This is a genomic window from Streptococcus parasanguinis, assembly GCF_901875555.1.
Lineage (GTDB): Bacteria > Bacillota > Bacilli > Lactobacillales > Streptococcaceae > Streptococcus > Streptococcus parasanguinis_H.
Genome location: NZ_CABFMD010000022.1, coordinates 171917 through 229587 on the forward strand (window position 1 = coordinate 171917; position 57671 = coordinate 229587).

A 57671-nucleotide genomic window follows, 5' to 3' on the forward strand; every position below is an offset into this window, starting at 1 on the left:
CCACATGCTCATTGTAATGTTGCTGATACTGTGACCTGATACTATTTTCTCCCAAAATTTCAAACACTTTAAGAGCTTGTTGCATTTTTTCTAAACCACCTCTATTATTTATTTTAAATTCATAATAGCCCGTAGCATATAGAAATACAGTTTGTTCATAGTAGTTGAACTCATTATTTAATAATTTTTTTATCTCATAAATTAGATAAGAACAATTTTGAAATTTTCCTTTGTCAATACTTACAATTAGGCAGTTAATTGCCAGTTGAGTAACAAGTTTTTTATTAGTCTTGTTCAATGTTGAGTAAATAAAATTTTTAATCATTTCCTTTGTTAATAAAAAAGCAGAATTATATTGAATGGTTCGGATACAATTTGCTAATAGTATAATTTCATAGTATCCCCAAGTTTCAACTTTGAACAAATAGTCAGTCAAAGATTCTAATTCTGCCTCGGATGGTGAAATCTTATTATCCAATGTATAGATTATTGATTTTACCATAATTCGTTCCAATGAATTGAGTTGATAAATTGTAGAATTAGTGAGTAAGGCTTTAATGTTGTCAACATTTTGTAGGGAATATTCTTTACGGATATATTGCATTAAGTTGCCAAATGATATCGTTTGGGTGTATTCAGTATCATGAAGAATAAGAAATTCATCCAATGAGATATGTAATTTATCTAAAATATTGATAAGTCGAATACAAGATATCTCAGATTCCCCACGCTCGAATCTGGAAATCTGTGATTTAGAGAGATGTTTATCTGCGATAGCACAGATACTTACTTGTTTGCTCTTTCGTATTTTTCTAAGTGTTTGACCAAGTTTAGATTTCATTTTTCCCGCTTTCACAACAAAAGTCTAAATAGTTTTTATTTATTATACAATACTTAAAAGAGAAAAGGAAAATGGATATGAAAATTTGTATAAATTTATTCCAATTTCAAATCGATAGTTTAACAATATCTAATGTAGAATTAGTATTTAATAATATAAAATCAAATTTTGAAGGGAGATTGTAGGGGTATGAGTAAAAAAAATATAATATTACTTATTTCTAGGGGACAAACTAATAATTTTGGAAATAGAGTATATGACTACGCAAATAAAATATTCATTGCTGCATTACCAAAATCGTCAGTATTTTTTATGTCAATTTATCAATCAACAGAGGTAATAGCGCAAATATTTTTTAATTTAATAGGAGGTTTTGTTGCAGATTTTGGAAATAGGAAAAAAATACTTATTTTAACGGATATCATCGCTGCTATTTCAACATTTGTTGCTTTTTTATTTCTAGATATGCCTAATAGTACAATAGTGTTAATAATAGTCAATATCATATTAGCTATTCTAAATTCTTTTAATAATCCTGCTTACAAAGCAATAGTTAGAGATTTATTGGATAAAAACTCGATATACATATATAATTCATACAGTAGGAGTATAGCAGAGATTTTTAATATAATAGTTCCATTTTTTGGAATTTGGATTATTTCTCTATTTGGTTTCAAAGTTTCAATGTTACTAAATTCATTAAGTTTTGTCATCTCTGCGATTATAGAATCGAAATTTGCTATTAAAAGACAAGGTTTTAAAGATCAGAAAACTGCTAAAAAAGCAGATATAATGAAAAGTATTATTGAGGGATTTTGTTATATCCTTCAAAGAAAAGAGTTCTTTATTATTTTGATATTGGTATCTGTATTAAATTTTTTCGTCGCGGGCATAGAACTTTATTTGCCATTTATAAATAAATTTTTAAATGTTTCCTATATGTATGGATATATATTAGAGGTTCAAACTATTGGGAAAATACTTGGAGCGTACATCAATAAGTTTTTTAAGAATGATTTCACAATGTCTGAATGTTGTAACTTTTTACTTATGTCTTCAATTGCATTGGTTCCAATTGCTTTTATTAATAATATTTATTTAATAATATTGCTTTTTGGAATTAGCTCTTTGTTCATTATGATATTCGATGTTCAAATATTTTCAAAAATTCAATCAGAGATCTCAGAAGAATTTTTAGGTAGAGTTTTTAGTACTGTTTCATTACTATCCTTGGTCTTATCTCCAGTTGGAACTTTCGTTTTTTCTATTTTGAAATTTCATTCAGCTGTGATTTTTTCTATTATTGCATTATTCCAAGTTTTGTTCTGTATTTTTATAAAAATATTGCTTTCTTTTGTTAATTCTAAACTGTCATCAGAAAATGAACCTAATGGTTTGAAATGAAAATTAAATATAGTCTCACAAATAGTTCAGAAATATTTAATTTATCAAAAAAATAATCACGATAGCAAAACAAGAATTAATTAAAGTCGAATATAAGAAGACCCCATTACGATTTGATGTAATAGCTTCCCTTTTCAACAATTTTCAAAAAAACGTTGACAAGCACGGAAATAAGTGGTAAAGTTAGAACAACAAAGAGAAAGGAGAAAACCATCATGAACAAAGTAGATGTTTTGATGACACAATTGAATACACAACTTCTCCAATCTCAGTTGAGTTCTATGTAAAAAATGAATGAAACCCAAGATGGAGGAGTCTGTCTTGGGTTTTTTGTATGCATTTTTGCCTGCTTTAACTGAATTGGTAATAGGCATCAGAAGGCCCAAGTGTGGACTGAGCACCTACTCAGCTCCTTGCTTGGGTTTTTTCTGTGCCATTTTGAAAAGGAGAATATATGATCAGAGCTATTTGGGAGTATATCAGGGAGCGCAAGTGGCGATATGTGAAGATCGCTATGGTCCTGATTCTTTATGATTATACCTTATTGATCCCGACGCAAGTTATTCAGCGTCTAGTGGATCATTTGAGTCAGCAGACGTTGACGCAATCCAACTTTGTATGGGATATGGTCCTCTTGGTAGGATCAGCCATCCTCAATTACCTGACGGCTTTTTATTGGCAGTTGCGCCTTTTTCAGTCGTCAGTCCATTTCAAGGCGACCCTTCAGGGACAAGCATTTCGTAAACTAGTAGCTATGCGGCGTCCCTTTTTTGAGAAATTCCGTTCAGGAGATCTCTTGACGCGGTTCACGACGGATGTCGATGGCATGGCCGACATGGCTGGTTATGGGATGATGGTGCTCCTGTTTGGTGGTGGCTTGTTTGCCTTTATTATTCCGACCATGTTTTTCATTTCTTGGCAATTAACCTTGATTTCCTTTATTCCCATGTTCTTCCTCATCGTCTCGACCTATTTTTTGAGTAGAAAGCAGGAGGATTATGTTGAGCAAAACCGGGAAGCAGTCGCTCAGTTGAATGATGAAGTCTTGGAGTCCATCGAAGGGATTCGGGTCATGAGGGCCTATAGTAAGCGGGACCAGCAGGTCAAACAGTTTCAGAAGAAAACAGCCAGTCTATCCAAAACAGGGGATAAAATTGCTTCTATCCAATATTCTTTTGGCCCCTTAGCCCTGTTTTTTATTGGTTTTTCGACGGTCCTACTCTTGGTATTTGGAGGTCAGTCATTAGCAAGCGGGCAATTGAGCCTTGGCAAGTTATTGGCTTTGCAGCTGTATTTGGTCTTTTTAATTGAGCCTATGTGGATGATGGCGGACCTGATCTTGGTCTATCAGACAGGGCAAATGTCTTATAAAAAATTAAAAGAAGTGATTGATGAAACGGATGATCTCGAGACAGATGGTCCTAACGATTTAGAGCAGATTGATTCGGTGCAGTTTAAGGATTATTCTTTCAGGTATCCTGGTGCTGAGCGAAAGAGTCTATCAGGCATTGATTGGACCATTCAGAAAGGACAGACAGTTGGAATTGTTGGTCGTACCGGAGCAGGAAAGACAACCTTGGTTCGACAATTCTTGCGGCAGTACCCAGTTGGTGAGGGAGAATTCTTGGTCAACCAGCAACCGATCGTGGACTACAACCGACACTCCATTGAAGCTAAAATCGGCTATGTTTCCCAAGAACATATTTTATTCTCAAAATCCATTCGTGACAATATTGCTCTGGGTAAAAATGGAGCCAGTGAAGAGGATTTGGTGGAAGCTGTAGCCCAAGCTGCTTTTGCGGATGATCTTGAGCGGATGTCTCAGGGAATGGACACCATGATTGGTGAGAAAGGGGTCTCTGTATCAGGTGGTCAAAAACAACGGATCTCGTTGGCACGTGCTTTTTTAAGGGATGCGGATCTCTTGCTGTTAGATGATTCCCTTTCGGCAGTAGATGCGAAGACCGAACAGGCCATTATTGACACCATTCAAACAGAGCGTAAAAACAAGACGACCCTCATTGTTTCCCATCGCTTGTCTGCGGTTCATCAGGCGGATTGGATCATAGTCTTGGATCAAGGACAGATTGTAGAAGAAGGTAGAGCTAGTGATTTACTGGCTCAAGAGGGCTGGTATTATGAACAATACCAACGGCAACAAAAACAGGAAGGAGAATAAGATGAAAGTATTGAAACGATTATTATCTTGGATTACTCTTTATCCGACGGTCTTTCTTTCCGGCTTTATTTGTCTTTTACTAGCGACCATCTTTTCTGAGCTGTCTCCTTTTCTTCTCCAAAAGATGATCGATGGGCCTTTGACTGCACTGACCCACGGTGGAGGACAAGAGGACTTGCTTCAGATGGGAGCATTTTATCTCTTAGTCTTGAGCCTAGGACAGCTGATTAGCTACCTAGGAAATCGGATCTTGCTACACGGAAGTAATCAAGTAACCGCTAGTCTGAGAGACCAAGCCTTTCAAGTCATGCAAGGTCTGCCTATTTCTTATTTTGATGATAAACCGGCTGGGAAGATCGCAACAAGAATTGTCAATGATACGGAGACCTTGCGGACCCAGTTTTATAACTCTTGTATGATACTAGTCATCTATTTGGTGCGATTTCTCTTTATCCTAGGGATTCTCTTTTACCTGAGTCCTATGATGGGGCTACTCTTGTGTCTGGTTTTTCCAATTTTCTATGGAATCCAGTATCTCTACAAGGTCATGACGGACCAGCCTATGAAGGATTTTTTTGATGCGAGAAGCGAGGTCAATACCCAAGTCAATGAACTCTTGCATGGTGCCAGTATGATTCAGCTCTATCATCAAGAGCCTGGTGTGGTAGAGGAATTTGAAGCCACTACCCAGAAGATGCTAGGAGCTAATGATCGGATCCTCTTAGCTGATTCAATCGCTTCTTGGACCTTGACAGAATTGCTCAAGTTTTTAGTGATTGCAAGTATATTGACCATCGCTGGGATTTCTTTCCTACAGGGGAATATCGGTGTGACAGCTGGTTTCTTATTTATCAATATTAACTATGTTATCAATCTGTTTGATCTCATGGCCAATCTTAGTCGTCAATTTCCCAATATTCGGCGATCACTAGAGACGGGGAGTCGCGTCCTTGCCTTCTTGGATCAACCCTTAGAGGCCGACGGTGTATCGGAACTGAAGATAGAAAAGGCTCAAGTCGTGTTTGATGATGTTCAATTTGCTTATGAAGAAGGCAAGCCAGTTTTACAAGATATTGCCTTTCAGGCTAGTCCAGGTCAAACCATTGCCCTTGTGGGCCATACTGGATCGGGTAAATCTTCGATTATGAACCTGCTCTATCGTTTCTACGATCCTCAAGAAGGAGCAATTTTGATCGATGGTCAAGATATTCGCCAAGTCTCTCGTGAGAGCCTACGAAGCCACATGGGAATTGTCTTGCAAGATCCTTATCTATTTACAGGAACCATTGCCAGTAATGTGGCCATGAGCCAGGATCACATTGATCGGGATGCGGTCAAAGAGGCGCTGAAAAAAGTCGGAGCATGGCCCTTTGTAGAGCGCCTTGAAAAGAGTATCGACCATCCAGTCGTAGAAAAGGGATCCGCTTTTTCAAGTGGCGAGCGACAGTTGATTTCCTTTGCGCGGACGCTCTATATGAATCCGAACATCCTGATTTTAGATGAGGCGACCTCTCACATCGATACAGAGACGGAAGAAGTCATTCAGAAGGCCATGGCAGTCCTGCAAAAAGGACGGACTACCTTTATCATTGCCCACCGCTTATCGACCATTCAAGATGCAGATCAGATCTTAGTCTTATCTGAAGGACGCATTGTAGAGCGTGGTCGACATGAGGATTTGATCGCGCAAGGCGGGATCTATGCCCAGATGAATGCCATCCAGCAAACGGTAGTGTAAGATGATCATGCAAAGAAAAAGTTTGAAAACCAGCCTGTATCTAGTATATAGGCTGGTTTTTGTGATATAATAAAGTGATAATAGTGAGGTGATCCAGATGTATATTGAAATGGTCGATGAGACGGGTCAAGTCTCTGATGAAATCTTAAAACAAACACGAGAAATTTTGGAATTTGCGGCCCAAAAGATTGGGAAAGAAGACAAGGAGATGGCGGTAACGTTTGTGACCAACGAACGCAGTCATGAACTCAATCTTGAATACCGAGATACGGATCGTCCGACAGATGTCATCAGTTTAGAATACAAGCCTGAGATGGAGATCGCGATTGATGAGGAAGATTTGGCTGAAAATCCAGAATTGGCAGAGATGATGGCAGAATTTGATACCTATATCGGTGAGCTCTTTATTTCAATTGACAAGGCGCGGGAGCAAGCGGAAGAATATGGCCATAGCTTTGAGCGCGAAATGGGATTTTTGGCAGTACATGGCTTTCTTCATATCAATGGCTATGATCATTATACGCCGGAGGAAGAAAAGGAAATGTTTGGCTTACAGGAAGAGATTTTGACAGCCTATGGACTCACACGACAATAAACGAAAATGGAAAAACCGGGACTTCACTTCTAGTTTGGAGTTCGCAATTACAGGGATTTTTACTGCCATTAAAGAGGAGCGCAATATGCGCAAGCATGCTCTTTCTTCATTAGGAGCCCTTCTTGCGGGTTTGCTTTTTCGGATTTCTGCAACAGAATGGCTCTTTTTATTGCTCAGCATCACCTTGGTCATTGCTTTTGAGATTGTGAATTCGGCCATTGAAAATGTGGTGGATCTGGCCAGTGACTATCATTTTTCGATGCTAGCAAAGAATGCCAAAGACATGGCGGCTGGGGCTGTTCTGGTCGTATCAGGTTTTGCCTTGGTGACAGGATTAATCATTTTTGTGCCCAAATTCTGGGCTTTGGTATTTGGATAAGAGGGAACATGCCCTCGTGAAAGGAAATTATGACGTTTAAATCAGGCTTTGTAGCCATTTTAGGACGTCCCAATGTTGGGAAGTCAACTTTTTTGAACCACGTCATGGGGCAAAAGATTGCCATCATGAGTGATAAGGCGCAGACAACGCGCAACAAGATTATGGGGATCTACACAACCGATAAAGAGCAAATTGTCTTTATTGATACTCCGGGGATTCACAAACCCAAGACAGCTCTCGGGGACTTCATGGTGGAATCAGCTTACAGCACTCTTCGAGAAGTCGATACGGTCCTCTTTATGGTGCCAGCGGATGAAGCACGTGGCAAAGGCGATGACATGATTATGGGGCGCTTAAAAGAGGCTAAAGTACCTGTGATTCTTGTGGTCAATAAGATCGACAAAGTCCATCCAGACCAACTCTTAGCACAAATTGATGATTTTAGAAATCAAATGGATTTCAAGGAAATTGTGCCGATTTCAGCCCTACAAGGCAATAATGTCTCGCGATTGGTGGATATCTTAAGTGAAAATTTGGAAGAAGGTTTCCAATATTTCCCAGAAAACCAAATCACCGATCACCCAGAGCGTTTCTTGGTTTCTGAGATGATTCGTGAAAAGGTGCTTCAATTGACCCGTGAAGAAATTCCGCATTCAGTTGCGGTCGTGATTGATTCCATGAAGCGAGACGAAGAAACGGACAAGGTTCATATCCGTGCGACCATTATGGTTGAGCGGGATAGCCAAAAAGGAATTGTCATTGGGAAGCAAGGTTCCATGCTTAAGAAAATCGGAACCCTTGCGCGGAAGGATATCGAGCTGATGCTAGGGGACAAGGTCTTTCTTGAAACCTGGGTCAAGGTCAAGAAAAATTGGCGGGATAAGAAATTAGACCTTGCTGATTTCGGATACAACGAAAAAGAATATTAATAAGAGGTGGGCAGGGGCCTGCTTCTTGTTTTTGAAAGGAGCCCTATGCCAGAATTACCAGAAGTTGAGACCGTTCGACGAGGTCTTGAGAAATTAATTCTTGGAAAAACTATCCAGTCAGTGGAAGTAAAGTATCCAAAGATGATCCATACAGATCTAGATGCCTTCCTTCATGATCTACCGGGGCAAGCGGTTCGCGCCATGGGACGACGGGGCAAATACCTTTTGTTTTATCTGACGGATCTGGTCCTCATCTCGCATTTGCGGATGGAAGGCAAGTATTTCTTTTATCCAGATGAGGTTCCTCTTCGCAAGCACGCCCATGTCTTCTTTCACTTTACAGATGGCAGCACCCTGGTCTATGAAGATGTCCGCAAGTTTGGAACCATGGAAGTCATCATACCTGAGCTTCTAGACAGCTATTTTTTGAATAAAAAACTTGGTCCAGAACCCACGGAAGAGGATTTTAAAGGGCCAGCCTTCCAAGCTGCTCTTAAACAGTCCAAGAAACCTATTAAATCAGCTCTTTTGGACCAAAAATTGGTAGCTGGGTTGGGCAATATCTATGTAGATGAAGTACTCTATCGAGCCCAGGTTCATCCGGCACGGTTAGGTCAAAGTTTGACGGCTAGAGAAGTCAAAGCCATCCGCAAAGAAACAATTGCCGTATTGGCTCAGGCCGTTGAAAAGGGTGGCTCCACCATTCGCTCCTACAGCAATGCTTTTGGAGAGGATGGCACCATGCAGGAAGAGCATCAAGTCTATGGAAAGACAGGTCAGCCTTGTTTGCGCTGCGGGACACCGATTGAGAAAATCCAGCTGGGGGGACGCGGGACCCATTTTTGCCCCCACTGCCAAAAGGAGAACTAGATGGCGAGAATCATCGGATTAACAGGAGGGATTGCTTCAGGAAAGTCCACTGTCACCTCCTATCTAAGAGATAAAGGTTATATGGTCATCGATGCTGATCGAGTGGTTCATGACTTACAAGCACCAGGAGGAGCCCTTTACCGTGTCTTAGTAGACCATTTTGGGAAGGAGATTCTCACAGAAAATGGAGAACTGGATCGCGTCGCTCTCGGTCAACGAATTTTTTCAGATCCTAGTGAACGAGACTGGTCCAATCGCGTCCAAGGCCAGCTGATTCGTGAGGCTCTGGTAGATGCAAGAGACAGGCAAGCAGCTCAAACAGCTCTCTTTTTTATGGACATTCCGCTCTTAATCGAGCAGCATTATGAAGAGTGGTTTGAGGCTGTATGGTTGGTAGCTGTCTCAAAAGAAACCCAGCTCAAGCGCCTGATGGAACGCAACCACTTGTCAGAAATACAGGCTCAAGAGCGAATTGCAGCTCAAATGCCGTTAGACGAAAAAAGAGCCCATGCAGATCTGGTTCTAGACAACAATGGAGATCTCGCTGTTCTCTATACTCAGTTAGATGTGGCTCTACAACAATTAGAAAGAAGATGATCTTATCACAAGAGAAGTCAATTGGCGTAAAAATTTATGGATCGCTTGGATCGGTTGTTTTTTCATCGGAGCTAGCCTTTCCTTAGTTGTACCGTTTATGGCCCTTTTTGTGGAAGAATTGGGCGTTACGGGCAAGGCTGTTCCTTTTTATGCAGGGATTGCTGTTGCGAGTTCTTCTGTCACCTCTGCGATCATGTCTCCTATCTGGGGAAGCCTGGCTGACCGATTTGGTCGCAAACCCATGATGCTTAGAGCTTCTATTGCCATGACTCTGACCATGGGCGGGATCGCCTTTGTGCCGTCGGTCCTTTGGCTTTTGGTTTTGCGCTTACTCAATGGTGTCTTTTCAGGATTTGTTCCTAATAGTACAGCCTTGATCGCGAGTCAAGTCCCCAAGGACCAATCAGGCTATGCCCTAGGGACCTTATCGACCGGTGTCGTGGCGGGTACCCTGATGGGACCCTTGATCGGGGGCTTCATTGCGGAGAATTTAGGAATGCGCAATGTCTTTCTTTTAGTAGGATTCTTCTTATTTCTGGTTTCCCTTTTGACCTTCTGGGGGATCGAGGAAGACTACGAGCCTCTTCCAAAAGAAGAACAAAAATCCAGCTGGGAATTGGTAAAATCTATTCAGCAAAAAGATATTCTCTTGGGCCTCTTTTTAACCAGTATGACCATTCAAATGATCGCCCAATCTATCTCACCAGTCCTGCCACTCTATGTGAGGGCTTTAGGGCAAAAAAATAATCTCATCTTCGTGTCGGGGATGATCGTTTCAGCTATGGGAGTCTCTAGCATGCTCTTTGCAGGTTGGATGGGGAAATTAGGAGATCGCATAGGAAATCACAGGCTTTTATTGATTGCTCTTTTTTATAGTGGTTGTCTTTATATGCTGTGCGCCCAAGCACAAAATCCACTACAATTGGGGATTTTACGCTTTCTCTTTGGGATTGGAACCGGAGCCTTATTACCAGGAGTTTCTGCTTTGTTAAATCGCTTAACTCCTCCAGAAGGCATCTCACGGATCTTTAGCTACAACCAACTCTTTTACTATCTAGGGGGCGTATTAGGGCCCATGATGGGATCTGGAATTTTCATGCATTTTGGTTACCATTGGGTCTTCTATGGAACGGCGCTCCTGGCCTTTACAGACTTATTGTTCCTCTTGTTCTTATTTAGAAAGTATTTGAAAGTGAGAGACGTACGTGCGAATTAAAGTTCAATTGACCTGCACAAGCTGTGGCAGTCAGAATTATTTAACTAGTAAAAATACCAAAACCCATCCCGAAAAGATTGAGGTTCTGAAATACTGTCCTAAGGAAAGAAAAGTAACCTTACATATTGAATCGAAATGAATTTCATGGTATAATAGTGAGGATTTTAAGGAGTTTTGAATATGAGCGGAGCATTAACAACTATTTTACTAGTATTATCAGTATTGATTATTATCGCAATTTTTATGCAACCAACAAAAAACCAATCGAGCAACGTCTTTGACGCAAGCTCAAATGACTTGTTTGAACGTTCAAAAGCGCGCGGGTTTGAAGCCGTGATGCAGCGTTTGACAGGAGTCATGATTTTCTTCTGGCTGTTGATCGCGATGATCTTAATGGTACTTTCTAGTAGATAAGATAGGCTCAGACAATGTCTTTGCCTATTTTTATTTTGCAAAACAAAGACACAAGTAGATAGGAAAAAGGAGGCTGGATAACCAGCAAAAACATTCATGAAAACAAGTATTAAAGAATATTTACAAGAGCATGACAAAGCCCAGATCAATGATCTGGCAGCAGCTCTAGGAAAAGAAGGATCTAAGGATTTTCGTGACTTGGTCAAAACCATCTCTCTGATGGAACGCCGTCATGAGTTGAAATTCGAGGATGATGGCTCTCTTCGTTTGGCTCAAAAGAAGGCCCCAGCTATTACGCTCAAGGGGATCTTTCATGCCCATAAAAATGGCTTTGGCTTTGTTAGTTTAGAAGGCGAAGAAGAGGACCTCTTTGTTGGTCGAAATGATGTCAACCACGCCATCGATGGGGATACTGTTGAGATCGTCATTACCAAGGTGGCAGACAGAAACAAAGGAACGGCAGCAGAAGCTAAGATTATTGATGTCTTGGATCATAGCGTCAAAACGGTTGTTGGACAAATTGTTCTGGATGAGGAAAAGCCCAAATATGCCGGCTACATTCGTTCGAAAAATCAAAAAATCAACCAGCCGATCTATGTGAAGAAGCCAGCTATCCAATTGGAAGGTACCGAAATCCTCAAGGTCGAAATTGATCAATACCCGAGCCGCAAGCACAATTATTTTGTGGCAACTGTGCGGGATGTGGTCGGTCATGTGACAGATCCAGGAATCGATGTGTTAGAAGTCTTGGAATCCATGGATATCGTCTCAGAATTTCCAGAAGAAGTGCTGAAAGAGGCTGAGCAGGTTCCAGATGCACCGTCTGCAAAGGATTTAGAGGGGCGGTTGGATCTGCGAGAGGAGATTACCTTTACGATTGACGGAGCGGATGCCAAAGACTTGGACGATGCGGTCCATATCAAGCCACTCAAGAACGGCAATTTTGAGCTGGGGGTTCACATCGCAGATGTCTCTTATTATGTTACAGAAGGCTCAGCTCTCGACAAGGAAGCTCTAAATCGGGCAACCTCTGTCTATGTGACTGATCGGGTAGTACCCATGCTTCCAGAACGCTTGTCTAATGGGATCTGTTCTTTAAATCCGAATGTGGACCGCCTGACCCAGTCTGCCATTATGGAGATTGATCCTCATGGCAAGGTCGTCAAGCATACCATTACCCAAACAGTGATCAATACGACCTTCCGAATGACCTATAGCGACGTCAATGATATCTTAGCAGGCGACGAAGACAAGGCTCAAGAGTTTAAGAAAATTGTCCCAAGTATTCATCAAATGGCCACCCTGCATGGTATTCTAGAAAGCATGCGAATTCGCCGAGGAGCCCTCAATTTTGATACCAATGAAGCTAAAATCCTAGTCAATAAAGAAGGAAAACCGGTCGACATTGTCCTCCGTCAAAGAGGGATTGCCGAGCGGATGATTGAGTCCTTTATGCTGATTGCCAATGAGACCGTGGCGGAGCACTTTACACGAATGAAACTGCCCTTCATCTACCGGATCCACGAAGATCCAAAGGCAGAAAAAGTACAGAAGTTTATCGATTATGCTTCTAGCTTTGGGATCCAAATCTACGGAACGGCTAGTGAGATGAGCCAAGAAGCCCTGCAAGAAATCATGCGCAAGATCGAAGGAGAACCCTATGCAGATGTCCTTTCGATGATGTTGTTGCGCTCGATGCAACAGGCCCGTTACTCAGAACATAACCATGGTCACTATGGGCTCGCTGCGGAATATTATACTCACTTTACCAGTCCCATTCGCCGGTATCCGGACCTGATGGTTCATCGAATGGTGCGCGAATACGGTAAATCCCAAGAAGTGGCAGAACACTTTGAACAAGTTCTTCCAGACATTGCCAGCCAATCCTCTAGTCGAGAGCGCCGGGCTATTGATGCAGAGCGTGAAGTCGAAGCTATGAAAAAGGCCGAATACATGGAAGACTATGTTGGGGAAGAGTACGATGCTGTGGTTTCCAGTGTAGTGAAATTTGGCCTCTTTGTGGAGCTACCCAATACGGTCGAAGGTTTGATCCATATTACCAATCTTCCTGAATTCTACCATTTTAACGAACGGGATCTAACCCTTCGCGGGGAGAAATCGGGAGTGACTTTCCGTGTCGGTCAGCAAATCCGGATCAAGGTGGAAAGAGCTGACAAGATGACAGGAGAGATTGATTTCTCCTATATCCCAAGTGAGTTGGATGTCGTCGAAAAAGGCCTCAAGGCCAAAGGACGTGACCGAGATGGCAATCGCAGAGATCGCAGACGCAAAGACAAAAAAGTTTCTAAGGGTTCGACCGTTAAAAGAGATGCAAAAGGAAAAGAATCCTCCAAAAAGAAAAAAGGGAAGAAACCATTTTACAAGGAAGTAGCAAAGAAAGGAGCCAAACATGGCAAAGGGCGAAGGAAAGGTCGTCGCGCAAAATAAAAAGGCGAGACATGACTATACAATTGTAGAAACCATTGAAACAGGAATGGTGCTGACGGGGACAGAGATTAAAAGTGTCCGTGCTGCACGGATTAACTTGAAAGACGGTTTTGCACAAGTTAAAAATGGAGAAGTTTGGCTTAGCAATGTCCACATTGCCCCTTATGAGGAAGGCAATATCTGGAACCAAGATCCAGACCGTCGTCGCAAGCTTCTTCTTCATAAAAAGCAAATCCAAAAGCTGGACCAAGAAACCAAAGGAACTGGAATGACCCTGGTGCCTTTAAAGGTCTATCTCAAGGATGGCTATGCCAAATTGCTTTTGGGACTCGCTAAAGGGAAACATGATTATGACAAGCGTGAATCCATCAAACGTCGGGAACAAAACCGGGATGTCGCACGGGTCATGAAACAATACAATACACGTTAAACTAAAAAGGCAATTCTGAAACTTGTTTCAGAATTGCCTTTTTCTCGGAGAGGGGCCTTTTTGCTAACTTGTAAAAAGGGACTTTTTCTTGTATGATAAGAGTACTGAAAGAATAAGGAGAAGCCACATGACACAAAAATTAATCGCCTACAAGCGCATGCCTATCTGGACCAAGGATACCATGCCAGAAGCTCTTCAAAGAAAGCACAATACCAAGGTAGGAACCTGGGGAAAGATTACTGTCTTAAAAGGTCAGTTAAGATTTATTGAATTGACAGAAGACGGGGAAGAAATCGCGAGCCACATCTTTGAAGCAGGTGCAGAGAATCCCATGGCAGAGCCCCAGGCCTGGCATCGGGTCGAAGCGTCGACTGATGATGTGGAGTGGTACTTGGAATTTTACTGTGAACCAAAAGACTATTTTTCCAAAAAGTACAATACCAACCCTGTCCATTCAGAGGTGCTAGAAGCAGTGGGAATTGTCCCAGCTGGAAAGGCGCTGGATCTTGGATGTGGTCAAGGCCGTAATGCCCTCTTTTTAGCCCAACATGGTTTTGATGTGACAGCCGTCGATCAAAATGAGCTGGCCTTAGAGATACTCCAAAGTATTGTTGCCGAAGAAGATTTAGAGATGCCAGTCGGGCTTTATGATATCAATGCTGCATCGCTCACCCAAAACTATGATTTCATCGTGTCAACTGTGGTCCTCATGTTTTTAGAGGCAGAGCGGATCCCAGCGATCATTCGCAATATGCAAGAGCATACCAACCCAGGTGGCTATAATCTCATTGTCTGTGCCATGGATACAGAAGATTATCCTTGTCAGATGCCCTTCTCGTTTACCTTTAAAGAAGGAGAATTGGCGGAGTATTACAAGGATTGGGAATTGGTCAAGTACAATGAAAATCCTGGCCACCTCCATCGTCGAGATGAGAATGGAAATCGAATTCAACTTCGATTTGCAACCATGTTAGCAAAGAAAAAATAAAGAAAAAGCAGGATGTTAGGATCCTGCCTTCAGATTGAAGACAAAGTCATATAAAAAACTTTCCTTAGGTGAGTACGGACGTCAGCGAACTTCTTCGAAGTTCCAAGACTTAGTTTTGAGCCTAGGGTCTCAAAACTCCCGAGTGCCTGAAACGTTATTGTTTCAGGCACTTTTCTCACAGCGGAAAGTTTCGGTATTTTCTTGAATCAATTTAAAAATTGGAACTCATTTTTATTTTTTTTGCAAAATCGCTTAACTTATTTTACTTTAAAGTAGTTTGTCTACATTCTAAAAGCAGGATGTTAGGATCCTGCCTTTTTGCTTTCTTACAAACAAGTTGAACAAGGTGATCAGATCTTTTTTCATTTGCAAAAAGAAAAACCTTCTCCAGAAGGGTAGGAAAAGGTTGGGGGATTTAGTTCCAGCTGGCAAAGTCGCAGACACTGAGAATGATCGTTCCAATTTCAATGGGGTCCTCTTTTGCACCCGATTCTAACCAGGTAACAATTACAGATTCGATCGTAGCGATGAAAATTTCTAGACCATACTTGTATGGAACTTGAAAGTCTGAAATGATGTGTTCTTTAGCGTGGGGAGTATCGTCCAGTGCATGAAGGGTAAAACTTCTTACCAATTTACTAAAGTCCGAGCAACAGGATTGTGACAATGCATATATAAAATCATAATTCTCTTTAATAGCGGTCAACACATTGAGAAAGTTTACCTTGACAGGACTTCCTTCAACGAAGAGGCTATCCAATTCTTGCATCATGTCCATTTTCATTTGCTCAAACATGTCGTATTTATCAACATAATGCAGATAGAAGGTCCCGCGGTTAATTCCAGCGGTTTCGGTTAATTGTCGAATAGTGATACTGTCAAAAGGTTGTTGTAAGAGCAGTTTCGAGAGTGCATTCCGTAAGTCTGACTTGGTTGTTGTTTGTCTTTGGCGTACCATATGTTCCTTTCTATAGTTGTATAAATCTGTTTCTATTTGTTTGATTTTAAAATAATTTATATGTTAAATAATTTTACTCAACTAATAAATAGAATTATACTCCAAAAAAAAGAAATGGACAAGAAATCCTATTTTTGTACAATTAATAAAAAATGTACAAAAATTTTACAAATTTATGAATGACGGGCACTGACAAGATTTTGTGAAAAGCTCACAACAACTAGTGATTAAAAATAATTCCCTCCTCAAAAAATGGTCAGGAAATTTTTAGGAACACAATAGAAAGCAAGAAAAAAGGAGTGGGACAGCAGCGCTTTGCTGACTGTTCCACTCCGCCTTATTTATTTGATAAAGGTGGTGTAGATCAAATTTAAATTTAAGACCGTTAAGACGATGGCGACCAGATAGCCTAATAAGGTATTCCATTTGGCGTTGACATGTTCTCCCATGATTTCTTTATTAGAGGTAAAGTATACCAGGGGAAAGATGGAGAACGGTAGGGCAAGCGATAGGAAGACTTGGGAATAGACCAAGAGGTCATCCAAGACATGCTCTTGATCTCCAAATAAAATAGCTACAATAATCACAGGAAGAAGAGCGAAAATCCGGGTCATAAGCCGTACCATCCACTGCGGTAGACGGAATTTCAAGAAGCCTTCCATAACGATTTGACCGGTCAACGTTCCCGTAATGGTCGAGTTTTGACCACTAGCCAACAAGGCTATGGCAAAGAGGGTCGACAAGAATGGACTGGCAATTGCCCCAGCGATTTGGTTGTCCTTGAGAGCATTGTACATGCTGGAGAAGGCACCGATCTTATCACCATGTCCAAAGAAGAGAGCTGCCCCAAGGATAAGGAGTAGAGAGTTGACGACAAAGGCCAAGCCCAACTCAATATTGGAGTCCCAGGTCATAAAGCGTACGGCACGCTTGATATCAGCTTGGTCCTTGTAGTCCACTCGACGGGTTTGAGAGATGGATGAGTGAAGGTAGAGATTGTGGGGCATGACAGTGGCTCCGATAATCCCAAGAGCCAAGGTCAAGGCTTCATTTCCTTTTGGAAGCCCGATCCCTAGTACTTCTTTTTGAGGTAGATAGCCGGCAAAGATCCCACCGATATCTGGTTTCGATAGAAAGACCAGATAGGCAAAGATGACTAGAATCGTTAAGATCAGAGTCGAAACGATGGCTTCAATTTTCCGAAAACCAAGGTGCATCAATCCCAATAAGAGGAAGACGTCAAAAATGGTGATCAGAATGGAAAAGAGCAAAGGCCATCCAAAAAGGAGGTGGAGAGCGATCCCAGAGCCGATGACTTCGGCTAAGTCTGTAGCCATGAGGGCTAATTCAATAACGACCCATAAGGTATAGCGAAGCCATTTAGGGAGGTGATGAGCGGTTGTTTGAGCTAGATCCTTACGATGAACAATCCCTAATTTTCCGGCCATTTGTTGCAATTGCATGGCAATCAAAGAAGAGAGGAGAACGATCGATAAGAGAAGGTAGCGATATTGGGCACCGCCGACCACACTGGTAATCCAGTTACCAGGGTCCATATAGCCAACGGCCACCAGACTACCTGGTCCTGAAAAGAGAAGAAGGGTTTTCCAAAAAGGGATTCCTTTTGGCACCTTGATGGACTGATTGATTTCTTGAAGGGATTTCCTTTCAATATGTTGTAAACTCATAATGAGCCTTCTTTCTAAGAAATAATCCAATTTCACTTTAATTATAGCATAAAATTTATAATAGTCTATTAGAATTAGAGGTTTTCTTGCCCTTTTTAGTGAAAAATCCTTTGAAACTCAAAGAAATAGAAAGAAAAGAACTTCCTATAAATCGTTGCTTCAGGCTGAAAGATTTTTGAGGCTCTGTTATAATGGAAGAAAGGAGTAGATCATGACGAAAATTGCTTTACTTTCGGATATCCATGGGAATATGACTGCTTTGGAGGCAGTCCTTGCGGATAGCCAAAGAGCCAAGGTGGACGAATACTGGCTTTTAGGAGATACCTTAATGCCTGGTACAGGTAGACGTGCACTCTTGGACTTGTTGGAGGAACTACCGATTACGGTTAAAGTCCTCGGTAACTGGGAAGATAGTATGTGGCGGGCCATGAAGGGAATGCTAGACCCTAAGAGATCGAGCCATCGCTACCTCATGCGCCAGTGCCAATATATTCTCGAAGAAATCACCCCCCAAGAAATCGAAGCCATGCAGGAGATGCCTATGCAGGTCCACCGAGAAATGAGTGGCTTGAAAATCGGGATTACCCACCACTTGCCGGATAAGAATTGGGGGCGTGAACTGATCCATATTGGAGAGCAGAAAGATTTCGACCGTTTGGTGACCAATCCTGCCTGTGATATCGCAGTCTATGGTCACATTCACCAGCAGTTTTTCCGCTATGGTTCAGGTGGAGAACTCATCCTCAATCCTGGCTCGATTGGCCAACCTTTCTTCTTAGAAAAGAACTTGCGCAAGGATCTTCGGGCCATGTACGCTATTCTTGAATTGGATGAAGTAGGTCTTAAGGATGTTGATTTTAGACGGGTGGATTATGACGTCGCTAGGGAACTCCAACTCGCCAAAGACCTGCATCTGCCATACTACCAAGTTTATTATGAGAGTTTGGTCAATGGCATTCACCATACGCACAACCATGAGCTTCTTCATGAGATTGAACACAGAGAAGGTCATGATCTCGAAATCGATGCTTGGTTACAGACCTTCTTTTCATAGTGTAACTATTGACATTACATCTAAAAAGAGTATAATGAAGAGAAAGAAAATGCTTTGCTGACTAGATTGAGAGGAATGAAGGATGCAAATTTCGAGTCGGTTTACAATCGGGACTCATGTCTTGATCATGATTGCTCTACAAGGAGAAAAAACAAAAGTAACCAGTGATTTTTTGGCAGAGAGTGTTGGTGTGAATCCTGTTATTATTCGAAAGACCTTGTCTCAGTTAAAGAAAGCGGGATTGATCCATGTAGCGCGTGGGACAGGAGGAGCTGAACTCGCTAAAGCAGCCGATGAGATCAGTCTGCTGGATATCTATCAAGCGGTCGAATGCTTAGGTTCGACAGGCCAATTATTTGGTTTCCATGAAAAACCCAATCCAAATTGCCCAATAGGTCACAATATCCACCATGTCTTAGATGGGAAACTCGAAGACATTCAGACTGCTATGGAAAAAGAGATGGCTCAAACCACATTAAAAGACGTCGTGGAAGATACGCAGAAAAGAATGAATCTCGGATCCGTTTCATAAGAAAAATGAGAGTGGGACAGAAATCGGTCATTCGTTAGAATTCGATTTCGTCGTCCTACCTCCGCACAGTTGAGTAGGGCTGTAAAAGCTGATGAAATCAGCCTAGTAGAGCCCACTCAATCACTGCGTCTTGCTTGACAATCCAAAGAAAATTGAGAGGCCAGGACTTTTGTCCCAGCCTCATTTTTTATATTTATTGACAAAACATTCTGTTTGCTACGACTTGGATCTACAAAAGGTTTAGTCAAAGTAAAGCAAGTCTTTGCTGGTTTCTGTAAAGAGTCCAAAGCCGTCTTTTGTGACATAGCCACAGTCTTCGATACGGACTCCGACTTTACCTGGGATATAGATCCCTGGTTCGACAGAGAAACACATACCTTCTTCAAGTACCATGTCATTTCCTTCCATAATAGAAGGGAATTCATGCACATCCATACCGATCCCGTGTCCGAGGCGGTGGTTGAAGTATTCACCATAGCCAGCTTTTTCTATGACGCTCCGTGCAGCCCGGTCTACGTCATGTGCGGTTACACCTGGTTTGATCATGTCAATGGCTGCTTGTTGAGCTTCTAACGTCAAGTGGTAGATTTCTTTTTTGAAATCATCTGGTTTTCCAACTGCAACGGTACGAGTCATATCTGATGCATAACCATTCACCATACAGCCAAGGTCAAAGAGCAAGAGGGCATCGTTTTCGACTTTGTTGCTTCCAGGAATTCCGTGTGGGTTAGCTGCATTATTCCCCGTCAAGACCATAGTTTCAAAACTCATTTCATAACCTAGGCGTTTGATACCAAAGTCGATTTCTGCTACGATATCCGTTTCTGTTTTATCCAGTGTGATGGCGTCAAATCCCATATTGACAGCCTTATCTGCATATTGGCCAGCCACCAACATTTTTTGGATTTCATCGGCAGACTTAATCAAGCGCATCCGGTTAATTCGTGGTGTCAAGTTGGTAAATGTTGCTTTTTCAAAGACTGTACGCAAGCCATTGTATTTTGTAAGGATCAAGTTATCATATTCAAGTGCAACGGTTTTGGCATCTGGTTTTGCGATAGCCCCTTTAATCTTTTCCCAAGGGTTTTCAGAATCCACATAGCCAACCACTTGGAAATCGACAACTGCAGTCGCCCGTTCCACTTCAAGTGCAGGAACGAAGAGAAGGGGTTCGTGGTCTGTAAAGACGAACAAGAAGAGTTGGCGTTCGTGGGGATCACTGTAAAATCCAGTCAGGTAATTGATCGTGACAGGATCAGATACAACAGCGACATCTGTTTTTTCAGTTTCAAGAAAATCGACGATTTGATCTAATTTAGACATAATGCTACCTTCTTTCTATGGATCTATTTTGTCAAATTTTCCCCAAAAAAGCAAGAGTTTACAAATTTTTACCAAAATACTTGAAAGTGTTTACAATACATGATAAAATAGGAATAATTAGAGAGTGAAAACGAAATTTTCAAAAATGAAAGGAAATCTTATGAATACAGACGATACAGTAACGATTTATGATGTCGCCCGTGAAGCAGGGGTTTCAATGGCAACCGTTAGTCGTGTAGTGAATGGAAATAAAAACGTTAAAGAAAATACACGTAAAAAAGTTTTGGAAGTGATCGAACGTTTAGACTATCGTCCAAATGCTGTTGCGCGTGGTCTTGCTAGCAAGAAAACCACAACAGTCGGTGTTGTGATTCCAAACATTACCAACAGTTATTTCTCCACCTTGGCTAAAGGGATCGATGACATTGCCGAAATGTACAAGTACAACATCGTTCTTGCAAATAGCGATGAAGACGATGACAAAGAAGTTTCAGTGGTAAATAACCTCTTTTCAAAACAAGTGGATGGGATTGTTTTCATGGGCTATCACTTGACAGAAAAGATTCGCTCAGAATTTTCACGTTCTCGGACACCTGTTGTCCTTGCTGGGACAGTCGATGTTGAACACCAATTACCAAGTGTCAATATCGACTACAAGCAAGCGACTGTTGATGCTGTTACACAGTTGACAAAACACAATAAGAAAATTGCTTTTGTAAGTGGCCCATTGGTGGATGATATCAATGGAAAAATCCGTTTGGCGGGCTATAAAGAAGCTTTGAAAGCGAAAAAATTGAGCTATAGTGAAGGGCTTGTGTTTGAATCTAAATACCGTTACGATGAAGGCTACAACTTGGCAGAACGCATCATTGCATCAAAAGCAACAGCTGCCTTTGTGACAGGTGATGAATTAGCTGCAGGTCTTTTGAACGGTTTGTCTGATAAAGGTATCAAAGTACCAGAAGATTTTGAAATCATTACCAGCGATGACTCACAAGTAACTCGTTACACGCGTCCAAATCTATCAACGATTGGCCAACCTTTATATGACCTTGGGGCGATCAGTATGCGTATGTTGACCAAGATCATGCACAAAGAAGAGTTGGAAGAACGCGAAGTGCTGTTGTCTCATACGATCAACCAACGTGGAACGACGAAAAAATAAGGATTAGTAGACTAGAGTCTCGACTTGGGAAGACGTGTCTACTAGTCTGATAGGTTAGAACATCACTGTTCTAGCCTCTTTTTTTATACTGCAAACAGGTAGAGACTTGCTGGGCACTCTTTATTTCGGTATAATAGAAAGTATGAAAGTTTTACTGTATTTAGAAGGAAAATCCGTACTACAAAAATCAGGAATTGGTCGAGCCTTGCAGCACCAAATGCATGCACTTGATTTGGCTGGAATTCCCTATACGACAGATATTTTGGGAGATTATGATGTGGTGCATATCAATACCTATGGACCTCGGAGTTTTCTCTTGCTCCATGCAGCAAAACGTCGTGGAAAAAAAGTCATCATGCATGGCCATTCAACCCGTGAGGATTTTGAGAATTCCTTTATTGGATCTAACCTTTTTGCGCCCTTGTTTGGAAAGTATTTGGCTCATATGTACCAAAAGGCAGACTATGTCATCACGCCTTCTGAGTATTCCAAACACTTGATCCAGTCCTATGGAGTGACGACTCCGATCATTGCCGTCTCCAATGGAATTGATTTGGAAAAATACAAAAAAGATCCCAAGAAAGAAGAAGTCTTTCGTAAGCATTTCAAGATACAAGAAGGTCAAAAGGTTGTCATTTGTGCGGGGCTTTATTTTAAACGCAAAGGAATCGAAGATTTCGTCGAAGTCGCTCGTCGTATGCCGGATGTGCGCTTTATTTGGCTAGGTTCTATCAACAAATGGATCATTCCGCGTAAGATCCGCCGTTTGGTGGAAAAGGATCATCCAAGTAATGTGGAATTTCCTGGTTATTTCAAGGGAGCAGTCTTCCAAGGGGCTATGACGGGAGCGGACGCCTTTTTCTTCCCATCCTATGAGGAAACAGAAGGAATTGTTGTTTTAGAAGCCTTGGCTAGCCATCAACATACGGTCTTGCGGGACATTCCCGTTTACAATGGCTGGATCGACGAGAGCTCATCTGAATTGTGCCACAATGTGGATGAATTTGTGGATTCCTTGAACAAGGTCTTGAATGGACAAGTGGACAAGCGGGAGGCTGGCTATAAGGTTGCTGAAAGTCGTTCGATCGACTTAGTGGCCCATCAATTGGTCGAAGCCTATCAAACAGTTTTGGAGATGTAAGATGCGTGTAGGGTTATTTACAGATACCTATTTCCCGCAAGTGTCGGGAGTGGCGACCAGTATTCGGACGCTCAAAACAGAATTGGAAAAATTGGGTCACACGGTCTTCATTTTTACAACGACCGATAAAGATGTGAACCGCTATGAAGATTGGCAGATCATTCGGATTCCAAGTGTGCCCTTCTTTGCCTTTAAGGACCGTCGAGTTGCCTATCGTGGCTTCTCAAAGGCACTTGCCATTGCCAAGCAATACCAGTTGGATATTATCCATACCCAGACAGAGTTTTCACTGGGCCTCTTGGGAGTGTGGATTGGACGCGAGTTGCGGATTCCAGTCATCCACACCTACCATACCCAGTATGAGGACTATGTTCGTTACATTGCTCGAGGCATGGTCATTCGCCCAAGTATGGTCAAATACATTGTGAGAAGTTATATGAATGATCTGGACGGCGTCATCTGCCCGAGTGAGATCGTCTATGACTTGCTTCAAAAGTACAAGGTTAAGGCAGAAAAAAGAATTATTCCGACAGGGATTGATCTGGCTAAATTTGACCGACCAGAGATCACCTCGACAGAGACAGCTGCTCTGCGTGAAAAATATGAAGTAGCAGAAGATGAAACACTCTTGTTGAGCCTGTCGCGGGTCTCTTATGAGAAGAACATTCAGGCCGTTATTGCGGCTCTTCCTGATGTCCTCAAGGTCAATTCTAAGGTCAAGTTGATCGTTGCTGGGGATGGTCCTTATCTGGATGATTTGAAAAAGCAGGCCGCCAAGCTCGAAATTTCAGATGCGGTGATCTTTACGGGGATGATTCCGCCAAATGAGACGGCTCTCTACTACAAGGCGGCGGACTTCTTTATTTCGGCATCTACTAGTGAGACCCAAGGCTTGACCTATTTGGAAAGTATCGCTAGTGGCACGCCTGTTATTGCGCATGGCAATCCTTATCTGGACCATGTGATTGATGATCCCATGTTTGGAAAACTTTTCTATGAAGAAAGTGATCTAGCAGCCGCTATTGTAGAAGCGATTGAAGCTAAATCTGCAATCGATGAGGCCAAATGGGCTGCAAAGATCGATGATATTTCCGCAGCGACCTTTGGTCGTCGGGTTTACGAATTTTACCTGGATAAAATCATTTCCAAAGATTTTACAAATGATATCACTCCAGAACAAAGTCGTATGAAACGGATGTCCAAGAAAATTGTTAAAATTCCAACCAAGGTCATTGCTCTTCCGGTCAATGGATCGGTGAAAATGATGAAGGCTTCAGTCAAACAAGTCAAGAAAATCCGTAAAATCACGCATTTCTTTGATTGAAAATAAAACTTTTTCTTGCAAAATTTTTCAATCGTGCTATAATAACTGTCAGAGACATATCAAATCTAGGAAATCTAATAGAGAGCGCGTGAAGCTGGAAATCGCGTAGAGGATAGGTTTGGGACTACTCGAGATACTTTTATGCAAACATAAAACGGTGGCCACGTTAGAGCCAATCAGAGGTGTCCCTCTTTTTTGAGGAACATAAATGAAGGTGGAACCACGTTGCGACGTCCTTTCGAGGATGTCGCTTTTTTGTATTCATCCTCTGCTTGAAGACACCTCTTCCCAAACATTACTTACGAAATTAATTTAAGGAGAAAACCATGATTAAGATTACTTTTCCAGATGGCGCTGTTCGTGAATTCGAATCTGGCGTTACAACTTTTGAAATTGCCCAATCGATCAGCAATTCCCTAGCTAAAAAAACTCTTGCTGGTAAATTCAACGGCAAATTGATAGACACAACTCGTGCCATCACCGAAGATGGAAACATCGAAATCGTGACACCTGATCACGAAGATGCCCTTTCCATCTTGCGTCACTCTGCTGCTCACTTATTTGCTCAAGCAGCTCGTCGTCTTTTCCCAGATATTCATTTGGGGGTCGGTCCAGCGATTGAAGACGGCTTCTACTACGATACAGACAATCAAGCGGGTCAAATCTCTAACGAAGATCTTCCTCGTATCGAAGAAGAAATGAAGAAAATCGTGAAAGAAAACTTCCCATCTATCCGTGAAGAAGTGACTAAGGATGAAGCGCGCGAAATCTTCAAAAATGATCCATACAAATTGGAATTGATCGAAGAACACTCTGAAGATGCAGGTGGCTTGACCATCTACCGTCAAGGTGAATACGTAGACCTTTGCCGTGGCCCACACGTCCCATCAACAGGTCGCATCCAAGTCTTCCATCTTCTTAACGTTGCTGGTGCTTACTGGCGCGGTAATAGTGACAATGCCATGATGCAACGGATTTACGGTACAGCTTGGTTTGACAAGAAAGATTTGAAGAACTACCTTCAAATTCGTGAAGAAGCTAAAGAACGTGACCACCGTAAACTTGGGAAAGAACTTGATTTGTTCATGATTTCTCAAGAAGTTGGTCAAGGTCTTCCATTCTGGTTGCCAAATGGTGCAACGATTCGTCGTATCCTCGAACGCTATATCGTGGACAAGGAAGTGGCTGCGGGCTACCAACACGTTTACACTCCACCAATTGCTTCTGTTGAACTATATAAGACTTCAGGTCACTGGGATCACTACCGTGAAGATATGTTCCCTCCAATGGATATGGGAGATGGGGAAGAATTTGTCCTTCGTCCAATGAACTGTCCACACCACATCGAAGTCTACAAACACCATGTTCACTCTTATCGTGAATTGCCAATCCGTATCGCTGAAATCGGTATGATGCACCGTTACGAAAAATCAGGTGCCCTTACAGGTCTTCAACGTGTCCGTGAAATGTCTCTTAATGATGGACATACCTTCGTTGCTCCAGAACAAATCGAAGATGAATTCAAGAAAATCCTTCAATTAATCATCGATGTCTATGAAGATTTCAACTTGACGGATTACCGCTTCCGTTTGTCTTATCGTGATCCTGCAGATAAACACAAATACTTTGACAATGATGAAATGTGGGAAAATGCTCAACGCATGTTGAAAGCAGCCGTTGACGACATGGGTGTTGAATACTACGAAGCCGAAGGGGAAGCAGCCTTCTACGGACCAAAATTAGATATCCAAATGAAGACAGCTCTTGGTAAAGAAGAAACCCTCTCTACCATCCAGCTTGACTTCTTGTTGCCAGAACGCTTTGATCTCCACTATATCGGAGCTGATGGCGAAGAACATCGTCCAGTTATGATTCACCGTGGAGTTATCTCAACCATGGAACGCTTCACAGCTATCCTGATTGAAAACTACAAGGGAGCCTTCCCAACATGGCTTGCTCCTCACCAAGTCACTGTGATTCCTGTTTCAAACGAAAAACACGTGGACTACGCTTGGGAAGTAGCGAAGAAACTTCGTGACCGTGGTGTCCGTGTCGATGTCGATGAACGCAATGAAAAAATGCAGTTCAAGATTCGTGCTTCTCAAACTCAGAAGATTCCTTACCAATTGATCGTTGGAGACAAGGAAATGGAAGAGAATGCTGTAAACGTCCGTCGTTATGGTCAAAAAGAAACAGAAACTATGCCAGTAGATGCATTTGTAGAATTGATTCTTGCAGATATCGCCAATAAATCTCGTGTTGAGAAATAAACCATTTAACCTAGAACAAAATCTCAGCCACCTAAAAAGCAACAACTGAAATAGTTGTTGCTTTTTTACATTTTGATTAACCTGAGCTAGTAGTGATTGGTCAAACCACCACAAATAGTATCCTCATCAACGATCCTTTCTATCCACTAATTTTTGGTTATAGGATATCCTCCTAAGATTTGCTTCCATGAGTTAGATAAGTTGACTATCCTCAATCCTTATCTGCTTTATTTTCTTTTGCGAGGTCATCTTGTGAATCTTTTTCAGATAGTTTTTGATCAATATACTTGTCAATGGTTTCATAAAATTCCTTGGTCATCTCACTATCTATTTTTTGCGAATTATTGACTTGATTGACTTTCAATTGAACAGATTGAATACCGTAAGAGGCTTGTTTTTGGCGAATAGTTTCTAATTCTTCTTCTGAAATCGGATCTCCAATAACCGTCAAGACCAATTCATTATTACTTGACTTGTAAACTTGATTAATGACCGTATAATTGGCGAACTCTTTTCCTACGAACTGTTTGATCTCTTGTTTTCGTTTTTCATTCATCGTCAGAGTGACTGCTGAATAGCTGGCTGGAAGAACCAATAATACAATCAAGGATATCAAGCCAATTTTCATTTTAATGTTTAGCTCTTTAAATGAACTTAAGGCAGATTTTTTCATCATAATTCTTGTTCCAACAATGTTGGTTAGCATGATAAAGACACAGTTGATCGAAAAAAGATAAAGAGCCCCAAATAAAAATCGTACATTTCCAATAGCTAAGCCATAACCCGCAGTACAGATAGGTGGCATCAGAGCTGTTGCAATGGCTACTCCTGGCACGATATTGTTTGCTTCTTTTTTCCTTGAACCAATGACACCTGCTATCCCACCCGCAATAGCAATGAGAACATCCCAAATGGTTGGAGAGGTTCGTGCAATCAACTGGCTACTTGCATAAGATAAGGGAGAAATCCAGAAATACAGAGTCGATACAAGCAAACTGACCAATACTTGAGTAAATAAAACCTTTAGAGATTGCTCGATTAAACGCGTATCAAAAATAGCTAAACCAAACCCCAGTCCAACAATCGGTGTCATAAGAGGGGAAATCAGCATGGATCCAATAACGACAGCTGTTGAATTCATATTTAGACCTATAGAGGCAATAAAAATCGAACACATCAAAATCAGTGTATCTCTTAATCGAACATGAAGGTCATCATATAGTTTCTCACGGAATTCACGTGTTGAATAGTTTCCGGACATTGGTTACTCCTTTTATTTCATATAATCTTGTTTCTGCATGGATGATGGTAGAGAGACTTCTGTCTAAACTGACATATTTTTAATTCTCACCTGTGATTCTTTTGAACATTATCTTTTAAATATCCATCAGTCCATCCTACATATTATATCAAAAATTTTACAGTGTTTCTCTGAAGAAATCAATTAATTGAACAGATAGAGAAAGGAAGAAATTTTTGTATCCTTATCCGAAGAAAAAAACGACATCTCCTCTGAAAGTAGATACCGTTTTAATGTTTAAACATGATGAGTTTGTAGCAGCAATCCTAGCTGATATCGCCAACAAATCTCGTGTTGAGAAATAATGAAAAAAGAAAAGATTGAGCTCAGTCTTTTTTCATGCTTTTATTTGAAAGTCTAGCCATTGAGGCTCCACATTTCTTCATAAGTTTGATATAATAAGAAAATAGAGATTGATAAGGAAAAGTAGCATTAGAAACAGGTATGTAAGATGAAAAAAATATTAGTAGTTGATGATGAAAAACCAATTTCAGATATTATCAAATTTAACATGGCAAAAGAGGGCTATGAAGTCTTGACAGCCTTTGATGGCCGGGAAGCTTTGGAAGTCTTTGTGGCTGAGAATCCGGACATTATTATTCTAGATTTGATGTTGCCAGAGATTGATGGTTTGGAAGTAGCGCGTACGATTCGCAAGACCAGCAATGTGCCCATCATTGTCCTATCTGCTAAAGATACGGAATTTGATAAGGTGATCGGACTTGAAATTGGGGCTGATGACTATGTCACCAAACCTTTCTCTAATCGGGAATTGCAAGCGCGTGTGAAGGCCTTGTTGCGTCGTTCGGAGTTTGCGGCTGATCCTCAGCTTGAAAATGAGGCCGACACTGAGATTGTCATTGGAGATCTTCACATTCTTCCAGATGCTTTCTTGGTTCAAAAAGGCAATAAAGAATTGGATCTAACCCATCGTGAGTTTGAATTGCTCTATCACCTTGCGACTCATGTCGGTCAAGTCATGACCCGTGAGCACCTTCTTGAGACGGTGTGGGGCTATGATTACTTTGGTGATGTTCGGACGGTGGACGTGACGGTTCGTCGTTTGCGTGAAAAAATCGAGGACACACCGGGACGTCCAGAATATATCTTGACTCGCCGTGGTGTCGGATATTATATGAGAAACAATGATTGATCAACTAAAACAATTTGTCATGTCGTCGAACTTTGTCTTTGTTTTGATTACGGTTGGGTTTATCATTGTGGTTGCCTTGCTTCTCCTAGAAAACCGTAGGGACAATATCAAGCTCAGACAACTAAATACCAAAATTAAAGATCTGATTGCTGGGGATTACTCTGAAGTGGTCGACATGCAAGGAAGTCCAGAACTGACGGATATGACCAACAGTATCAATGATCTGTCTGAAGTCATTCGTCTGACGCATGAAAACCTAGAGCAGGAAACCAAGCGGCTGACCAGTATTCTTTCTTACATGACAGACGGGGTGCTTGCGACCAACAGACGGGGTCAGATCATCATGGTCAATGAAATGGCAGCCAAGCAATTAAATGTCAATCCAGATGAGGTGCTCAATACCAGTATTCTTGATTTGCTCTCGATCGGAGACGACTATGATCTGCGCAGCTTAATTACTGAAGTACCAGAGTTAACCATCGATTCCCAGGATGAAAATGGGGAGTACTTAAGCCTTCGTGTGCGCTTTGCTTTGATTCGTCGCGAGTCAGGTTTTATCTCTGGTCTGGTAGCTGTCTTGCACGATACGACAGAGCAGGACAAGGAAGAGCGGGAACGTCGCCTCTTTGTCTCCAATGTCAGCCATGAATTGCGGACCCCATTGACCAGTGTCAAATCTTACTTGGAAGCCTTGGACGATGGAGCTATATTTGAGCCGGTGGCACCAGATTTTGTCAAGGTTTCACTGAATGAAACCAACCGCATGATGCGTATGGTCACAGATCTTTTGAGCTTGTCACGAATCGATAATGAAACTAGTCAGTTGGACATCGAGTTGACCAACTTTACGGCCTTTATTACCTTTATTTTAAACCGGTTTGATAAGATCAAGAGTCAATCGCAAGAAGATACCAAGAAGTATGAACTGATCCGTGAATACCCAATCACCCCGATTTGGGTTGAAATTGATACGGATAAAATGACCCAGGTAATCGACAATATCCTAAACAATGCCATCAAATACTCACCCGATGGTGGGAAAATCAAGGTAGGGATGAAAACAACAGACGCCCAGTTGATTATCTCTATCTCAGATGAGGGCTTGGGAATTCCCAAGAAAGACTTGCCACGCATTTTTGATCGCTTTTACCGAGTGGATAAGGCGCGTAGCCGGGCCCAAGGTGGGACTGGTCTGGGCTTAGCCATTGCTAAGGAGATCATTAAGCAGCACAAAGGCTTTATTTGGGCCAAGAGTGAATATGGTAAGGGATCTACCTTTACCATTGTCTTGCCGTACGACAAAGATGCGATTAAAGACGACTGGGATACAGAAGAGGAAGAATAAGGAGTCAATGACAGAAGAGGGATTTAAGTACAGTATTTTAGCTTCAGGTTCTAGTGGAAATTCTTTCTACCTTGAGACACCAAATAAAAAACTGCTCATTGATGCAGGGCTATCAGGGAAAAAGATTACGGGACTACTTGCCGAAATCGATCGCAAACCAGAAGACTTAGATGCCATTTTGATTACGCACGAACACTCAGACCATATCCATGGTGTGGGTGTTTTAGCGCGGAAGTATGGAATGGATCTCTATGCTAATGAAGCTACTTGGAAGGCCATGGAAGGAACCAAGTATCTAGGAAAGGTCGATGATGCTCAAAAGCATATCTTTGAAATGGGAAAGACCAAGACATTTGGCGATATCGATATCGAAAGTTTTGGGGTCAGTCACGATGCTGCAGCCCCTCAATTTTACCGCTTTATGAAGGATGGCAAGAGCTTTGTCATGCTGACGGATACGGGCTATGTGAGCGATCGTTTGGCAGGAATCGTCGCGGATGCGGATGGCTATCTGATTGAGTCCAACCATGATGTAGAAATTCTTCGAGCAGGTTCGTATGCTTGGCGTTTGAAGCAACGGATCTTGTCTGATCTGGGTCACCTTTCAAATGAAGATGGGGCAGATGCCATGATCCGGACCTTGGGAAATCGCACCAAGAAGATTTATCTGGGGCATTTGTCAAAAGAGAACAATATCAAAGAATTGGCCCATATGACCATGGAGAACCAACTGGCTCGGGCAGATCTAGCAGTCGGTCATGATTTTGAAGTGCTGGATACCTCGCCAGACACTGCAACTCCATTGACGAAGATATAAGATGGAAAACCACCTGCGGGTGGTTTTTTGATAGCTGTTGAAAATCCCTTCACCTAGTAATGAATTTGCTCTTTACCTTAAATTCGTGTATGATAGTAAAGGACGAATTCTGAGTTGCAAATATCGTGTTTCATTAAAACAGAGGAGTAATTGAAATGAAAAAGGTGATGTTATTACTGGCAAGTTTAGTTGCTTTAACAGCTTGTAGTCAGTCTAAGCAAGATACGAAAGAGTCAACCTCCACTCAAACGGCGAAGGAAACAAAAGTATCAGAGTCTTCTAAAAAAGAAAAAGAATTGAAATTTGTGGTGGCCCCTCAATATGAAGGAAAGACGTCTGATCTTATTGAGTTAGGGAAGAAATTGGTTAAAGAACATCCTGAAGTTGGTAGCGAGGGGAATATGGCGGTCTATTTTACCGGGGCTGTTTCAGATGGCAGGGCGGCACTCATGCTGGTCAATAAGACAGATGTAGATATCAAGAAAAATTTGAACTTTTCAATTACCTGGACTTATGATGGAAAGGCTATTTTTGAGAATCAAAAGGTCAGTTATTTTTTCAAGGATAGTGGCAAATTACCCTCTTATACAGCAACTCTAATCTTATTACCATTGAACGAGGAACAAATGGGGATTGTGAATGAAATGTCAGCCCCATCTAAGATGACGCTTCAAATGTCAGATGTGAGTGTTGTAGAGTGATTATGAAACAAGAAACATACAAAGGAGAAGAAAATGCGCCTTGTTTATCTTACGATTGGTTTTATATCATTGGGACTAGGAATTATTGGAATTCCTTTGCCGATTTTACCGACAACCCCCTTTTTATTGCTGTCCATGGCTTGCTTTGCTAAAAGTTCCAAACGCTTTGAAAAGTGGCTCTACCAAACCAAGCTTTATCAGACCTATGTAGCGGATTACCGAGAGACCAAATCGATTGCCAAAGAACGGAAGAAATGGATCCTTCTTCAGATCTACATTCTGATGGGCATTTCGATCTATCTGGCACCGATTATTTGGGTGAAGCTTGCTTTAGGAGCTTTGACGATTTTTATCACCTTTTATCTCTTAAAAGTGATCCCCAATAAGCCGGAAAATCAAACAGACGAAGATCCTGATTAAAAATGGAGAAATCAGGCCATAGAACTAGGAAAAGAAGTGCGTTCGTGCTTCTTTTTTGGTATACTAAAGTGTATGAATTTATTAGAAAGTAGGCTTTCCATGGAGAAATTACAAGCCCTGTTATTGGAACGGTTTCAGATCGTTTTTTCAGATAGCAGTTTATTAGAAACTGCCTTTACGCACACTTCTTACGCTAATGAGCATCGCCTCTTAAAAATTTCACATAACGAACGTTTGGAATTTTTAGGAGACGCTGTTCTTCAATTAGTTATTTCCGAATATTTGTACAAGGAACACCCCAACAGACCGGAAGGAGATTTGTCTAAATTTCGTTCCATGATTGTCCGCGAAGAAAGTCTGGCTGGGTTTTCTCGGGATTGCCAATTTGATCTCTATATCAAACTGGGCAAAGGCGAAGAAAAATCAGGTGGCCGGGATCGTGATACCATCCTTGGTGACTTATTTGAAGCCTTTTTAGGTGCTTTGTTGCTGGATAAAGGGGTGGACGCTGTCAAACGCTTCATCTATCAGGTCATGATTCCCAAGGTTGAAACGGGTCAATTTTCTCAAGTCATTGACTATAAGACTCGTTTGCAAGAACTCTTACAGGTTCATGGGGATGTGGAGATCCAATACCGAGTGATTAGTGAGTCGGGTCCTGCTCATGCCAAAGAGTTTGAGGTGGAAGTATTCGTGAACGGCAAAACTCTAGGTCGTGGTCATGGTCGCTCCAAGAAATTAGCGGAGCAAGAAGCAGCCCGCAATGCAGTTGAAACGAGGAAAGATGGCTCATGTATCTAAAAGAGATTGAAATACAAGGCTTTAAATCCTTTGCGGATAAGACCAAGGTCGTATTTGACAAAGGGGTCACTGCTGTTGTAGGGCCTAATGGATCTGGAAAATCAAATATCACGGAGAGCTTGCGCTGGGCCCTGGGGGAATCCAGTGTCAAGAGTCTACGTGGGGGCAAGATGCCCGATGTCATTTTTGCAGGGACAGAAGCGAGAAAACCCTTGAATTATGCTTGTGTAACGGTTGTTTTGGACAACCAGGACAGTTTTATACAGCAAGCGGGGAAAGAAATTCGGGTCGAACGCCATATTTATCGCTCAGGAGACAGTGAGTACAAGATCGATGGCAAGAAAGTACGTCTCAGAGATGTGCATGATTTGTTCATGGATACGGGATTGGGACGAGATTCCTTCTCCATCATCTCTCAAGGACGGGTGGAGGAGATCTTTAACTCCAAACCGGAAGAACGCCGGGCTATCTTTGAAGAAGCTGCCGGAGTCTTGAAATTTAAGACGCGTCGCAAGGAAACAGAGACCAAGCTGAATCAAACCCAGGAGAATTTGGACCGTCTAGAGGACATCATCTATGAATTAGAAGGACAGATCCAGCCTCTTGAAAAGCAAGCGACGGTTGCTCGTCGTTTCTTGGAATTGGATCAAGAACGCCAGGTACTCTTGCTGGATGTTTTGGTTGCCCAAGTCGATCTGACAAAGGACCTTTATGAAAAGGCTGACCAAGAAGAAAAAGCCATTCAAGAACAGTTGGCCTCTTATTACCAACGTCGTCAGGTTCTAGAAGAAGACAATGTCCGCATCAAGAAAGCCCGACATCAGTTGGATGAAAGCTTAGCTGAGGACCAGGCGAGCTTGCTAGAGGTCACTCGTTTGATCAGTGATTTGGAAAAGCAAATCGAAGTCGCTAAGCTGCAATCGAGTCAAGCAGCCCATAGTCGCAAGGAAAATCTAGAGCGACTGGATGCTGTTTTGGCCCGTCTGGAAGAAGCAAAACAAGAGCTGGCTCAAAAACAAGAGACGCTAGCAACTCTTCAACAAAGACTGACAGAGAACCGTCAGCAACAAGAGCAGTTGGAAAAAGAATTAGCCAACTATGAAGAAGATCCGGAACAAGTCATTGAGCATCTACGTGAGCAGTATGTGGAGCTCTTACAGACAGAAGCTGAAAAATCTAATGAGCGGACAGCGATTGAGAGCCGAATCCAAGCGCTCCTACAAGAATCTAGCCATCGTCAAGAGGACTTGACCAAGGCGCAATCCAATTTTGAAGCTGCCAAGGAAAAAGAAGGTCGACAATTGGAGGAGTTGGATCAGGCACAAGCGACGGTCAAAGACCTATTAGCAGAATACCAAAATCAATTGGTAAAAGTGGAGCAGGCCAAAGCTGCCTACCAAGAGGCTCAAACGGCTATGTTTGACTTGATGGATGAGAGCAAGAACAAACGGGCGCGGATCAATAGTTTGGAAGCCATTCAGAAGAACCATAGTAACTTCTATGCAGGCGTCAAGAGCGTCTTACAAGAAGCGGACCGCCTAGGAGGCATCTGTGGGGCTGTTAGTGAGAATTTGAGTTTTTCAAAAGACTACCAAACAGCGCTTGAAATTGCTCTGGGAGCTAGTAGCCAACAGATCATTGTCGAGGATGAAAAGGCCGCAACACGAGCAATTGACTTCTTAAAACGCAATCGCTTAGGACGGGCAACCTTCCTTCCGCTAACGACGATCAAAGCCCGTCAACTCTCTCCGCGGAATATGGAGTTGATTCAAACCAGTGCAGGATTTTTAGGACTTGCGAGTGACTTGGTGACTTATGAGAATCGTTTTAAACAGATTTTCCAAAACTTGCTTGGAGTAACGGCCATCTTTGACACGACGGAGCATGCGCGTGAGGCGGCTCGTAAAGTCAACTATCAAGTTCGAATCGTGACCCTAGATGGGACCGAATTGCGGACGGGTGGATCTTACGCCGGTGGTGCCAATCGTTCCCAAAATACGGTCTTTGTCAAACCAGAATTAGACAGTTTAAAACAGGAAATGCAAGCTCTGGATGCTCGTTTGAGGGAAGCTGAGCAGGAGGTAGAGACCAAGGACAATCTGCTCAAGCAGGCGCAAGAATACCTGGCTTCCATTCAAAGCCAGGGTGAGCAAGCGCGTCTGGAGCAACAGCGGGCCCAATTGGCTTACCAACAATGCCAAGAGCAACTGAAAGAAATTCAGGAACTCTTAGAGGCTTTGAAGTCAGAATTGGCAACAGATGCGACCCAATCTCTACAAGAAGAGCAGGAGTCCCTTACCGAGCAATTGGCAGCGATTGAGCTTCAAAAAGAAAACTTGAATCGCGACATTGAAACCATGAAGTCGGATAAAGATGTCCTGCAACAAAAGGTGCAAAACCTGCAAGAGCAATTGGCAGGACTGCGACTCCAACAGACGGAATATAAAAGTCAACAAAGTTACGAGCAAACAGATGCTCGGCGTTTGGAAGAAACGATCACTCAGTTGGAAGTAGAAGAGCATCAGTTGCAATTGCTGATTGAACAAGGCGAGGCCCAAGTTCAGACAGTCGATGTAGAGCAGCTAGCCAATCAATTGACGCAGGCTCAAGCCAAGAAAACGGACTTGGAACAAGGGATCATTCGAAAACGCTTTGAGCTGGATGATTTAGAAGGCCAGGCCGAAGATGTGGCAGAACAGATGGAACAAGCGCGCAAGAAAAACGAAGAGTGGATTCGTCAACAAGCTAAGGCTGAAGCGACACGTGAAAAGCATGCAGATCGCTTGAACAAGCTCTTAACGCAAATTACTGATGAATTCATGCAAAGCTTTGACCAAGCCAAAGAACAGGCCAAACCTATTGAAAATCTTGCGGCAGCTGAAAACCAGCTCAAGAGCATCGAAAAAGACATTAAGGCGCTGGGTCCTGTCAATGTGGACGCGATCGAGCAGTACGATGAGGTGAAGGGGCGTTTTGATTTCCTTTCTAGCCAACGAGAGGACGTCTTGGAAGCTAAAAATATGCTCATGTCTACCATCAACGACATGAATGATGAAGTCAAGGAACGCTTTAAATCAACCTTTGAAGCCATTCGTGAATCCTTTAAGGTTACTTTCCGTCAAATGTTTGGAGGTGGTTCTGCTGATTTGATCCTGACAGAGCCAGATCTTCTGACAGCTGGTGTTGAGATTTCTGTGCAACCACCTGGTAAAAAGATCCAATCCTTAAACCTCATGAGTGGTGGAGAAAAAGCCTTGTCAGCCTTGGCCCTCTTGTTCTCGATTATTCGCGTCAAGACCATTCCATTTGTGATTCTAGATGAGGTAGAGGCGGCTCTGGATGAAGCCAATGTCAAACGATTTGGTGATTACCTCAATCGCTTTGATAAGGAAAGCCAATTTATCGTCGTGACCCACCGGAAGGGAACCATGTCAGCAGCTGATTCCATTTACGGTGTGACCATGCAGGAATCAGGGGTTTCTAAAATCGTCTCAGTAAAATTGAAAGACTTAGAAAATGAAGAATAATGATATCAAATTGATCGCTACGGATATGGATGGAACCTTTCTAAATGACCAACATCAGTACGATCAAGCCCTCTTAGGCAAGGTATTAGCGAGTTGCAAGGAAAATGGAGTGTATTTTGCTGCAGCAAGTGGGCGTGCCCTCCTTTCGCTAAAGACTCTTTTTAAAGGGTTTCAAGACCAAATGATTTTTATCGCTGAAAATGGCAGTGTGGTGGAATTTCATGGAGAAGATCTCTATGAAGCCACCATGTCCAAAGACTTTTATTTGGGTGTATTTGAAACTTTAAAATCCTCTCCCTATGCGGATCCAAACAAGGTTCTCTTGACAGGGAAAAAGGGAAGCTATGTCTTAGAAACAGTAGATCCCGACTATCTGACCTTGAGTCAGCACTACAATGAAAACATTCAAAAAGTGAAAAGCTTAGCAGATATTCAGGATGAAATTTTCAAATTGACCACCAACTTTGATGCAGCTCTTGTCTTTGAAGGAGAGCAATGGGTCAATGAGCATATCCCAGGCGTCAAAGCAATGACGACAGGTTTTGAATCGATTGATATTGTCCTCGATTATGTCGATAAGGGAGTGGCGCTTACTGCCTTAGCGGATAAACTAGGGATTTCGATGGATCAGGTGATGGCTTTTGGAGACAACCTAAATGACCTCCATATGATGCAGGTCGTGGGCCATCCTGTAGCACCAGAAAATGCACGTCCGGAAATCTTAGCGATTGCTGAAACAGTCATCGGCCACCATGCGACTGGTTCAGTTCTGCGTTATATGGAGGAAGTACTATGAGTCAGATTGCCTTGATTGCACTGGATTTAGATGGGACCTTGCTTAATTCTGAAAAAAAGATTTCTACCCGTAATCGGGCGGCCCTTGCTGCTGCACGGGCTCAAGGTATCAAAGTGGTATTGACCACTGGTCGTCCTTTGAAAGCCATGGATTTTCTCTTGGAAGAATTGGGAACAGCCGGTCTCAAAGAAGAGTATACAATTACCTTCAACGGTGGCTTGGTGCAGCGAAACAATGGCGAAATCCTTTCGAAAATCGTTTTTACGAAAGAAGATGTCGATCGTATCCATGATGAAACAGCTCGTCTAGGCCTTCCTCTTGATGCCATCAGTGAGGGAACTGTTTATGAGATTCATGCGGATCGGAAGTCTCTATACTCCCGTTACAATCCGTACTTGAACTTTATTGAGGTGGATGCGAACGACTTACCCGACACCATCTCCTATAACAAGTGTGTGACCGCTTTTGATCAAGAATTTTTGGATTCAGCTATTGCACAGATAAAGCCTGAGCTCTTTCAAAACTATGAAATTTTTAAATCTCGGGACATGCTACTGGAATGGTGCCCCAAAGATGTTCACAAGGCAAGGGGATTAGCAGCATTGGCTACCTTCTTGGGCTTTGAGGCGGATCAAGTCATGGCTTGTGGAGATGAAGCCAACGATCTATCCATGATCCAGTGGGCTGGACTTGGGGTAGCTATGGGAAATGCAGTGCCAGAAGTAAAGGAAGTCGCAGCCCTTGTTGCACCTATGACGAACGACCAAGACGCTGTCGCATGGGCAATTGAAAATTATGTGCTAAAGGAGAGTGAATAAATGGGATTATTTGATCGTTTATTTGGTAAAAAAGAAAAGACAGAAAAAGTCCTTCCGACTTCTGAAGAAGTGACGGAAAACAAAGAGCAAGAAGTAGCTGATACAGAGGAGCCAAAAGCTGTTTCCCAAGACCGGGACGAGCAAAAGATCTCTGACATGGAGGCTTATTACCAAGAGCTTAAAGAGCGGATTGCAGCCACACATCAACCTGTTTCAACCGTCACTCAAGAAGAGTCATCAGAGGAACCTCTTGTTGAAGAAAAAGAGAGTGTAGAGGCTAGTGAGGACCAAGCGCCAGTAGAAGAAATCACGGAAGTAGCCATCCCTGCTGAACCAGTAGAAGAAATCACGGAAGTAGCCATCCCTGCTGAGTCGGCAGAAGAAATTGCAGAAGTGGAAGCTCCTGCTGAACCAGTAGAAGAAATTGCAGAAGTGGAAACTCCTGCTGAACCATCAGAAGAATTTGTAGAAGTGGAAGCTCCTGCTGAACCGGCAGAAGAAATTACAGCAGTGGAAATCCCTGCTGAGCCAGCAGAAGAAATCACTGAAGAGGCAGCCCCAGCTGAACCGGCAGAAGAAATTACGGAAGTAGCCATCCCTGCTGAGTCGGCAGAAGAAATCACTGAAGAGGCAGCCCCAGCTGAACCGGTGGAAGCTCCAGATCAGGAAGCTCAATCCGAGGTCGCACCTCAGCAAGAGACCATTCAGGAAAAATATGATCGTAGCTTGAAAAAGACACGGACTGGATTTGGCGCACGTCTCAATGCCTTCTTTGCCAATTTCCGTTCAGTCGATGAAGAATTCTTTGAAGAATTGGAAGAACTCTTGATCATGAGTGACGTTGGGGTTCAGGTTGCCTCCAATTTAACCGAAGAATTACGCTATGAAGCCCGGTTGGAGAATGCTAAAAAACCAGATGCTCTCAAGCGCGTGATCATTGAAAAACTAGTAGATTTGTATGAAAAAGATGGCCAATTTAACGAAGCCATCCAATTTCAAGAGGATCTCACTGTCATGCTCTTTGTCGGGGTTAATGGTGTCGGAAAAACCACTTCTATCGGGAAATTAGCGCACAAATACAAACAAGAAGGCAAAAAAGTCATGTTGGTTGCGGCGGATACCTTCCGTGCAGGAGCAGTAGCTCAACTGGCAGAATGGGGACGTCGCGTGGATGTTCCAGTTGTGACAGGCCCTGAAAAATCAGATCCGGCAAGCGTTGTCTTTGATGGAATGGAACGCGCCATTGCGGAGAACGTCGATATCTTGATGATTGATACGGCTGGCCGTCTGCAAAACAAGGACAACCTCATGGCAGAGCTTGAAAAAATCGGACGGATTATCAAGCGTGTTGTGCCGGAGGCACCGCACGAAACCTTACTTGCGCTCGATGCTTCGACGGGTCAAAATGCCTTGGTTCAAGCCAAAGAGTTTTCAAAAATCACACCTGTAACTGGGATTGTCTTAACCAAGATTGATGGAACGGCTCGAGGTGGGGTCGTGCTTGCGATTCGTGAAGAATTGGATATCCCAGTGAAGTTGATTGGATTTGGAGAAAAGATTGATGACATCGGACCATTTAACTCAGAAAACTTCATGCGTGGCCTTTTAGAAGGATTGATTTAACCGTACAATAGAAAAAGACAAATTGTTAGAAAGGCAATTTGTCTTTTTTGTTTCCTTGCGCTATCAAAAAACCACCCGAAGGTGGCTTGCCTTAATTCTTAGGCTCAGGTTTCCACACCCATTCTGCTCCGTATTCTGCAAGGAGATCATCAGAAGCAGTTGGTCCCATGGACCCTGACTTGTACTCATAGAGCGGTGCTCCATTTTCAGCCCAGAGTTTTTCAATTCGATCAATTAATTGCCATGAAGCGCGAACTTCGTGCCAATGGCTATAATTGGTGGAATCATTGTTCAACACATCATAAATCAATTTTTCATATGGCTCTGGTGAAGCTCCAGTTGCCGTTGCATCCGTTTCATAGTCGAAAGAAATCGGCGCGATACTGAACTGCTCGCCCACTTCTTTTCCATTGATGCTCAATGAAAAGCCTTCATTTGGCTGAATATAGATGGTCAAGACGTTAGGTCGTAAACTGTCTCCAAAGATAGAATCTGTTTGCTTAAAGACCACATTGACCATGGTTCCTTTCTTAGTTAGACGTTTCCCAGTACGGAAGAAGAAAGGTACTCCTTGGAACCGATCGCTATCGACAAAGAAAGCTCCAGAAGCATAGGTTTCCGTAGTAGATTCAGGATCGACATTTGGTTCACTGCGATAAGAGATATCTTTTTTTCCTTCGATGGTTCCAGAATGGTATTGGCCACGGATGAAGAATTTCTTTAATTCCTCATCAGTAGGATTGTGCATTTGCTCGAACACTTTAACTTTTTCAGCACGAATCGCATCCTTGGTAAAGGTAGCAGGTTTATCCATAGCAAGCAAAGACAAGAGCTGAAGGGTATGGTTTTGCACCATGTCCCGAAGGGCTCCAGAGTGATCATAGTAGCCACCGCGTTCTTCAACACCCAAGCGTTCTGCAAAGGTAATTTGGATGTTGTCAATGAAGTCTCGGTTCCATAGGTTATCAAAAATCAGATTGCCGAAACGAATGGCAAAGATATTTTGGATCATTTCTTTTCCAAGGTAGTGGTCAATCCGGAAGATTTGTTCTTCATCGAAGGTTTCTTCCAATTCCTTGTTGAGTTGACTGGCCGTTTCTAGGTCTGTACCAAAAGGTTTTTCAACGATCAAGCGCTCAAAGCCTTGTCCATCCACAATGCCTTCTGATTTCAGGTGTTTGGCAATGGTTCCAAAAAATTGAGGAGCCATGGATAAGAAGAAGACCTTGTTGTGTTCTGTTTGGTATTTCTCATCCAAGCTGGTTTGCAATTCGCGCAGAGCGATGTAATGCTCTGTATCATTGACGTCATGACTTTGGTAGTAGAAATGACTGGCAAATTCTTGAGCTTGTTGGGGGCTATCTGCCAGATCTGTGATGGATTCTACCACGACCGATTCAAAGTATTCCTTGCTCCATGGTCTGCGGGCTGTTCCGATCACTGCAAAGTGTTCAGATAGATTTCCTGATTTATAGAGTCTAAAAAGGGATGGATAGAGTTTGCGCTTAGCTAAATCTCCACTGGCCCCGAAAATGGTGACAATAACTTTTGAAGACATTTAAGTACCTATTTCCTATTTTATTAACCATATTTTACCATAAAATCTACAAGATTTCCTATACAGAAACTAAGTTCCTCACAATTTCCAATTGAGTGTGACTCGGTGAAAGAAAAAGCTAGAACACAGGTTGGTTCTAGCTTTGACTGGTATAAGATATTTGACTCACAACCCAAGCTCCATCAGAATACGCGATAGACATAAGGATTGTCGGGTTTTGTAATGGTCTGGCAATCTCTAATGTGGAGGACTGGCAAGCTTTGCTTGAGCTGCTTGTGGTATTCAATGGACAAGGTTCCTTTGGCCTGGATCCAAGTATTGTTTTCGAAATGCTGAGGGGCCCCGGTCGTTAAGAGGCCGTAGACGCCGGAATCTGCAATACAGTGGATGATCCCAAAGCGAAAGAGGAATTGACTGTCTTTGTTATTAGGGTCATTGTAGACAAAGCCAGTTAGCTCGATCGTCTTTCCTGCAAATTGGTCAGGATAATCATAAATCACTTCCATGACTTCCATGTAATTCTCAGTAGTCACCTGGATCACCTTTTTATCCACATATTTCTTTGCTGCCTGCTTCATTTCTGATTCATAGGCAGACTTGGTGAAATAGCTACTGGTATCCGGTTTGAGATACTGAGTGGTTGTTCCTTCGTCCTGCTGGATTTCCTTGGAAGAACCAGCCGCCACTGGGAAGTGATAGCCTTTGGCAGAGACTGTTTGGGAATCTAACGTTACGGTTGGGAAAAATAGACCGACAAACAAAGGAATACAGAGCAAGAAGATACTCGCCACTTTTGCCCAGAAGCCAGATAGATGACTGTGGATTTTCATTTGTTTGACCCAGATAATCAGCTGCACAAGAGCTAAAACAAAGGACAAGAACATGGAAATATAAGCCAAGTAAGAGTAGTGTAAGTTGATGTATTGATTGAGCTTACCAGATAATTGCAAATACATGGTGAGTTCAAAATAGCCAGCTAATATCAAGAAACGAATCATAGCACTACCCCCACAAACCAAGCATAAAGGAGCACAACTCCACAAACAATTCCGATAAATTGCCAGATGAAACGAGCCTTGAGATAATTTTTCATCATGAGGAGATTTTTGACATCCAGCATGGGACCAATCACCAAAAAGGCTAGAACAGGCGCTAGTCCAAAACTGCTCAGAAGAGAGGATCCAACAAAGGCGTCAGCCTCGCTACAAAGTGACAGGAGAAAGGACAAAACCATCAGTAAGAGAATGGCCACAACCGGTGTCGCACTGATTGAGGTGAGGATCCGTGTTGGAACATAGACTTGGACGAGGCTGGCAAAGAGACAACCAAATACTAGGTAGCGTCCTGTGTCAAAGAATTCATCAATGGCCTGCACCAAGACTTGAAAGAGCTTTTGGCCTTTGCTCAAATCACTAAAATCATGTTCATGCACAGGCTTGCGCTGTTCTTTTTGGATCGAATCTGTTTGAATAAAACCAAGAAAGATCCCTAGTACCGCTGCGACTAGAAGCGATCCCAAAGCGCGGTAGAGAGCCATCTTTAGGGAATTTCCAAATGCAGAATAGGTTGCAAAGAGAACGATGGGATTGATGACGGGTGCTGTCACCAGAAAGGGAACAGCAGTATAACTAGGAACCTTCTTCTCTAAAAAGCGATTGATAATAGGAACAATCCCACATTCGCAGGAAGGAAAGATGAAACCGACAAAAGTCCCAAAGAAAATCCTCCCAAATTTATTTTTAGGGAGAAAACGGTAGACCCTCTCTGGGGTGATATAGACCTCAATGATCCCTGAAATGATACTTCCGATTAGGACAAAGGGCAGGGCCTCAATGATAATCGAAAGAAAAATAGCCCCAGCCTGCAAGACGCTTGAGGGGAGATGTTGAAAGACGGCCATGGCTATTTAGCCTTCTCGTCTTCTTTTTTAAGAGCTTTTTGAGCCTTCTTTTTCTCATCTGGGAAATCGACTTTCTTTTCTACATCTGGAAAACTCGCAAAGTTTTCAAACATTTTATCAAGATCATCTGTCTTAGAAAATTTAATAGCCATTTTTGGGCCTCCTTATTCATTTTCTATCATTATAACAAAAAGGAAAGAGCAAGGGGGAAATGGAGCATAAAAGTCAAGGAGGAAACCGAAGCAATCGGTAGCTAGGGGCCTTGGCTACGGTAAAATATGCTATAATAGAAGCTATGGATAAATATGAAAAAATAGCCCAAGAATTGGGTGTAAGCTTAAAACAAATCGATACCGTATTGAGCCTGACCGCAGAAGGCTCAACCATTCCCTTCATTGCCCGCTATCGAAAAGATCTGACAGGAAATTTAGATGAAGTAGCGATCAAGGCCATTATTGACCGGGATAAGTCCTTAACAGCCCTAGCTGAACGGAAGGAAACCGTCCTAGCCAAGATTGCTGAACAAGGCAAGTTGACGGATGCGCTTAAGCAGGCAATTGAAGCTGCTGAAAAATTAGCGGATGTCGAAGAACTCTATCTGCCTTATAAGGAAAAACGGCGGACCAAGGCCACGATTGCCCGAGAAGCAGGTCTTTTCCCCTTGGCGCGCCTTATTCTACAAAATAGTCCAGACTTGGAAGCGGAGGCACAGAAATTTATCTGTGAGACCTTCCCAACTGAAACAGCGGCTCTAGCTGGTGCAGTAGATATTTTGGTAGAGGCTATTTCAGAGGACACCCAACTGCGGGCTCTCACCTATCAAGAAATTCATGGGTATTCCCTCATGACGTCAACCTTGAAGGATGAAAGCTTAGATCCTAAGCGAACTTTTGAAATCTACTATGATTTTTCTGAAAAGATCAAGAGTATGCAAGGTTACCGGACGCTTGCTCTCAATCGTGGGGAAAAATTGGGCGTTCTTAAAGTCGGATTTGAGCACCATCTGGATCGAATCATTCGTATTTTTGAGGCACGATTTAAAACGAAAAATACCTATGTCGATGAGGTAATTCAGCAGGCCGTCAAGAAAAAAATTGTACCAGCGATCGAACGCCGGATTCGAACAGAGTTGACTGAGGCTGCCGAAGACGGTGCTATCCAATTATTCTCTGAAAATCTACGGAATCTATTGCTCATTCCTCCATTGAAGGGTCGCGTGGTCCTTGGTTTTGACCCAGCCTTTCGGACAGGTGCCAAATTAGCCGTTGTCGATGAAACAGGAAAGATGCTCACAACCCAGGTCATCTATCCAGTTGCCCCTGCCAAACCAGCTCAGATCGAGCAAGCTAAAAAGGATCTGTCCTCCTTGATCATGGAGTTTAACGTAGAGATTATTGCCATTGGAAATGGAACCGCCAGCCGTGAAAGTGAGGCCTTTGTCGCAGAGGTGCTCCATGACCATCCAGGGGTCCGCTATGTCATTGTCAATGAAAGTGGAGCGTCTGTCTATTCGGCAAGTGAGTTGGCCCGCCATGAGTTCCCAGAATTAACTGTTGAAAAACGTTCGGCTATTTCTATTGCTCGCCGCCTGCAAGACCCCTTGGCCGAATTGGTGAAAATTGACGCCAAATCGATTGGTGTGGGTCAATACCAGCACGATGTCAATCAGAAGAAATTGACCGAAGGCTTGGACTTTGTGGTGGATACGGTCGTTAACCAAGTTGGGGTCAATATCAATACCGCTAGTCCCTCTCTCTTAGCGCATGTAGCCGGGCTCAATAAAACTATCTCTGAAAATATCGTCAAATACCGGGAAGAAGAAGGAATGATCCTTTCACGAGCACAGATAAAAAAAGTCCCTCGTCTCGGAGCCAAGGCTTTCGAGCAGGCGGCGGGATTCTTACGCATTCCTGAAAGTAAAAACATTTTGGACAATACTGGCGTCCACCCTGAAAGTTATAAGGAAGTTGAAAAACTTTTTGAACTCCTTGGGATTACCGAACTCGATGAATCTGCTCAAGAAAAATTAAAAGCTGTCAAGATAGAGGAAATGTCGACCCAGCTTGATCTGGGACCAGAAACTCTAAAAGATATTATTGCTGATCTCTTAAAACCGGGTCGCGACTTGCGGGATTCCTTTGATGCACCAGTGCTCCGTCAGGATGTCTTGGATATTAAAGATCTCCATATCGGTCAAAAATTAGAAGGGGTTGTGCGTAATGTGGTTGATTTCGGAGCCTTTGTCGATATTGGTATTCACGAGGATGGCTTGATTCATATCTCCCATATGAGCAAGCAATTTATCAAGCATCCAAGCCAAGTCGTCTCAGTAGGTGATTTGGTAACTGTCTGGGTGAAGAAAATCGACGTGGAACGCGAAAAAGTCAACCTCAGTTTGGTAGCACCGAATGAATCTGACTAACTATGTCCGCCAAGTGTCTCTGGAAGATTTTGGGAGAGAATTCCGTCATCAAGCAGTGTGGAATCCGCGTCTCCAAACCACAGGAGGCCGTTTCTTTCCCAAGGATCGACACCTCGATTTTAACCCCAAGATTTACCAGACTTTCGGATTAGAAACCTTTCGCAAAATCGTCCGTCACGAACTCTGTCATTACCATCTTTACGATCAAGGTAAAGGCTATCGCCACAAAGACCCAGCCTTTAAGCAACTCCTCCATCAAGTGGATGGTCTTCGTTTCACTCCCTCTCTACCAGATAGGACTAGGCGAGTCAAGTGCATCTATCTCTATCAATGTCCCCATTGTGGTCAAGAGTATAGACGAAAGCGAAAAATCGATCTGCAGAAATATGCCTGCGGTCGCTGTCGCAGCCGCCTGCAATTCCTTGAAATGAGGCAGGAATAAGAATCGGTCTTTAGGCGGATCTCTTTCAAGTTAGACTTTGCTAAAATAGGTCTAACTAGAAAGAGGAACATCAAATGACATCATCATTTTACAAATTAAAACGACATCGCCTAGTTTCAGGTGTGCTAGCTGGCTTAGCTGATAAATTTGGTCTAAGCGTGACCCTACTACGCTTCTTGTTTATTCTTTTTACGGTTTCTCATGCCTTTATCGGTGTGATTATCTACTTACTGTTAGATACGACCTTACCTTATAAGGAAGAGGAGGAGCAGGAAATGTTTGACTACGGGCCTCGACCTCGTCGGAGAAAAGAGGCCGAACCCATCCATGATCAGAATGATAGTCCGTTTTTCTAAAAGGAGATCCGGGTGAAGCAGAAGTTCTATTACCTTGCTTTTATTCTATATCTCTTCTTCAGTTTTATAGGACAGTTTTTCATTTTAAATCGTGTTTTTGGAGAAGGAGTTGGAACAGTTTTTATCGGAATGCTCCTTTTTCCACTGGGCATTTGGAATAGTCTCTTCTACCTCTTGTTTCTGACAACAGAAAAGGCAAGAGAGCCACAAATTTATCGGTTTTCGATTTTATTTCTTCCGATGTTGTACCTGGTTTTGTCCTTGCTGGGGGGAGGACCTGCCGCCTTTATGCTCGGCTTGATCGCATTTCCTTCAAATGCAGTGGTCTATGCAGTTTCTACCGGAATCAAATCCATGATCAAAAATTTCTTGCAAGGCTGAAGGCTGGAGTATTCTTCAGATGTTACCATCATTTCCTAGAGGTTAGAGACCTTTGTCTTAGCCTCTTTTTAGTCGCATTAAAAAGGAGTTGAAAATGGATCTTTCAAATGACACTTCAGTCTCTCGTCTGAAGAGAAAATCTGCTATAATAGAGAGAGAATTTTAAAAGGGAGAATGATATGGCAGTTACTGTTCGCGATATACAGGAAAAGCTTCGTCTGTCAGTTGTTTATGGGGATGATAACCTCTTAAGCAAGGAAATTACGACTGCAGACATTTCACGTCCAGGTCTTGAAATGACGGGCTATTTCGATTATTACACACCTGAGCGAATTCAGCTTGTAGGAATGAAAGAATGGTCCTACCTGGTGAAGATGAGCTCTCACAACCGACATCAGGTCTTGCGCAAGATGTTCCAGCCAGAGACACCTGTCATCATTGTCGCGCGGAATTTAGACATTCCAGAAGAAATGTTGCGTGCTGCTGAAGAAAAGCAACTAGCCATTTTGAAGAGCAATGTTGCGACGAGTCGTTTGTCTGGAGAGCTTTCTAGCTATTTGGATAGTCGGCTAGCAGAGCGTACCAGTGTACACGGTGTCTTGATGGATATTTATGGGATGGGTGTCTTGATCCAAGGAGATAGCGGAATCGGTAAAAGCGAGACAGGTCTGGAACTTGTCAAACGGGGGCACCGCCTCGTAGCAGATGACCGAGTCGATATCTATGCGAGAGACGAGATGACCCTTTGGGGAGAGCCAGCTGAAATCCTACGCCACTTACTAGAGATCCGTGGTGTCGGAATTATCGATGTCATGAGTCTCTATGGCGCGAGTGCTGTCAAGGATTCATCACAAGTCCAAATCGCTGTTTACTTGGAAAATTATGCTAAGGATCAGGTCTATGATCGTCTTGGTAATAATGCAGAAGAGTTAGAAATCGGTGGCGTGACCATTCCTCGTATTCGCATCCCTGTGAAGACTGGCCGTAATATTTCGGTCGTGATTGAAGCAGCAGCCATGAATGTTCGGGCCAAAGAAATGGGCTATGATGCTACCAAAACTTTTGAAGAACGTTTGTCCCAGTTGATTAGTCAAAATGAGGTGAAGGAATGAATCCAGTAGCTCTTCAATTAGGTCCAATCAATATTCGCTGGTATGCAATTTGTATTGTCTCTGGCTTGATTCTAGCTGTTTATCTTTCCATGAAAGAAGCACCTCGGAAGAAAATTGATCCTGATGCCATCATTGATTTTATTCTGATCGCCTTTCCTCTTGCAATTGTGGGGGCCAGACTCTATTACGTTATTTTCGAATGGGGCTATTATAGCCAGCATCTTGGTGAAATTTTTGCTATCTGGAACGGAGGAATCGCGATTTATGGTGGTCTCTTAACTGGGGCATTGGTCTTGTATCTATTTTCTCGTAGACGCTTGATCGAGCCAATTGATTTTTTGGATATTGCTGCTCCAAGCGTCATGATTGCACAGAGTATTGGTCGTTGGGGAAACTTCTTTAACCAGGAAGCTTATGGAGCTGCTGTCAAAAGTCTCAACTACCTGCCCTCTTTTATTCGAGACCAAATGTATATAGATGGCAGTTATCGTCAGCCGACTTTCTTATATGAATCCAGTTGGAATCTGCTAGGATTTTTCTTGATCTTGATTCTTCGTAGGAAGGCCCAATTTTTGAGGCAAGGTGAGATCACAGCCTTTTACCTTATCTGGTATGGTTTTGGTCGGATGATCATCGAAGGAATGCGGACGGATAGCTTGATGTTTGCGGGCTTACGTGTTTCCCAGTGGTTGTCGATGATCCTGATTCTAGTTGGACTCGCCATCATCATCTACCAACGTCGCAAAAAAGCCCCTTATTATGTAGAAGCAAAGGAGTAACATATGTTTATTGAAATCGTATACGGCCTCCTAGGCCTTGCCTTAGTAGCGCTTGTCATTTATATGATTTTTTTCCTCTCAAAGATTGGAAAAGTTGTAGATGAGACGCAAAAAACGATTCAAGTGTTGACATCAGATGTCAATGTCACCTTGCATCAGACCAATGATCTATTGGCAAAAGTCAATGTTTTAACAGATGATTTGAATCAAAAAGTTGCAACGATTGACCCGCTATTTACAGCCGTAGCAGATCTTTCCGTGTCAGTTTCAGATTTGAATGATCAAGCTCGTCAATTAGGTTCCAAAGCTGTATCAGCTGGTGGAAAAACAGTGAAAGCCTCTATCGGATTAAAAGCGATTCAGATGGCTTCAAAATTATTTAAATAGAATCGAGGAAGAATATGGGACGTTTATCTAGTTTATTAATTGGGGTCATTTCAGGTGCTTCAGCAGCCTACTATTTATCAACTGAGCAAGGAAAGAAAGTTACTAAAAAAGTGGTGCGCTTCGTAAAAGATTATCAAGAAGATCCTCAAGAAGTACATGAATCAGTTAAACAAACTGCTAAGGATGTTTCAAAACAAGCTGCAGAAGTGATCCAACAAACAAAAGAAAAAGTTGGATCTGGAGAAATTACGACAGGAACTGTTTTGGAATCTGTCAAAGAAAAAACGCAAGATGTGGTTGAAAAATCTCAAGAAGTCTATCACTCATTTAAGGATAAACTTCAAAAAGAAAATCTAAGTGGAAATGACTTGGTTCAATCCATTCGCAAACAAACAGAATCAGAAGACATCGTGCTAGACTTGGATGAAAAAGATCTTGAAAAAGCAGCTGAAGAAGAAACAAAAGAAGTATAAAAAATGAGGCTCAGTGAGCCTCATTTCAGATTGAAGACAAAATCATCTTAGAAACTTTCCTTAAGTGAGTACGGACGTCAGCGAACTTCAAAGAAGTTCCATGACTTAGTTTTGAATCTAAAGTTTCAAAACTCCCGAGTGCCTGAAACAATTATGTTTCAGGCACTTTTCTCACGGCGGAAAGTTTCAATAGATGGTTGAATAACTTTAACTCGTAAAAAGTATTTATTCTTATAGAATCCCTAGGAAGCCTTTGAATTATCAAACACCATACCAAGTTTTTCTGAGTTACATGAAAAGTCTAACTTAATTTGACAACTTAGGAATTAAAAAAATTCGACTAAAATAAAAAAATCAGGCGAACCTGATTTTTATTATTTTCGTTTATTGTAGTAAATTCGGAATCCTTGAATACTAGCAAAGCTAGAACCAATCGCTAAAGCAAAGGCGAAGAAGGTATTCATTTTCGTTGCTAAAAAGATAAAACTAAATACAACCGTCAACACACAGAAAATAGCGATATTTAAAAAATATAGCAATTCACTTAATTGAGGTGCGGGTTCAACTTCAGGAGCATAGTCCTGAATAGGGGTTTCTTGGGTTTGTTTGGTTAATTCGATATAATCGAATTCTTCACCATAGTGTCTTAAATTTCTTACGGGCATTTTCTCTCTCCTAACAGTACTCTATTATTCTATCATGAATTCAGGTATATAAATGTTACAAAAATGTTACAAATTTTACAAAATGAATAAATTTTTCTAGAATATCGGAATTTTTGTTATAATGGTTCTATGAAAAATATTATAATTACAGCAACAGCAGAGAGTGTTGAGCAAGCGCAAGCCCTGATCAATGCAGGGGTTGACCGAATCTATGTCGGTGAAAAAGACTACGGATTACGATTGCCTCAAACTTTAAGCTATGACGAAATAAATCGAATTGCCCAATTAGTCCATGCTGCTGGCAAAGAATTGACAGTGGCTGTAAATGCACTCATGCACCAATCGATGATGGATTCAATCAAGCCTTTCTTAGATTTTCTGAAGGAAATTCAGGCTGATTATATTACTGTCGGAGATGCGGGCGTTTTTTATGTCCTGAAGCGTGACGGCTATCCGTTTAAAACTATTTATGATGCCTCTACCATGGTCACTTCTAGCCGCCAGATTAATTTCTGGGGAAAACAAGCAGGAGCTTCTGAAGCTGTTTTGGCCCGTGAGATTCCATCTGCCGAACTATTTGTGATGGCAGAAAATTTACAGATACCGGCTGAAGTCTTGGTTTACGGTGCTAGCATTATTCACCATTCGAAGCGTCCTTTGCTTCACAATTATTATAATTTTATCAAGACAGAAGAATCGGTTACCAAGGAGCGTGATTTGTTCCTAGCGGAGCCGGGAGATCCGGATTCCCATTACTCTGTCTACGAAGACAAGCATGGAACACATATTTTTTCAAACAATGATTTGGATATGATGACCAAGCTCTCTGAGTTGGTTGAGCATGGGTATGATCATTGGAAACTGGATGGTGTCTACTGTCCGGGTGAGAACTTTGTCAAGATTACAGAATACTTTATCAAAGCCCGTGATTTGATCCAAAAAGGAACATTTACACAGGATCAAGCCTATCTGTTTGAAGAAGAAATCCGCAAATTGCATCCAGCTAATCGTGGTTTGGATACTGGTTTCTATGATTATGAACCAGATCGTGTAAAATAATAAAAAAACTAGGGCTTCTTCGTTTGTGAGTTTTCCTTTTTCAGGGAACGAAGAGGCGATTCATAAATCGACAATCTTGTAAATTGGAGAAAACATGACAAATACAAAAAAACGTCCAGAGGTCTTGGTACCTGCTGGAACCTTAGAAAAATTAAAAGTTGCCGTTAATTATGGGGCAGACGCTGTATTCGTTGGTGGACAAGCCTATGGTTTACGTAGTCGTGCCGGAAACTTCACCATGGATGAGCTCCGTGAAGGAATTGAATATGCTCATGCCCGTGGAGTGGATGTACACGTAGCTTCGAACATGGTGACACATGAAGGAAATGAAAAAGGAGCTGGTGAGTGGTTCCGCGAATTGCGGGATATGGGACTGGATGCTGTGATCGTATCAGACCCGGCCTTGATTGAAATCTGCTCAACCTATGCGCCAGGTCTTCATATTCACTTGTCTACCCAAGCTTCTGCGACCAATGTAGAAACCTTCCATTTCTGGAAAGAATATGGCTTGACTCGTGTCGTCTTGGCTCGTGAGGTGTCCATGGAAGAGTTAGCTGAGATCCGTAAGCGTACAGACCTTGAGATTGAGGCCTTTGTGCATGGAGCCATGTGTATTTCCTATTCAGGACGGTGTACGCTTTCCAACCACATGTCTGACCGAGATGCCAATCGTGGTGGCTGTTCCCAATCTTGCCGTTGGAAATACGACCTTTACGACATGCCATTCGGCCAAGAACGTAAGAGTATCAAAGGCCAAATCCCAGAAGAATACTCTATGTCAGCTGTGGATATGTGTATGATCGAACATATCCCTGATATGATTGACAATGGAGTTGACAGCTTGAAGATTGAGGGTCGGATGAAATCAGTCCATTATGTATCAACGGTTGCCAACTGTTATAAGGCCGCTTGTGATGCTTATATGGAAAGTCCAGAAGCCTTTTATGCTATCAAGGATGATTTGATCAATGAATTGTGGAAGGTGGCTCAACGTGAGTTGGCGACTGGTTTCTACTACCAAACACCTACCGAAAATGAACAATTGTTTGGAGCACGTCGAAAGATTCCTCAATATAAGTTTGTAGGAGAAGTCGTAGACTTTGATCCATCTACCATGGTTGCGACCATTCGTCAACGGAATGTCATAAATGAAGGGGATCAAGTGGAATTCTACGGACCTGGCTTCCGTCATTTTGAATGCCATATTCAGGATTTGCACGATAAAGACGGTGTTAAAATTGATCGTGCACCAAATCCGATGGAACTCCTTACCATCACCGTTCCACAGGAAGTCAAACCAGGAGATATGATCCGTTCTTGTCAAGAAGGTTTGATCAATCTTTACTCAAAAGATGGCGCAAGTAAAACTGTTCGAGTATAACAAAAAAAGAGAGGGTTAAACCTCTCCTTTTTGTTGGGCGATGCGAATATTATTTGGGACCAAACTGATTTTCTGGATCTCAGAAATCCGAATAATCGTGGACATACTCTTTTTAAAATTTTTCACGATCAGTTGTCGGCGATCTTGGTCATATTTGACAATATCGCCTGTAAAACTCTTGTTTGAAAAAATAACATGAACCCCTTGTTTTTTTCGCAATGCTTGTTGAATGATTTCAATAATTCTCTCATCTTCTAATGGGGCAGGGGTACTGACTTTTCCATTGAAAAATTCATTTGCTCGGTCTTTAACGATCTCGAGAAATTTTTTCATAGCTAAATTCTCCATAACTTGATACAATATATTATAGATAATTTCAACGATTTTGTAAATGATTTACGAATAATAGAGATGAGAAGGCAAGAAAGGAGTCGTGAAATGGCAGAATTTTCATTCCAAATCGAAGAACATCTACTGGTCTTGTCAGAAAATGACAAGGGTTGGACCAAAGAATTAAACCGTGTAAGTTTTAACGGTGCACCTGCAAAGTATGACCTTCGGACATGGAGTCCCGATCATACAAAGATGGGCAAGGGGATTACGCTTACCAATGAAGAATTTCAAGTGCTGTTAGATGCTTTTAAAAATGGATAGACAAAAGGAGTTGAGGACTGGTCCTCGCTCTTTTTGTGTTTCGATATAAGTTAAAACTATAGATAGATCAAAGATATTAGATTACCCCAAACCCTTGTTTATCAAGCACTAGAGTGATACAATGAATTCATTCATTGCTTAATGTATAACTATAAGCAGGAGGAAGAAAGATGTCAGATTTACTAAGTATTTATAATGAGTTGCAAGCTAAAAAATGGGTGGATTTGAGTCACCAAATCAATGCCGATAGCCCACACTTTCCAGCTCTTCCAGCCTTGAAGCAAGAGGACCTCTTTACACTCAAAGATGGTTTTCATGTTCAAAAATTCACGGTTGTGGGGCAATACGGAACACATATTGATGCGCCGATTCACTTTGTGGAAGGTGGTCGTTGGTTGGATGAGATTGCTCTCAAAGATCTTCTCTTGCCACTTTATGTCATCGACAAATCGAAAGAAGTTGCAGCCAATCCAAACTTTATCTTGAGCAAACAAGATATCTTAGACTTTGAAGCAGAGCATGGACAAATTGCAGAAGGGGCCTTTGTGGCCTTCCGTAGTGATTGGTCAAAACGTTGGCCAGATCAAGATGCCATGCGTAACCTTGATGAAAATGGGGTTCAACAAAGTCCAGGATGGAGCCGTGAAGCTCTAGAATTTTTGATTCATGAACGCCATGTCAAAGCAGTAGGCCATGAAACCTTTGATACCGATGCGGGTATTCCAGCAGCAGAACATGGTTTGGTCAATGAATATTATCTCTTGGAACAAAACATCTACCAAGTAGAAGTATTGAATCAATTGGATCAAGTACCAGCTGTTGGTGCTTTGATTTCGATTGCTTTCCCACATTGGGACAAGGCAACTGGCTCACCAGTTCGTGCCATTGCCATCTTACCATAAGCTAAGAAAAAGAGAGTGGGACAGAAATCGTTAATTCGTTAGAATTCGATTTCGTCGTCCCACCTCCGCACAGTTGAGTAGGGTTGTAAAAGCTGATGAAATCAGCGTAGTAGAGCCCACTCAACCACTGCGTCTTGCTCGACAATCCAAAAACTATGAGAGGCTAGGACTTTTGTCCCAGCCTCTTATTTTTTATCGCATGGTTACGAATTCTTCTGATCCAGTTGGGTGAATGGCAACGGTAGCGTCGAAATCGGCTTTTGTCGCTCCCATCTTGATAGCAACGGCAAATCCTTGGATCATTTCGTCCACTCCATATCCAAGACCGTGAAGGCCAACGACTCTTTCTTCTGGTCCTGCAGTGATGAGTTTAAATTTTGCTTGCTGGCGGTGTTGGGTTACAGCGGTGTACATGGAAGCAAATTGAGAAGTATAGACTTTGATATTCTCTTTTCCATAAGTTTGTTGGGCTTCTTCCTCCGTTAAGCCAACCGTTCCGATAGCAGGGTGAGAAAAGACAACGGTCGGGATACTTGTATAATCCATTTTGGCATCGACTTTTCCATTGAATAGTCGTTCAGAAAGAGTGCGTCCAGCTTTAATAGCGACAGGGGTTAATTCTTTTTCTCCTGTGACATCGCCAAGGGCATAGATTCCTGGAATAACTGTATTCTGGTATTCGTCCACTGCAATGAATCCTTTTTCATTTAAGGTGACACCTGTAGCTTCCAAATTGAGATCCTGGACGTTTGGTTTTCGTCCTGTTGCCCAGATGACATGTTCAGCCACGTGGCTGGTCATATCTTCAAAATAGATCTTCACACGACCATCTGCTAATTTTTCAAGCTTCATGGGAACCTTATGTTTGTGAAGTGGGAGGTTTTGTTTTTCCATCTCTTCCATTAAGCCATCGACAATATAGGAATCAAAACGACGTAAAACCCGATCTTTTCGGATGAAGAGGTCTGTTTGAACGCCTAAATGGTGGAGCACACCGGCTAGTTCCACCGCGATGTAGCCTGCCCCAATAATGGCAACAGATGTAGGGAGTTCTTCCCAAGCAAAGACATCATCAGAAGTTTCGCCGAATTCTGCTCCAGGAACAGAAGGAATATGAGGATGGGCTCCAGTCGCAATTACGATATGCTTGGCATGGATCCTTTCTCCATTGACCTCAATCGTATGAGCATCCACAAAACGAGCACGCCCTTCAATCAATTCGACTCCATTGCGTTTAAAACTACCATCATAAGAATTCCGAGAACGATCTATATAGGCTTCGCGATTCTTTCTTAAGGTTGCAAAATCAAATTTGGTCTGTTCAGAAGTAAATCCATAGTCTGGTCCATAATCGCGAATAGCTTCTGCGATTTGTGCACCATACCACATAATCTTTTTAGGCACACATCCTCTGTTGACACAGGTGCCCCCCAATTGTTTTTCTTCGATGACAGCAGCGCGTGCTCCGTGCTCCCCAGCCCGGTTCATCGTAGCGATTCCTCCACTACCTCCACCGATTGAAATAATATCAAATTCTTTCATGTTTTCCTCCTAAATGGGATTTCAGTTTGATTGTAATATCAACTGTTACAAAAGTCAAGGGTTTAGCATAATACCAAGCATTTTAATTTCATTTTCCGTGTTAATTTTAGATAGAAAAGCAAGGAAATATGGTATACTATGGTATAGAATAAAACGCTTTCTTTGATGGAGAAAAACGATGAAGAAATTGAAAAAATGGCAACTTTTTACAGCTGCAGGCGCAGCAATTGCGATGATTGGAACAGGCAGTGTGATGATGTTTTCACATCCAAGTACTTCTGATCAAGCAATCACGAAAGAAACTCCAATGGTGCAAACGGTCAAGGATGGATCGATCGCTTCTTCTGTCTTGTTAACTGGGAAGGTTACTGCCAATCAGGAACAGTATGTCTATTTTGATGGGACCAAAGGGGATTTGCAGTCGATTTTGGTCAATGTAGGAGATCAAGTGACGGCTGGTCAGCCAATCGTTCAGTATAGCAGTACGGAGGCCCAAACAGCTTATGATGCCGCCGTTCGTGCTGTCAATAAGGCAGATCGTCAGTTAAATGATTTACTGACAAATGGTGTGACTATTGATACGACAGGAGATGAAGAAGCAGATGCCAAGTCAGCTTCACAGACCCAACGAACTGTTGATTCTCAAGCTAGTGATTTACGAGATGCCAAGTCTGACGCGGTCGATAATATGAACAAGGCTAAGGCGCTTCTGGATGCGACAACAGTCAAGAGTAATACAGATGGTACCGTGGTCGAAGTCAATAAAGATGTTTCAAAATCAACCACGGGTACCAATCAAACTCTGGTACATATTGTGAGCAACGGTCACTTACAAGTCAAAGGAGAATTGTCTGAATACAATTTGGCCAATATCTCTGAGGGTCAGGAAGTGGTCCTTACTTCCAAAGTTTATCCAGATAAAACTTGGACAGGAAAGATTTCGTATGTAGCCAACTATCCGACTGACGCGGGTCAAGCAGGTGCCAACGCAACAGGTGGAACACAAGGAAGCGGTGGAGCCAAGTACCCATTCACAGTAGATATTACCAGTGAGATTGGGGAACTCAAACAAGGCTTTTCTGTCAATATTGAAGTCAAAAGTTCTACTCAACATCCCCTTGTTCCCGTGACAAGTGTCATGGCTGATGGAGATACGAGTTATGTATGGACGGTCGAAAATGGTAAGGCTAAGAAAGTAAAAGTGACGCTTGGTGACGCCGATGCTGAAAACCAGGAAATCTTGTCAGGCTTGAAGAAAGATGCTCAAGTTATTGTGAATCCTAATGAGAAACTGGAAGATGGAAAAGAGATCGGAAAATATGACAAAATTGATTGAACTAAAAGGCATCAATAAGACCTATAAAAATGGGGATCAGGAACTTCGTGTCTTAAAAGACATCAATTTAGAAGTCGAAGAGGGAGAATTTGTGGCCATTATGGGTCCATCCGGTTCAGGGAAATCAACCTTGATGAACGTTATTGGCCTGTTGGACCGCCCGACCAGTGGAGAGTACTTTCTAGAAGGCCAGGAAGTTGGAAACCTCAGTGAGAAAAAATTAGCGCGTGTTCGAAATGAACAGATCGGTTTTGTCTTTCAACAATTCTTTCTTCTCTCCAAGCTCAATGCCTTTCAAAATGTAGAACTGCCTCTCATTTATGCAGGGGTTCATCCTGCTAAAAGAAAGGAATTGGCTGAGCAATATCTTGAAAAGGTAGAGCTCCATTCTCGCATGCACCATTTGCCTTCAGAGCTCTCAGGGGGTCAAAAACAGCGGGTTGCGATAGCTCGTGCCCTCGTCAATCAGCCAGCTATTGTCTTAGCAGATGAGCCGACTGGTGCCTTAGATACCAAGACAGGTGAGCAAATAATGGAT

At 42.4% G+C, this 57671-nt stretch carries 56 protein-coding genes (2 of these 56 running past the window's edge); 44 read left to right on the forward strand and 12 right to left on the reverse strand.

The window, feature by feature from the left end; all coding sequences use genetic code 11:
* A protein-coding gene (locus tag JX304_RS05835; protein ID WP_205011663.1) for a helix-turn-helix domain-containing protein crosses the window boundary here: on the reverse strand, positions 1 to 841 show its 5' portion. Its footprint begins 5 nt before the window's first position; the window shows 841 of its 846 coding nt (coding positions 1–841); it begins with the start codon at positions 839 to 841; its stop codon lies off the left edge, out of view.
* Positions 842 to 1030: 189 nt separating this feature from the next.
* Here JX304_RS05835 and JX304_RS05840 point away from each other — a divergent pair, with 189 nt between their 5' ends.
* The 14 genes from JX304_RS05840 to tehB all read left to right on the forward strand — a co-directional run bounded on the left by JX304_RS05840 (position 1031) and on the right by tehB (position 15028).
* Positions 1031 to 2245 carry an MFS transporter gene (locus JX304_RS05840; RefSeq protein WP_205011664.1) on the forward strand — a complete coding sequence of 405 codons (1215 nt, stop codon included), beginning with the start codon at positions 1031 to 1033 and terminating at the stop codon, positions 2243 to 2245.
* 454 nt (positions 2246 to 2699) lie between these two features.
* Positions 2700 to 4424, forward strand: a complete 1725-nt coding sequence (gene tetA(46) / locus JX304_RS05845) for a tetracycline efflux ABC transporter Tet(46) subunit A (protein WP_205011665.1) — start codon at positions 2700 to 2702, stop codon at positions 4422 to 4424.
* Position 4425: 1 nt separating this feature from the next.
* Positions 4426 to 6162 (forward strand): tetracycline efflux ABC transporter Tet(46) subunit B, encoded by a 1737-nt coding sequence (tetB(46), locus tag JX304_RS05850; RefSeq protein WP_205011666.1) that lies wholly within the window; start codon positions 4426 to 4428, stop codon positions 6160 to 6162.
* A gap of 97 nt (positions 6163 to 6259) precedes the next feature.
* On the forward strand, positions 6260 to 6757 hold the full coding sequence (ybeY, locus tag JX304_RS05855) for an rRNA maturation RNase YbeY (protein ID WP_205011667.1): 498 nt from the start codon (positions 6260 to 6262) through the stop codon (positions 6755 to 6757).
* Positions 6738 to 7136: a diacylglycerol kinase family protein gene (locus JX304_RS05860; RefSeq protein ID WP_187540392.1), complete on the forward strand. Its 399-nt coding sequence runs from the start codon at positions 6738 to 6740 to the stop codon at positions 7134 to 7136. Before ybeY ends, JX304_RS05860 begins: the two co-directional genes overlap by 20 nt.
* A gap of 29 nt (positions 7137 to 7165) precedes the next feature.
* Positions 7166 to 8065: a GTPase Era gene (era, locus tag JX304_RS05865; RefSeq protein WP_205011668.1), complete on the forward strand. Its 900-nt coding sequence runs from the start codon at positions 7166 to 7168 to the stop codon at positions 8063 to 8065.
* A 45-nt stretch (positions 8066 to 8110) separates the two neighbouring features.
* The gene (mutM, locus tag JX304_RS05870) at positions 8111 to 8935 is read left to right on the forward strand and encodes a DNA-formamidopyrimidine glycosylase (RefSeq protein WP_205011669.1); all 825 of its coding nucleotides are present in this window, start codon (positions 8111 to 8113) and stop codon (positions 8933 to 8935) included.
* Entirely contained in the window at positions 8936 to 9532 is a 597-nt protein-coding gene (gene coaE, locus JX304_RS05875) for a dephospho-CoA kinase (protein WP_205011670.1), read from the forward strand.
* A 97-nt stretch (positions 9533 to 9629) separates the two neighbouring features.
* Positions 9630 to 10748 carry an MFS transporter gene (locus JX304_RS05880; RefSeq protein ID WP_239649411.1) on the forward strand — a complete coding sequence of 373 codons (1119 nt, stop codon included), beginning with the start codon at positions 9630 to 9632 and terminating at the stop codon, positions 10746 to 10748.
* Positions 10738 to 10887 carry a 50S ribosomal protein L33 gene (rpmG, locus tag JX304_RS05885; RefSeq protein ID WP_003005699.1) on the forward strand — a complete coding sequence of 50 codons (150 nt, stop codon included), beginning with the start codon at positions 10738 to 10740 and terminating at the stop codon, positions 10885 to 10887. The genes JX304_RS05880 and rpmG overlap by 11 nt, the downstream gene beginning before the upstream one ends.
* A 41-nt stretch (positions 10888 to 10928) precedes the next feature.
* Positions 10929 to 11162, forward strand: coding sequence for a preprotein translocase subunit SecG (gene secG / locus JX304_RS05890; RefSeq protein WP_205011671.1), 234 nt, complete (start codon positions 10929 to 10931; stop codon positions 11160 to 11162).
* A 96-nt stretch (positions 11163 to 11258) separates the two neighbouring features.
* A complete protein-coding gene (gene rnr / locus JX304_RS05895) occupies positions 11259 to 13610 on the forward strand; it encodes a ribonuclease R (protein WP_205011672.1) in 2352 nt (783 codons plus the stop codon).
* On the forward strand, positions 13573 to 14040 hold the full coding sequence (gene smpB / locus JX304_RS05900) for an SsrA-binding protein SmpB (RefSeq protein ID WP_187540403.1): 468 nt from the start codon (positions 13573 to 13575) through the stop codon (positions 14038 to 14040). Before rnr ends, smpB begins: the two co-directional genes overlap by 38 nt.
* Before the next feature lie 127 nt (positions 14041 to 14167).
* A complete protein-coding gene (tehB, locus tag JX304_RS05905) occupies positions 14168 to 15028 on the forward strand; it encodes an SAM-dependent methyltransferase TehB (protein ID WP_205011673.1) in 861 nt (286 codons plus the stop codon).
* A 415-nt stretch (positions 15029 to 15443) separates the two neighbouring features.
* Here tehB and JX304_RS05910 read toward each other — a convergent pair whose 3' ends face one another.
* Positions 15444 to 15986 (reverse strand): TetR/AcrR family transcriptional regulator, encoded by a 543-nt coding sequence (locus JX304_RS05910; RefSeq protein ID WP_031576432.1) that lies wholly within the window; start codon positions 15984 to 15986, stop codon positions 15444 to 15446.
* 341 nt (positions 15987 to 16327) lie between these two features.
* On the reverse strand, positions 16328 to 17674 hold the full coding sequence (locus JX304_RS05915; protein ID WP_205011674.1) for an Nramp family divalent metal transporter: 1347 nt from the start codon (positions 17672 to 17674) through the stop codon (positions 16328 to 16330).
* 211 nt (positions 17675 to 17885) lie between these two features.
* Between JX304_RS05915 and JX304_RS05920 the strand changes: the two genes are divergently transcribed.
* Positions 17886 to 18728, forward strand: a complete 843-nt coding sequence (locus JX304_RS05920) for a metallophosphoesterase family protein (RefSeq protein WP_205011675.1) — start codon at positions 17886 to 17888, stop codon at positions 18726 to 18728.
* Between the two features lie 82 nt (positions 18729 to 18810).
* The gene (locus tag JX304_RS05925) at positions 18811 to 19260 is read left to right on the forward strand and encodes an Rrf2 family transcriptional regulator (RefSeq protein ID WP_205011676.1); all 450 of its coding nucleotides are present in this window, start codon (positions 18811 to 18813) and stop codon (positions 19258 to 19260) included.
* Positions 19261 to 19500: 240 nt separating this feature from the next.
* Here JX304_RS05925 and JX304_RS05930 read toward each other — a convergent pair whose 3' ends face one another.
* The gene (locus JX304_RS05930; RefSeq protein ID WP_205011677.1) at positions 19501 to 20583 is read right to left on the reverse strand and encodes a M24 family metallopeptidase; all 1083 of its coding nucleotides are present in this window, start codon (positions 20581 to 20583) and stop codon (positions 19501 to 19503) included.
* Positions 20584 to 20743: 160 nt separating this feature from the next.
* Between JX304_RS05930 and ccpA the strand changes: the two genes are divergently transcribed.
* From ccpA to thrS, 4 genes are all read left to right on the forward strand, one after another.
* Positions 20744 to 21748, forward strand: a complete 1005-nt coding sequence (gene ccpA / locus JX304_RS05935) for a catabolite control protein A (RefSeq protein ID WP_205011678.1) — start codon at positions 20744 to 20746, stop codon at positions 21746 to 21748.
* A gap of 142 nt (positions 21749 to 21890) precedes the next feature.
* Entirely contained in the window at positions 21891 to 22889 is a 999-nt protein-coding gene (locus tag JX304_RS05940) for a glycosyltransferase family 4 protein (RefSeq protein ID WP_205011679.1), read from the forward strand.
* A 1-nt stretch (position 22890) separates the two neighbouring features.
* The gene (locus JX304_RS05945; protein ID WP_205011680.1) at positions 22891 to 24213 is read left to right on the forward strand and encodes a glycosyltransferase family 4 protein; all 1323 of its coding nucleotides are present in this window, start codon (positions 22891 to 22893) and stop codon (positions 24211 to 24213) included.
* Between the two features lie 326 nt (positions 24214 to 24539).
* Positions 24540 to 26483 (forward strand): threonine--tRNA ligase, encoded by a 1944-nt coding sequence (gene thrS, locus JX304_RS05950; RefSeq protein WP_205011681.1) that lies wholly within the window; start codon positions 24540 to 24542, stop codon positions 26481 to 26483.
* A gap of 211 nt (positions 26484 to 26694) precedes the next feature.
* Here thrS and JX304_RS05955 read toward each other — a convergent pair whose 3' ends face one another.
* Complete coding sequence (locus tag JX304_RS05955; protein WP_205011682.1) at positions 26695 to 27744, reverse strand: TIGR00341 family protein; 1050 nt, start codon at positions 27742 to 27744, stop codon at positions 26695 to 26697.
* Between the two features lie 490 nt (positions 27745 to 28234).
* Between JX304_RS05955 and yycF the strand changes: the two genes are divergently transcribed.
* The 10 genes from yycF to ftsY all read left to right on the forward strand — a co-directional run bounded on the left by yycF (position 28235) and on the right by ftsY (position 39784).
* On the forward strand, positions 28235 to 28936 hold the full coding sequence (yycF, locus tag JX304_RS05960; RefSeq protein WP_118396652.1) for a response regulator YycF: 702 nt from the start codon (positions 28235 to 28237) through the stop codon (positions 28934 to 28936).
* Positions 28929 to 30281 (forward strand): cell wall metabolism sensor histidine kinase VicK, encoded by a 1353-nt coding sequence (vicK, locus tag JX304_RS05965; protein WP_205011683.1) that lies wholly within the window; start codon positions 28929 to 28931, stop codon positions 30279 to 30281. Before yycF ends, vicK begins: the two co-directional genes overlap by 8 nt.
* Before the next feature lie 7 nt (positions 30282 to 30288).
* Positions 30289 to 31098: an MBL fold metallo-hydrolase gene (locus JX304_RS05970; RefSeq protein WP_205011684.1), complete on the forward strand. Its 810-nt coding sequence runs from the start codon at positions 30289 to 30291 to the stop codon at positions 31096 to 31098.
* A 155-nt stretch (positions 31099 to 31253) separates the two neighbouring features.
* Entirely contained in the window at positions 31254 to 31799 is a 546-nt protein-coding gene (locus tag JX304_RS05975; protein ID WP_205011685.1) for a hypothetical protein, read from the forward strand.
* A gap of 33 nt (positions 31800 to 31832) precedes the next feature.
* Positions 31833 to 32219, forward strand: coding sequence for a YbaN family protein (locus JX304_RS05980; RefSeq protein WP_205011686.1), 387 nt, complete (start codon positions 31833 to 31835; stop codon positions 32217 to 32219).
* A gap of 99 nt (positions 32220 to 32318) precedes the next feature.
* Complete coding sequence (rnc, locus tag JX304_RS05985; RefSeq protein ID WP_205011687.1) at positions 32319 to 33020, forward strand: ribonuclease III; 702 nt, start codon at positions 32319 to 32321, stop codon at positions 33018 to 33020.
* Entirely contained in the window at positions 33011 to 36547 is a 3537-nt protein-coding gene (gene smc, locus JX304_RS05990; protein WP_205011688.1) for a chromosome segregation protein SMC, read from the forward strand. The genes rnc and smc overlap by 10 nt, the downstream gene beginning before the upstream one ends.
* The gene (locus tag JX304_RS05995) at positions 36537 to 37343 is read left to right on the forward strand and encodes a Cof-type HAD-IIB family hydrolase (protein ID WP_205011689.1); all 807 of its coding nucleotides are present in this window, start codon (positions 36537 to 36539) and stop codon (positions 37341 to 37343) included. The genes smc and JX304_RS05995 overlap by 11 nt, the downstream gene beginning before the upstream one ends.
* Positions 37340 to 38161, forward strand: a complete 822-nt coding sequence (locus JX304_RS06000; RefSeq protein ID WP_205011690.1) for a Cof-type HAD-IIB family hydrolase — start codon at positions 37340 to 37342, stop codon at positions 38159 to 38161. Before JX304_RS05995 ends, JX304_RS06000 begins: the two co-directional genes overlap by 4 nt.
* The gene (gene ftsY / locus JX304_RS06005) at positions 38162 to 39784 is read left to right on the forward strand and encodes a signal recognition particle-docking protein FtsY (protein ID WP_205011691.1); all 1623 of its coding nucleotides are present in this window, start codon (positions 38162 to 38164) and stop codon (positions 39782 to 39784) included.
* Positions 39785 to 39875: 91 nt separating this feature from the next.
* Here ftsY and zwf read toward each other — a convergent pair whose 3' ends face one another.
* The 4 genes from zwf to JX304_RS06025 form a co-directional block, all read right to left on the reverse strand.
* Positions 39876 to 41342, reverse strand: a complete 1467-nt coding sequence (gene zwf / locus JX304_RS06010; protein ID WP_205011692.1) for a glucose-6-phosphate dehydrogenase — start codon at positions 41340 to 41342, stop codon at positions 39876 to 39878.
* Between the two features lie 182 nt (positions 41343 to 41524).
* A complete protein-coding gene (locus JX304_RS06015) occupies positions 41525 to 42340 on the reverse strand; it encodes a TIGR03943 family putative permease subunit (RefSeq protein ID WP_205011693.1) in 816 nt (271 codons plus the stop codon).
* The gene (locus JX304_RS06020) at positions 42337 to 43242 is read right to left on the reverse strand and encodes a permease (RefSeq protein WP_205011694.1); all 906 of its coding nucleotides are present in this window, start codon (positions 43240 to 43242) and stop codon (positions 42337 to 42339) included. Before JX304_RS06020 ends, JX304_RS06015 begins: the two co-directional genes overlap by 4 nt.
* A gap of 2 nt (positions 43243 to 43244) precedes the next feature.
* Positions 43245 to 43394 (reverse strand): SPJ_0845 family protein, encoded by a 150-nt coding sequence (locus JX304_RS06025; protein ID WP_187540457.1) that lies wholly within the window; start codon positions 43392 to 43394, stop codon positions 43245 to 43247.
* A 143-nt stretch (positions 43395 to 43537) separates the two neighbouring features.
* On the opposite strand from JX304_RS06025, the gene JX304_RS06030 reads away from it, so the two are divergent.
* From JX304_RS06030 to JX304_RS06065, 8 genes are all read left to right on the forward strand, one after another.
* Complete coding sequence (locus JX304_RS06030; RefSeq protein ID WP_205011695.1) at positions 43538 to 45664, forward strand: Tex family protein; 2127 nt, start codon at positions 43538 to 43540, stop codon at positions 45662 to 45664.
* The gene (locus JX304_RS06035; RefSeq protein ID WP_205011696.1) at positions 45651 to 46106 is read left to right on the forward strand and encodes a SprT family protein; all 456 of its coding nucleotides are present in this window, start codon (positions 45651 to 45653) and stop codon (positions 46104 to 46106) included. Before JX304_RS06030 ends, JX304_RS06035 begins: the two co-directional genes overlap by 14 nt.
* Positions 46107 to 46180: 74 nt before the next feature.
* The gene (locus JX304_RS06040) at positions 46181 to 46462 is read left to right on the forward strand and encodes a PspC domain-containing protein (protein WP_205011697.1); all 282 of its coding nucleotides are present in this window, start codon (positions 46181 to 46183) and stop codon (positions 46460 to 46462) included.
* Positions 46463 to 46474: 12 nt separating this feature from the next.
* Complete coding sequence (locus tag JX304_RS06045; protein ID WP_205011698.1) at positions 46475 to 46843, forward strand: hypothetical protein; 369 nt, start codon at positions 46475 to 46477, stop codon at positions 46841 to 46843.
* 179 nt (positions 46844 to 47022) lie between these two features.
* Complete coding sequence (gene hprK, locus JX304_RS06050) at positions 47023 to 47955, forward strand: HPr(Ser) kinase/phosphatase (protein WP_205011699.1); 933 nt, start codon at positions 47023 to 47025, stop codon at positions 47953 to 47955.
* On the forward strand, positions 47952 to 48734 hold the full coding sequence (lgt, locus tag JX304_RS06055; RefSeq protein WP_205011700.1) for a prolipoprotein diacylglyceryl transferase: 783 nt from the start codon (positions 47952 to 47954) through the stop codon (positions 48732 to 48734). The genes hprK and lgt overlap by 4 nt, the downstream gene beginning before the upstream one ends.
* A 3-nt stretch (positions 48735 to 48737) precedes the next feature.
* Complete coding sequence (locus tag JX304_RS06060; RefSeq protein WP_205011701.1) at positions 48738 to 49121, forward strand: DUF948 domain-containing protein; 384 nt, start codon at positions 48738 to 48740, stop codon at positions 49119 to 49121.
* A gap of 14 nt (positions 49122 to 49135) precedes the next feature.
* Positions 49136 to 49594, forward strand: coding sequence for a YtxH domain-containing protein (locus JX304_RS06065; RefSeq protein ID WP_205011702.1), 459 nt, complete (start codon positions 49136 to 49138; stop codon positions 49592 to 49594).
* A gap of 374 nt (positions 49595 to 49968) precedes the next feature.
* Here JX304_RS06065 and JX304_RS06070 read toward each other — a convergent pair whose 3' ends face one another.
* Complete coding sequence (locus JX304_RS06070) at positions 49969 to 50259, reverse strand: DUF3270 family protein (protein ID WP_205011703.1); 291 nt, start codon at positions 50257 to 50259, stop codon at positions 49969 to 49971.
* Positions 50260 to 50388: 129 nt separating this feature from the next.
* On the opposite strand from JX304_RS06070, the gene JX304_RS06075 reads away from it, so the two are divergent.
* Together JX304_RS06075 and JX304_RS06080 are read left to right on the forward strand one after the other, a co-directional pair.
* Positions 50389 to 51318: a peptidase U32 family protein gene (locus JX304_RS06075; RefSeq protein ID WP_205011704.1), complete on the forward strand. Its 930-nt coding sequence runs from the start codon at positions 50389 to 50391 to the stop codon at positions 51316 to 51318.
* Positions 51319 to 51412: 94 nt separating this feature from the next.
* Positions 51413 to 52699 (forward strand): peptidase U32 family protein, encoded by a 1287-nt coding sequence (locus tag JX304_RS06080; RefSeq protein WP_205011705.1) that lies wholly within the window; start codon positions 51413 to 51415, stop codon positions 52697 to 52699.
* A 15-nt stretch (positions 52700 to 52714) separates the two neighbouring features.
* Here the strand turns inward: JX304_RS06080 and JX304_RS06085 are convergent, their stop codons facing one another.
* Positions 52715 to 53047 carry a hypothetical protein gene (locus JX304_RS06085; RefSeq protein WP_205011706.1) on the reverse strand — a complete coding sequence of 111 codons (333 nt, stop codon included), beginning with the start codon at positions 53045 to 53047 and terminating at the stop codon, positions 52715 to 52717.
* A gap of 90 nt (positions 53048 to 53137) precedes the next feature.
* On the opposite strand from JX304_RS06085, the gene JX304_RS06090 reads away from it, so the two are divergent.
* Both JX304_RS06090 and JX304_RS06095 read left to right on the forward strand, forming a co-directional pair.
* A complete protein-coding gene (locus JX304_RS06090; RefSeq protein ID WP_205011707.1) occupies positions 53138 to 53353 on the forward strand; it encodes a YdbC family protein in 216 nt (71 codons plus the stop codon).
* A gap of 170 nt (positions 53354 to 53523) precedes the next feature.
* Complete coding sequence (locus JX304_RS06095; RefSeq protein WP_205011708.1) at positions 53524 to 54255, forward strand: cyclase family protein; 732 nt, start codon at positions 53524 to 53526, stop codon at positions 54253 to 54255.
* A gap of 192 nt (positions 54256 to 54447) precedes the next feature.
* Here JX304_RS06095 and gorA read toward each other — a convergent pair whose 3' ends face one another.
* A complete protein-coding gene (gorA, locus tag JX304_RS06100; RefSeq protein WP_205011709.1) occupies positions 54448 to 55797 on the reverse strand; it encodes a glutathione-disulfide reductase in 1350 nt (449 codons plus the stop codon).
* A gap of 178 nt (positions 55798 to 55975) precedes the next feature.
* On the opposite strand from gorA, the gene JX304_RS06105 reads away from it, so the two are divergent.
* Positions 55976 to 57133, forward strand: coding sequence for an efflux RND transporter periplasmic adaptor subunit (locus tag JX304_RS06105; RefSeq protein WP_205011710.1), 1158 nt, complete (start codon positions 55976 to 55978; stop codon positions 57131 to 57133).
* Positions 57117 to 57671, forward strand: the 5' portion of a protein-coding gene (locus tag JX304_RS06110) for an ABC transporter ATP-binding protein (RefSeq protein WP_205011711.1). It continues 141 nt past the right edge of the window; only the first 555 of its 696 coding nucleotides appear in the window; it begins with the start codon at positions 57117 to 57119; its stop codon lies beyond the right edge, outside the window. The genes JX304_RS06105 and JX304_RS06110 overlap by 17 nt, the downstream gene beginning before the upstream one ends.

What these genes read in the sequence shown, in the direction of transcription:
- JX304_RS05840 (WP_205011664.1), top strand. Translation starts at nt 1,031, where the DNA reads ATGAGTAAAAAAAATATAATATTACTTATTTCTAGGGGACAAACTAAT.
- ybeY (WP_205011667.1), top strand. Translation starts at nt 6,260, where the DNA reads ATGTATATTGAAATGGTCGATGAGACGGGTCAAGTCTCTGATGAAATC.
- JX304_RS05860 (WP_187540392.1), top strand. Translation starts at nt 6,738, where the DNA reads ATGGACTCACACGACAATAAACGAAAATGGAAAAACCGGGACTTCACT.
- era (WP_205011668.1), top strand. Translation starts at nt 7,166, where the DNA reads ATGACGTTTAAATCAGGCTTTGTAGCCATTTTAGGACGTCCCAATGTT.
- mutM (WP_205011669.1), top strand. Translation starts at nt 8,111, where the DNA reads ATGCCAGAATTACCAGAAGTTGAGACCGTTCGACGAGGTCTTGAGAAA.
- coaE (WP_205011670.1), top strand. Translation starts at nt 8,936, where the DNA reads ATGGCGAGAATCATCGGATTAACAGGAGGGATTGCTTCAGGAAAGTCC.
- JX304_RS05880 (WP_239649411.1), top strand. Translation starts at nt 9,630, where the DNA reads ATGGCCCTTTTTGTGGAAGAATTGGGCGTTACGGGCAAGGCTGTTCCT.
- secG (WP_205011671.1), top strand. Translation starts at nt 10,929, where the DNA reads ATGAGCGGAGCATTAACAACTATTTTACTAGTATTATCAGTATTGATT.
- rnr (WP_205011672.1), top strand. Translation starts at nt 11,259, where the DNA reads ATGAAAACAAGTATTAAAGAATATTTACAAGAGCATGACAAAGCCCAG.
- smpB (WP_187540403.1), top strand. Translation starts at nt 13,573, where the DNA reads ATGGCAAAGGGCGAAGGAAAGGTCGTCGCGCAAAATAAAAAGGCGAGA.
- tehB (WP_205011673.1), top strand. Translation starts at nt 14,168, where the DNA reads ATGACACAAAAATTAATCGCCTACAAGCGCATGCCTATCTGGACCAAG.
- JX304_RS05910 (WP_031576432.1), bottom strand. Translation starts at nt 15,986, where the DNA reads ATGGTACGCCAAAGACAAACAACAACCAAGTCAGACTTACGGAATGCA.
- JX304_RS05915 (WP_205011674.1), bottom strand. Translation starts at nt 17,674, where the DNA reads ATGAGTTTACAACATATTGAAAGGAAATCCCTTCAAGAAATCAATCAG.
- JX304_RS05920 (WP_205011675.1), top strand. Translation starts at nt 17,886, where the DNA reads ATGACGAAAATTGCTTTACTTTCGGATATCCATGGGAATATGACTGCT.
- JX304_RS05925 (WP_205011676.1), top strand. Translation starts at nt 18,811, where the DNA reads ATGCAAATTTCGAGTCGGTTTACAATCGGGACTCATGTCTTGATCATG.
- JX304_RS05930 (WP_205011677.1), bottom strand. Translation starts at nt 20,583, where the DNA reads ATGTCTAAATTAGATCAAATCGTCGATTTTCTTGAAACTGAAAAAACA.
- ccpA (WP_205011678.1), top strand. Translation starts at nt 20,744, where the DNA reads ATGAATACAGACGATACAGTAACGATTTATGATGTCGCCCGTGAAGCA.
- JX304_RS05940 (WP_205011679.1), top strand. Translation starts at nt 21,891, where the DNA reads ATGAAAGTTTTACTGTATTTAGAAGGAAAATCCGTACTACAAAAATCA.
- JX304_RS05945 (WP_205011680.1), top strand. Translation starts at nt 22,891, where the DNA reads ATGCGTGTAGGGTTATTTACAGATACCTATTTCCCGCAAGTGTCGGGA.
- thrS (WP_205011681.1), top strand. Translation starts at nt 24,540, where the DNA reads ATGATTAAGATTACTTTTCCAGATGGCGCTGTTCGTGAATTCGAATCT.
- JX304_RS05955 (WP_205011682.1), bottom strand. Translation starts at nt 27,744, where the DNA reads ATGTCCGGAAACTATTCAACACGTGAATTCCGTGAGAAACTATATGAT.
- yycF (WP_118396652.1), top strand. Translation starts at nt 28,235, where the DNA reads ATGAAAAAAATATTAGTAGTTGATGATGAAAAACCAATTTCAGATATT.
- vicK (WP_205011683.1), top strand. Translation starts at nt 28,929, where the DNA reads ATGATTGATCAACTAAAACAATTTGTCATGTCGTCGAACTTTGTCTTT.
- JX304_RS05970 (WP_205011684.1), top strand. Translation starts at nt 30,289, where the DNA reads ATGACAGAAGAGGGATTTAAGTACAGTATTTTAGCTTCAGGTTCTAGT.
- JX304_RS05975 (WP_205011685.1), top strand. Translation starts at nt 31,254, where the DNA reads ATGAAAAAGGTGATGTTATTACTGGCAAGTTTAGTTGCTTTAACAGCT.
- JX304_RS05980 (WP_205011686.1), top strand. Translation starts at nt 31,833, where the DNA reads ATGCGCCTTGTTTATCTTACGATTGGTTTTATATCATTGGGACTAGGA.
- rnc (WP_205011687.1), top strand. Translation starts at nt 32,319, where the DNA reads ATGGAGAAATTACAAGCCCTGTTATTGGAACGGTTTCAGATCGTTTTT.
- smc (WP_205011688.1), top strand. Translation starts at nt 33,011, where the DNA reads ATGTATCTAAAAGAGATTGAAATACAAGGCTTTAAATCCTTTGCGGAT.
- JX304_RS05995 (WP_205011689.1), top strand. Translation starts at nt 36,537, where the DNA reads ATGAAGAATAATGATATCAAATTGATCGCTACGGATATGGATGGAACC.
- JX304_RS06000 (WP_205011690.1), top strand. Translation starts at nt 37,340, where the DNA reads ATGAGTCAGATTGCCTTGATTGCACTGGATTTAGATGGGACCTTGCTT.
- ftsY (WP_205011691.1), top strand. Translation starts at nt 38,162, where the DNA reads ATGGGATTATTTGATCGTTTATTTGGTAAAAAAGAAAAGACAGAAAAA.
- zwf (WP_205011692.1), bottom strand. Translation starts at nt 41,342, where the DNA reads ATGTCTTCAAAAGTTATTGTCACCATTTTCGGGGCCAGTGGAGATTTA.
- JX304_RS06015 (WP_205011693.1), bottom strand. Translation starts at nt 42,340, where the DNA reads ATGATTCGTTTCTTGATATTAGCTGGCTATTTTGAACTCACCATGTAT.
- JX304_RS06020 (WP_205011694.1), bottom strand. Translation starts at nt 43,242, where the DNA reads ATGGCCGTCTTTCAACATCTCCCCTCAAGCGTCTTGCAGGCTGGGGCT.
- JX304_RS06025 (WP_187540457.1), bottom strand. Translation starts at nt 43,394, where the DNA reads ATGGCTATTAAATTTTCTAAGACAGATGATCTTGATAAAATGTTTGAA.
- JX304_RS06030 (WP_205011695.1), top strand. Translation starts at nt 43,538, where the DNA reads ATGGATAAATATGAAAAAATAGCCCAAGAATTGGGTGTAAGCTTAAAA.
- JX304_RS06035 (WP_205011696.1), top strand. Translation starts at nt 45,651, where the DNA reads ATGAATCTGACTAACTATGTCCGCCAAGTGTCTCTGGAAGATTTTGGG.
- JX304_RS06040 (WP_205011697.1), top strand. Translation starts at nt 46,181, where the DNA reads ATGACATCATCATTTTACAAATTAAAACGACATCGCCTAGTTTCAGGT.
- hprK (WP_205011699.1), top strand. Translation starts at nt 47,023, where the DNA reads ATGGCAGTTACTGTTCGCGATATACAGGAAAAGCTTCGTCTGTCAGTT.
- lgt (WP_205011700.1), top strand. Translation starts at nt 47,952, where the DNA reads ATGAATCCAGTAGCTCTTCAATTAGGTCCAATCAATATTCGCTGGTAT.
- JX304_RS06060 (WP_205011701.1), top strand. Translation starts at nt 48,738, where the DNA reads ATGTTTATTGAAATCGTATACGGCCTCCTAGGCCTTGCCTTAGTAGCG.
- JX304_RS06065 (WP_205011702.1), top strand. Translation starts at nt 49,136, where the DNA reads ATGGGACGTTTATCTAGTTTATTAATTGGGGTCATTTCAGGTGCTTCA.
- JX304_RS06070 (WP_205011703.1), bottom strand. Translation starts at nt 50,259, where the DNA reads ATGCCCGTAAGAAATTTAAGACACTATGGTGAAGAATTCGATTATATC.
- JX304_RS06075 (WP_205011704.1), top strand. Translation starts at nt 50,389, where the DNA reads ATGAAAAATATTATAATTACAGCAACAGCAGAGAGTGTTGAGCAAGCG.
- JX304_RS06080 (WP_205011705.1), top strand. Translation starts at nt 51,413, where the DNA reads ATGACAAATACAAAAAAACGTCCAGAGGTCTTGGTACCTGCTGGAACC.
- JX304_RS06085 (WP_205011706.1), bottom strand. Translation starts at nt 53,047, where the DNA reads ATGGAGAATTTAGCTATGAAAAAATTTCTCGAGATCGTTAAAGACCGA.
- JX304_RS06090 (WP_205011707.1), top strand. Translation starts at nt 53,138, where the DNA reads ATGGCAGAATTTTCATTCCAAATCGAAGAACATCTACTGGTCTTGTCA.
- JX304_RS06095 (WP_205011708.1), top strand. Translation starts at nt 53,524, where the DNA reads ATGTCAGATTTACTAAGTATTTATAATGAGTTGCAAGCTAAAAAATGG.
- gorA (WP_205011709.1), bottom strand. Translation starts at nt 55,797, where the DNA reads ATGAAAGAATTTGATATTATTTCAATCGGTGGAGGTAGTGGAGGAATC.
- JX304_RS06105 (WP_205011710.1), top strand. Translation starts at nt 55,976, where the DNA reads ATGAAGAAATTGAAAAAATGGCAACTTTTTACAGCTGCAGGCGCAGCA.